Here is a 55,477-nt window from a genome sequence, read left to right on the forward strand (position 1 = left end):
CTCATTGCTTCTTAAGTTTGAGCGCTTAACTCGCTTTTGTCATCGCTGACTTATTGTTCTTGACAGGTTACGTCTTCCGTAACCCGCACTTGGTTCGTCTTGTTCAGTTTTCAAAGGGCTCTGACGTGCTGTCTCCTAACGAGACAACTACTATATTCTATCAGCTCTTCCCACCTTTGTCAACTCCTTTTCCTTACTTTTTTTCAACTAAATACTTTTCTTCTCCTAAACCTCGATCCAACAGCCCTCTGAGACTGCATGACTGCAGGGGTTTGCTGAAGTGTTTCAAGCCACTTAGAAACTCTGCATCCGACTGCAGGCGAAGGCTGGAGCGGCGCAGATAGACATAATCTTGTTTATAAGCAGATAAAAACTCACTGTTTGCTAACAAGTCTTCTAATTTGTCCAAATTTGCTAAAAGACCGACATGAAAGGCAATGGGAGCAAATGTTTGATTTAGGGGCTGGGTGCAGACGCTGCGAAATTCGACTGTCCCGCGCTTAGTTAAACTCTGATACTGATAGCTGCGATGACTGTTAAAATCAGCTTCTTGAGGAGACAATATCGCTTTTTTTCCCTTGAGATTCCATGCTGAAATTTCCTTTTGGAGCAGATAGTCTCTTGCACGAATCGGTTCAAAATAATAAAGTTCCCCATCTCTTTCTGCGCTGAAAATGGCCGAGCCGGAAAGATAGTCAAAGAAGTCATCTTCTGTTTCAAAGCTTCTGCTATTGACACCGACATTTTCTTTGAAGATACCATGCGTGGAATTTTCCCAAAAAATATCCCGCGAAATTTTAAACGGCCAGTCTTGTCCCCAAAATTCCGAGTTGGCAAACAGATAAGCCTTGGCTGCTTCAATTTTGTTAAAAGCATTGATGACACGCAGGTAGTTATCTTTGCTGACATCCAGCTGAACTTGATTCCCGCAGATAAAAGAGCCATATTGAGGAAATTTATGAAAGAAAGGATCTTTTTTGTCTTTAGACAAGGCTAAAAAATCCAGCAGCATTTGATAACGCGGCAGCTTAACTGCACGATTGTCATTTAAATACCAATAAGGGTGAACCCCAAAGCCCTGTATCACGTGGTGATAAGTCCTTAAATAGCTTTGTATAACATCCAAATAGCGATGAAACCTTTTTTCGGCATCCTGAATTCTTTTAACTTTTCCAAAAGCAAACTCTAGCGTATTGTAAGACACTTCAAAAAGAATCCTGTCTTCTGAGTTTTTATCAACAAGCTGAACAGGCTGTCCGTCTGTATCACACTTTTCCACCTCAAAGGGCAGAACTTGAGGAAGGTAAGCCAGTAAAGATTTTGAGACATGCAAATCTGTGGCTGCCTGTTTCAAATTGACAATCGGAAACTCCAGTTCAATTCCTATGTAGAACTCAGGCGCTTCCTTTATGTTAGTAAGGTATCGTTTTTTCAGTAAATCTATAGCTTTTGTCATATGTTGCTCCCCAATGTTTGAGGTTAATTATAACAAAATTTTCAAAGAATTCAAAAAGCGCTTATTTAGGAAGTGCTTCTACTGTTAAAAACATTTCCTAAATAAACGCTGTCGCTTCAATATGATGAGTGTTCCACTAGGAGAGACTCCTAGTGGCAGACCAGAGCTAGACTAAGAATTTTTAAAATTCCATCATCGTAACACTCAACAAAATTGATAAAAATTATACTAATTCGATAATTGCCATTGGGGCAGCATCACCACGGCGCGGTTCTGTTTTAAGAATACGAGTGTATCCGCCGTTGCGTTCTGCATAACGCGGTGCAATTTCTGAAAAAAGTTTTTGAAGAGCTGTCGTTGACGTGTACTTGTCATTAGCTTCATCATAGTTTTCAGATGCAATTTCGTTGCGAACGAATGCAGCAGCTTGACGACGGGCATGAAGATCGCCGCGTTTGCCAAGGGTAATCATTTTTTCCACTGTTTTGCGGATTTCTTTTGCACGAGCTTCTGTTGTTACAATAGATTCGTTGATAAGAAGATCAGTCGTTAAATCACGAAGCATTGCTTTACGTTGTGAGCTAGTACGTCCTAGTTTACGGTAAGCCATTATTTCCTCCTATATTATTATTTATCGTTTTTTAATCCCAAACCAAGATCAGCAAGTTTTACTTTAACTTCCTCAAGGCTCTTGCGTCCAAGATTTCTAACCTTCATCATTTCAGGTTCAGTCTTTTCTGTTAAATCATAGACTGTGTTAATACCAGCACGTTTCAAACAGTTGTATGAACGCACCGATAAATCAAGTTCCTCAATCGTACGATCAAGTACTTTCTCATCAGAAACTTGTTCTGTTTCTTTCATGACATCCGTTGCTTTTGCAACTTCAGTTAAATCAGTGAAGAGATTTAAATGTTCAATCAAAACACGGGCAGATAAACCTAAAGCATCTTCAGGAATAATAGTTCCATTGGTCATGATTTCGATAGTCAGTTTATCAAAATTATCATTGCTGCCGACACGGGCAGGTTCGACCTGATAATTGACTTTCTTAACCGGTGTATAGATAGAGTCTATCGCAAGTGTCCCAACCGGTGCATCATCTTTTTTATTTTCTTCTGCCGGAATATAACCGCGATTAGTATCCACAGTCAGAGTAGCTTTTAGGCTGGCACCTTCAGCAATAGTAAAGAGATAGTGGTCAGGATTAACAATTTCAATGTCGCTGTCTGTTAAAATGTCTCCGGCAGTAATTTCTGCTGGCCCTTCAACATCCAGTTCAATGATTTTTTCCTCTTCAACATAAGATTTTACAGCAAGCCCCTTAAGGTTAAGGATGATTTGCATGACATCTTCGCGCACACCCGGAATGGTATCAAATTCGTGTAGTACCCCATCAATCTTAATTGACGTAACAGCCGCACCCGGAAGTGAAGACAAGAGTACACGACGAAGGGAATTACCTAGAGTTGTACCATAGCCACGTTCAAGCGGTTCAATGACAAATCTGCCGTAATCTTTATTTTCATCAATTTTTGTTATTATTGGTTTTTCAAACTCAATCATCTATTTTACTCCTCTAAAACATTCCTGTGTACTATGAGATTATGATTATACACGACGGCGTTTTGGAGGACGAGCACCATTATGCGGTACAGGAGTCACATCACGAATTGCTGTTACTTCCAGACCAGCAGCTGCAAGCGCACGAATAGCAGATTCACGACCTGAACCCGGCCCTTTTACAGTAACTTCAACAGTCTTAAGACCATGTTCTTGAGCAGATTTAGCAGCAGCTTCTGCAGCCATTTGGGCAGCAAACGGAGTGGATTTACGTGAACCTTTGAATCCAAGCGCACCGGCTGATGACCACGCAAGAGCGTTACCATGCACATCTGTAATCATAACAATAGTGTTATTGAATGTAGCGTGAATATGGGCAATACCAGATTCAATATTTTTCTTCACACGACGTTTACGTGTTGGTTTAGCCAATTTTTTTACCTCCTATTTTTATTTTTTCTTACCAGCAATCGCTACAGCTTTGCCTTTGCGAGTGCGGGCGTTGTTTTTAGTGTTTTGTCCACGGACAGGAAGTCCACGGCGGTGACGGATTCCACGATATGAACCGATTTCCATCAAACGTTTAATGTTGAGGTTAACTTCACGGCGAAGATCTCCTTCAACCTTGATTGCATCAACTTCGCGGCGGATAGCATCTTCTTGATCGGATGTTAAATCTTTCACGCGGATATCTTCTGAAACACCTGCTGCAGCAAGAATTTTTTTAGAAGTCGGCAAACCGATACCATACACATAAGTAAGTGATACGACTACACGTTTGTCGTTTGGAATATCAACTCCAGCAATACGAGCCATTTTTTCTCCTTTCTACTATTATCCTTGACGTTGTTTGTGTTTTGGATTTGTCGGACAAATCACCATAACACGGCCGTTACGGCGAATAACTTTGCAGTATTCGCAAATTGGTTTAACCGATGGTCTTACCTTCATTTTTATCCCTCCATTTATTTCGATTATTTAAAGCGGTATGTGATGCGTCCGCGTGTCAAGTCATAAGGACTCATTTCAACAGTAACCTTATCTCCTACTAAAATACGGATATAATTTTTCCGAATTTTCCCGGATACGGTTGCTAAAATTTGATGCCCATTTTCTAACTCGACTGTAAACATCGCATTCGGCATTGTCTCAACAACTTTGCCTTCAATTTCAATCACATCTTCTTTTGCCACGCAAAAGCCCCCCTAAATTTCGATTTGATGTCCTCTGAGCACAGAGGTAACAATTATAAGCCAGACTAGCTTATTCTATCACTCTTCGCAAGAAAAATCAAGCCACTAAACTGATTTTATTTTAAATTTGACAAAACCTTGTCAATAGCTTCAAAGACCAGCTCAATATCCTGATCGCCTTCAACATCATGAACCAATCCCTTAGCGCGATAATAGTCAATGATTGGCTGACCCTGAGCAATATTCACGTCTAAGCGGCGCTTGACAGCTTCTGGTTTGTCATCCTCACGCTGATAGTAATCTTCTTCATTGTAATCAGCAGGGGGATTAAAAACTTTGTGAAAGGTTTCGCCGGTTTTACGGTTGATGATCCGGCCGCTCAAACGCTCAACCAGCTTATTAGACGCAATCTCAATATTAACCACTGCATCCAATGTCAGACCAAGCTCATTCAAGATAGCAGTCAGCACTTCTGCCTGTTCCAAAGTGCGCGGGTAACCATCAAGAAGAAAACCTTTTTCTTTGATATCTTCCTGTGCCAGACGCTCCTTGACAATGCCATTAGTCACTTCATCAGGAACCAAGTCTCCCTTGTCCATATATGACTTGGCCAAGAGTCCCAATTCTGTTTGATTGGCAATGGCAGCGCGGAACATATCTCCTGTTGAGATATGAACAAGGCCAAACTTCTCAACAATTTTAGCCGCCTGAGTTCCTTTGCCTGCACCAGGCAAGCCCATAATTAAAAGATTCATGATAGTCTCCTTATTTTGTTTTCAAATAAATTCACCAATTTGGCAAACTTATTAAAAAGCAAAATAGAAGGGAGCAGAACATGAACTCAAAAATCAAAGAATTCATTATTCTGCCCCCGCAGCCCTGTCTGCTCTATTAAGCAAACAACTTCTGCGCTTTTAGCGCTTTGCTGTAAAGTGCTGCTTTATTGTCTATTCTGCAGTATTCATGAAACCAACATACTGTCTCTTCAAAAGGTAGCCTTCCAATTGTTTCATTCCTTCAATACCCGTTGAAATAACGATCAAGAGACTGGTTCCTCCCAAAGCTACGCTCGATGACAGGTCAAATTGCTGCTGGGCAACAATAGGACTCAGAGCAACAAAGGCCAGAAAAACTGAACCGATTGTAGCAAGCTTTTTAAGGAGTGATGACAAGTACTCTTCAGTTTCACGCCCGGGTCTGACACTAGGAATATAGGAAGCATTCTTCTGCAGATTCTCTGCTGTCTTTTCCGGATTCACCTGTACGAAAGTATAGAAAAATGAAAACAGAACAATGAGAACCGCATAGACAACCATCCCCGTCGGATTGGTATAGGACAGCCATTCCTGCAAGGTCGCCATCCAAGGAATATCACGGCCGTGTTGGAAAAACGGCAGTATGGTACTTGGAATAGTTGTAATGGAACTTGCAAAGATGACCGGAATAACGCCTGCCGGATTTATCTTTAACGGAAGATAAGAATTCGTCGGCGCACCTTGTGCCAGCTTCGTATATTGGATTGGAATTTTATATTCTGCCTGTTGAACAAAGGTTGTAAAGAAGATGATCAGCAGACTGGCCAAAATCAGCAGTCCTACAAAAATCAAAGAAGTTGTCAGCTCATCAGAACGAATATTGACAAAATAATCTTCATAGACTGATTTTATGGTCTCAGGTATAGAGGAAATAATCCCGGCAAAGATAATCATTGAGACACCGTTGCCGAAACCTTTATCGGAAATTTGATCTCCGATCCAAGTCACAATCACACTTCCTGCCGTTAAAATAGCACCAATTAAAAGAAATGTTTGCATGTTTGGCGTTGATACAATACCGACACTGGAGAGGGCATTGAAACCGTAAGCAATACCAATAGATTGGAAGAAAGCAAGAATCAGCGAAATATAACGCGTCGCTTGATTAAGTTTACGGCGTCCGACTTCACCCTGCTTACCCCATTCAACAAACTTAGGCAATATATCCATTTGTAAGAGCTGAACTACGATCGATGCGGTAATATAAGGGCTGACCCCCATGGAGAAAACGGAGAAGTTACTCATGGCATTACCGCTGACCAGATTTAGCATATTTAAAAATGGCAGATCACTTATTTGTTCAAGACTTTTAGCATTGATGCCTGGTACAGTGATGTGCGTACCAACACGAAACACAAAGATGATAAAAATTGTAAAGAAAATCTTTTTTCTAACACTTTTCACCTTCAGGGCGTCTTTTAAAAGTCTAAAAAACATTAGATCACCTCGATTGAACCACCTTTAGCAGTGATTGCTGCTTCAGCAGATTTTGAGAATTTAGCTGCTTTAACAGTTAATTTTTTAGTCAATTCGCCGTTACCAAGAATTTTAACCCCTGATTTTTCATTGCGAACGATTCCTGCTTCTTTAAGAACAGCAGGAGTAACTTCTGCACCATCTTCAAAGACATTTAATTTGTCAAGGTTAACAAGTGCATATTCTTTAGCATTGATATTTGTAAATCCGCGTTTTGGAAGACGGCGGAAAAGCGGAGTTTGACCGCCTTCAAATCCGGGACGGATGCTGCCGCCGCTGCGGGATTTTTGGCCCTTTTGACCGCGGCCTGCAGTTTTACCGTTACCTGATGATGAACCACGTCCAACACGGTTGCGAACTTTGCGAGAACCTTGAGCAGGTTTTAATTCATGAAGTTTCATTTAAATTTTTCTCCTTATTTGTAAAATGCTAACGCCTCTACAGGGGAAAAGGTGTTCCCTGTAAAGACTCGCCTATACGAATTTATATTGCATTCAAGCCGCAGCGATAAATCGCTGCGACTTGATAAATTTCAGCAGCTGACTGTGCAGCTCCTTCCAGCCAAAGCCGGAGGTACCTGTACAGCCAGCTTTGCAAGGACAGGCATGATCAATGGTGAGAAAGCTGTTTTCTCATCATTTCAGCTGACCGATGTTAGTTAACTTCTTCTACAGTCACTAAGTGTGAAACTTTGTTGACCATACCGCGAATAGCCGGGTTGTCTTCTTTGACAACTGAGCTGTTCAATTTACCAAGTCCAAGGGCAACAACGGTTTTACGCTGTGCAGGAATGCGGCCGATTGGAGACTTAGTCAAAGTAATTTTAAGTTGTGCCATGACTTCTCCTTTCTTATGCTAAATCAGAAACTGAAACACCGCGAAGGGCAGCAACATCTTCTGCACGTTTAAGCTGTTTCAAGCCTTCAACTGTTGCGCGAACAATGTTGATTGGAGTGTTTGAACCGAGTGATTTAGATGTGATATCTGCCACACCGGCCAATTCCACAACGGCACGAACTGCACCGCCGGCAGCAACTCCAGCACCTTCTACAGCTGGTTTCAGCAAGACACGAGCACCGCCAAATTCTGAACGCACTTCGTGAGGAATTGTTGTTCCAACCATTGGTACTTCAATCATATTTTTCTTAGCAGTATCTACTGCCTTGCGAATAGCTTCCGGTACTTCCTGAGCCTTACCGGTACCAAAGCCTACACGGCCGTTACGGTCTCCAACAACTACAAGAGCAGCAAAGCGAAGACGGCGTCCGCCTTTAACAACTTTTGTAACACGGTTAATCGCAACAACGCGTTCTTCAAGTTCTACTGCATTATCTTTAAATGCCATTATTAAGTGTCCTCCCTATTAGAATTTCAATCCGTTTTCACGAGCTGCATCAGCCAAAGCTTTAACACGTCCGTGATAGAGATATCCACCGCGGTCAAACACCACTTCAGAAATACCTTTAGCTACTGCGCGTTCAGCAACGAGTTTCCCAACAACAACGGCTTGTTCTGTTTTAGTTCCTTTTGAAACTTCTTTGTCAAGAGTTGAAGCACTTGCGAGCGTTACACCCGCTACGTCATCAATTACTTGAGCGTAGATGCCTGTATTAGAACGGAAAACGTTCAAACGTGGGCGATCAGCAGTTCCAGAGAGTTTACCGCGAACGCGACGGTGGCGTTTTTGACGGATTTTATTTTTATCTGGTTTCGAAATCACAATTTTTACCTCTTAAATTTTATAATTATCAAACTGACAAAGTTGTTCTATAGCAGCTGCAGTATATTACAAATGCTATTAAACTAATCTTATTTACCTGTTTTACCTTCTTTGCGGCGTACATATTCACCAGCGTAACGAATACCTTTGCCTTTATATGGCTCAGGAGCACGGAGTCCGCGGATATAAGCAGCTGTCTGACCGACAACTTCCTTATTGATTCCGTTTACGATGATAGCTGTAGCGGACGGAACTTCAAAAGTAATTCCTTCCGGAGCTTCCACTTCATCTTGGTGAGATTTACCAACAGAAAGCACAAGTTTTTTTCCTTGAAGCTGAGCACGGTAACCGACACCCTGCATTTCAAGTTCTTTTTTGAAACCTTCAGAAACGCCGACAACCATGTTATTCAAGTTGGCACGGGTTGTACCGTGGATTGTTTTCATTTCTTTAGAATCATTTGGACGGTGAAGAGATACTTCAGTACCTTCAACCTTGATTTCAATAGCTTTTGGAAACTCACGAGTAAGTTCCCCTTTAGGTCCTTTTACAGTAACGACATTGTCTTTATTGCTCAGTTCTACACCGGCAGGCAATGTAATCACCTTATTACCAATACGTGACATAAATTATTTTCTCCTGTTAGATTATCAAGCCGCTCTTTGAACGACCAGTTTTCACGGGGTGCTCATGATACAAAGGGCGTCAAAAACCAAAGTGAAAATAGGAAACTTGACGCAGAAACTCAGGTTTCTAGGAAAGTTTATCTTTTTCACACAGGTTTTAGCCCGTATTCAAATGAGCAGTTTTTTGGATATCTCTTACGGGATTACCAAACGTAAGCCACCACTTCGCCTCCAACGTTCTTTTGACGGGCTTCTCTGTCAGTCAAAAGTCCTTCTGAAGTTGAAATGATTGCAATTCCAAGTCCGTTAAGAACTTTGGGAACTTCTGTACTTTTCGTATAAATACGAAGACCTGGTTTAGAGATACGTTTTAAGCCGGTGATAACTTTTTCACCATTTTGTCCGTATTTAAGAAAAACACGGATGATTCCTTGTTTATCATCTTCGACGACTTCAACATTTTTCACAAAGCCTTCGCGTTTAAGAATTTCAGCAATTCCCTTTTTGATGTTTGATGCAGGAGCTTCAACAACACTGTGATTCGCTTGGTTTGCATTGCGGATACGTGTCAGAAAGTCTGCAATCGGGTCAGTCATAACCATTTATTTTTTCTCCTCTTACTAGTAGTTTGAAGTTTTCACTTGCTAGTTAATGATGCCTGTACGGCATTTTGATAACTTTTCAGTTAAAAAGTTGATTTGAACTAAGGATAAAGCCTTAGTATCATTTCATTTGAACTCGGGCTACGGCCTGTGTGAAAAAGAGAAATCCACCTAGAACGCAAGCGTTCGTCGTTAGATTTCCTATTTTCACTTAGTCCGTCACGCCCTTAGTATCATTTAATTACCAAGACGCTTTTGTTACGCCGGGAATTTGTCCCTTGTAAGCTAATTCGCGGAAGCAGACACGGCAAAGTTTAAATTTGCGGTAGACTGAATGCGGACGGCCGCATTTTTCACAACGGGTATAAGCTTGCGTAGAGAATTTTGCCGGGCGTTTGCTCTTAGCAACCATAGATTTTTTAGCCAAATTTAAACCTCCTTATTATTTTGCAAAAGGCATTCCAAGGCCTGTAAGCAATTCACGTGATTCTTCATCGGTATTAGCAGTTGTTACGATAACAATATCAAGACCGCGTACTCTGTCAACATTATCAAAGTTGATTTCCGGGAAGATCAATTGTTCTTTAATGCCGAGTGTGTAGTTGCCGCGTCCGTCAAATGATTTTGTCGGCACGCCGTGGAAGTCACGCACACGCGGAAGTGATACAGTAACCAATTTATCCAAGAATTCATACATGCGTTCGCCACGAAGGGTAACTTTCGCACCGATAGCAACCCCTTCACGAAGACGGAAGCCGGCGATTGATTTCTTAGCTTTAGTGATAAGTGGTTTTTGACCTGAGATAAGCGCCAATTCATCAGCAGCTTTTTCAAGGTTTTTAGCATTTGATACAGCGTCACCAACACCCATGTTAAGGACGATTTTTTCAACCTTAGGCACAGCCATTACAGATGAGTAGCTGAATTTTTCTGTCAATGCAGGAACTACTTCATTAAGATATTTTTCTTTTAAGCGATTTGCCATTATACTTCTCCTTTCCTTCGTGATTAATCAAGCACTTCGCCTGACTTTTTGTTGTAACGAACTTTTTTGCCGTCAACAAACTTGTAACCGACACGTCCAGCAACGCCGTTTTTGTCAAGGACTTGAACGTTTGATGCATGGATTGGTGCTTCTTTTTCCACAATAGCACCTTGAGGGTTTTCGTTGTTTGGTTTTTGATGTTTCTTGATGATAGCTACACCTTCAACAACAACTTTATTTACTTTTGGAAGAGCTTTGAGGACTACAGCTTCTACGCCTTTGTCCTTGCCAGCAATAACGCGAACTTTATCGCCTTTTTTTACAAACATTTGAGTTATTCTCCTCTGTATATTTCTTACGCCCTATGGGCACCCTGACAAATTGTCAGGGGACTTCGTTTGTGTTTAAATTAAAGTACTTCTGGTGCCAATGACACGATTCTCATGAAGTTGCCTTCACGCAGTTCACGAGCTACCGGACCAAAGATACGAGTTCCGCGAGGTGTTTTATCATCACGGATAAGAACAGCTGCATTCTCATCGAACTTGATGTATGAACCATCAGCACGACGAGCACCTGATTTGGTACGAACGATAACGGCTTTGACAACGTCACCCTTTTTAACCGCACCACCAGGAGTAGCTTGTTTTACTGAAGCAACGATAACATCACCGATGTTAGCGAATTTACGGCCTGACCCACCAAGAACTTTGATAGTCAAGATTTCGCGAGCACCGCTGTTGTCAGCGACTTTTAAACGACTTTCTGATTGAATCATTTAAGTTTTTCTCCTTTCAGGTTTGATTAAATAATAACAGCTTCTTCAACCACTTCAACAAGGCGGAAATGCTTTGTTGCTGAAAGCGGACGAGTTTCCATGATGCGGACAATATCGCCTTCTTTGGCAACATTGTTTTCATCATGTGCCTTATATTTTTTAGAGTAGTTAATACGTTTACCATAGACTGGGTGGTTACGTTTTGTTTCAACTACAACTGTGATTGTTTTGTCCATTTTATCTGATACAACACGACCAACTAATGTTCTACGTTGTTTACGTTCCATTTAAAAGACTCCTTTCCCAATCTATTATTTGTTTTCAGACTGCACTGTTTTCACACGTGCAATTTGCTTTTTAACTTCGTTCAAACGGGCAGTTTGATCAAGTTGACCTGCTGCAGCTTGGAAACGAAGATCAAAAAGTTCTTTTTTCAGTTCGTTTTCTTTCTTAGCAAGTTCTTCTTGAGAAAGACCACGAAGCTCTTTAACAAAATCTTTAATTTCTTGAAGTTTCATGTTTTCTCCTTATTCTGCTTCACGTTTCACGAATTTCGTCTTAACCGGCAGCTTGTGGCTGGCAAGGCGAAGCGCCTCACGAGCAACTTCTTCCGGTACACCGGCAATTTCAAACATGATTTTGCCGCGTTTAACCGGCGCTACCCATCCTTCAGGAGCACCTTTCCCTGAACCCATACGCACACCGATAGCTTTAGCAGTGTATGATTTATGAGGGAAGATTTTAATCCAAACTTTACCGCCACGTTTCATGTAACGCGTCATTGCGATACGGGCAGCTTCGATTTGGCGGTTGGTAATCCAGTGGCTGGTTGTAGCCTGAAGACCGTATTCTCCGAATGCTACTTCTTTTCCGCCTTTAGCTTCACCGCGCATTTTTCCGCGGAACTCACGACGGTGTTTAACACGTTTAGGTACTAACATTTGTTATTTGCCTCCTTTAGTGTTTTTACGAGCTGGAAGAATTTCACCACGGTAAATCCAAACTTTAACACCGAGCTTACCATAAGTTGTATCAGCTTCTTCCCAAGCATAGTCGATATCCGCACGCAGTGTGTGAAGCGGAACAGTTCCTTCTGAGTATCCTTCGCTGCGGGCAATATCTGCACCGTTCAAGCGGCCTGATACCTGAGTTTTAATTCCTTTAGCACCCGCACGCATTGTACGTTGGATAGCTTGTTTTTGTGCACGGCGGAAAGCAACACGCTGCTCAAGTTGACGAGCGATGTTTTCACCAACAAGGTGAGCATCAAGATCCGGTGATTTAATTTCAACGATATTGATGTGAACTTGTTTTCCAGTCAATTTGTTAAGTTGCGCACGAAGAGCGTCAACATTTGCTCCGCCTTTACCGATAACCATACCTGGTTTTGCAGTATGAAGGGAAACATTTACTTTGTTTACTGCGCGTTCGATTTCAATAGTTGAAATTGAAGCGTCAGCCAATTCTTTTTGAATGAATTTACGGATTGCAAGATCTTCATGAAGGTAATCCGCGTATTCTTTTTCAGCATACCATTTCGCATCCCAGTCACGGATGATCCCGACACGCATACCAATTGGATGTACTTTTTGACCCACGATTTTACCTCCTTATTTTTCTGCAACAACTACTGTGACGTGAGTTGTGCGTTTGTTGATTGGTGAAGCTGAACCTTTGGCACGCGGACGGAAACGTTTCATGGTTGGTCCTTCGTTAGCAAATGTTTCAGATACTACCAAATTAGCTTTTTCCAAACCAAAGTTATTTTCTGCATTGGCAACTGCTGAATTAAGCGTCTTTTCAACGATGCGTGCTGCTTTGTTTGGAGTGAATTTCAAGATTGCGATTGCGTCAGCAACGTTCTTACCACGGATAAGATCAAGAACAAGACGTGTTTTACGAGGTGAAACACGCACTGTACGAGCCATTGCTTTAGCTGAAGTAATTTCTGCCATTGTGTCCTCCTCCTATTAACGACGTGTTTTCTTATCGTCAGCTGCGTGACCTTTGTAAGTACGTGTTGGTGCAAATTCACCAAGCTTGTGACCTACCATGTCTTCCTGAATGTAAACAGGAACATGTTTGCGGCCGTCATAAACTGCGATTGTATATCCGATGAAACTTGGGAAAATCGTTGAACGACGTGACCAAGTTTTGATAACTTTTTTCTTTTCGTCATTAGCTTGAGCTTCGATTTTTTTCATCAAATGCTCATCGACGAAAGGTCCTTTTTTAAGACTGCGTCCCATTATGTTATTTTCTCCTTTAAATAAATGTACCACAGCGGCTTGGGAAGCGGAAAAAGTCCAAATTGAGCTTTTTCCTGACAGACCCTACCGAGCTGGCGGAATGTATAAGCCGGTCAGCTAACCGGCTAAATGCAGCAGCTGAGGGTAAAATAGTTTTGTTTTGCAACTCACTTTTTTCCTCGTCAACTGTGCAGAGGTTTTGCTGTGAAAGATCAACAACTTTCTGATCGGCTGGCTATTTTTCGTTGCGGCGACGAACGATAAGTTTATTTGATCTAGCTTTTTTATTGCGTGTTTTAAGACCAAGCGCAGGTTTACCCCATGGAGTAGACGGCGCTTTACGTCCAACCGGTGCTTTACCTTCACCACCACCGTGCGGGTGATCATTAGGGTTCATTACAGAACCGCGAACAGTTGGGCGAACACCTTTCCAGCGGCTGCGTCCTGCTTTACCATAGTTAACCAAACCATGCTGTTCATTGCCGACTGTACCTACTGTAGCACGGCACGTTCCAAGAACCATGCGAACTTCGCCTGATTGAAGACGAACGAGCACATACTTCCCTTCTTGACCAAGTACTTGAGCAGAAGCTCCGGCTGCACGAACAAGTTCTGCACCTTTGCCCGGTTTTAACTCAATGTTGTGGATAACTGTACCGACTGGAATATTAGCAAGCGGAAGTGCATTTCCGACTTTGATGTCTGCTTCAGGTCCTGAAACGATGTGCTGACCGACTTCCAGCCCTTTCGGCGCAATAATATAAGCCTTAACACCGTCAACATAGTGCACAAGTGCAATGTTAGCTGAGCGGTTTGGATCGTATTCGATTGTTTTAACAACTGCTTCAACACCGTCTTTATTACGTTTGAAATCAATCAACCGGTAGTGGCGCTTGTGTCCGCCGCCTTGATGGCGAACAGTGATACGGCCGTTATTGTTGCGGCCGGCCTTGCTTTTCAGCGGAGCAAGCAATGATTTCTCGGGAGTGCTTGTAGTGATTTCAGCAAAATCCAAAGAAGTCATATTGCGACGGCCATTTGTCGTTGGTTTATAAACTTTAATACCCACCTTATTTCCTCCTTAGATTACTCTGCTTCAGCAGCTGCAAACAACTCGATTTCTTTTGAATCAGCTGTAAGAGTGATGATAGCCTTTTTAGTTCTGTTTGTGAAGCCTGTATAGCGGCCGACACGTTTTTGTTTTGGTTTTACATTTACTGTACGGACACTGGCAACTTTCACACCGTCAAATGCTGCTTCAACAGCTTGTTTGATCAAGAGTTTGTGTGCGCGAGTATCAACTTCAAATGTATATTTCCCTTCTTCAAGGGCAACCATTGATTTTTCAGTAACAACAGGTTTTTTAATGACGTCGTACAAATTCATTATGCAAGAACCTCCTCGATATTAGAGATTGCTTCTTTAGTAACAAGAAGTTTGTCGCTGTTTACGATATCAAGGACACTTGCAGTTGCTGCTGTAGCAACCTTTACATTTGGAAGGTTACGAGCTGATAATTCAGCAAATTTGTTTCCTTCTTCAAGAATAACAAGTACTTTTGAATCAATGCTGAGTGCAGCAAGTGCCTGTGCAAATTCTTTAGTTTTCGGAGTTTCGAAAGAAAGAGCATCTACAGCTACAAATTTTTCATCAGCAACTTTTGCTGAATAAACGGATTTCAACGCAAGGCGACGAACTTTTTGCGGAAGTTTGTAGCCGTATGAACGCGGAGTCGGTCCGAAGACAACACCACCGCCGCGCCATTGTGGTGAGCGGATAGAACCTTGACGCGCACGTCCAGTTCCTTTTTGACGCCATGGTTTACGACCGCCGCCTGATACTGCTGAACGATTTTTAACCGCATGAGTACCTTGGCGAAGATTAGCACGTTGGCTGATAACAACATCAAATACTACTGATTCGTTTGGTTCAATTCCAAAGACAGCATCATTAAGTGTCACTTGACCAGCTTCTTTACCAGTTTGGTCAAATAGTTTTACGTTTGCCATGTTAACTGATTTCCCCTTTCCTTATTATTTAGCAGCTTTAACTGCTGATTTGATGGTGATAAGAGATTTCTTAGCACCCGGCACATTACCCTTAATAAGGATAACGTTTTTTTCCGGAACAACTTGAACTACTTCAAGATTTTGAATCGTTACGCGGTTGCCGCCCATGCGTCCAGCCAAATGTTTGTTTTTGAAAACACGGTTAGGCGCAACTGGTCCCATAGAACCAGGACGACGGTGGTAACGAGAACCGTGAGCCATAGGACCGCGTGATTGACCGTGGCGTTTAATAGCACCTTGGAAACCTTTACCTTTAGTTGTACCAGTAACATCAACAACATCACCAGCTTCGAACTGTTCAACAGTTAATTCTGAACCAACTTCTAAGCCTTCAATGTTTTTGAATTCACGAATGAAGCGCTTAGGAGCCGTGTCAGCTTTTGCTACGTGACCTTTGGCGGGTTTGTTACTCAATACTTCGCGCTTGTCATCAAAACCAACTTGAACTGCTTCATAACCATCTGTTTCAACAGTTTTCACTTGAAGCACAACATTTGGAGCAGCTTCGATGACAGTAACAGGGATAAATTCACCGGCTTCAGTGAAGATTTGAGTCATTCCCACTTTTTTCCCTAAGATTCCTTTTGTCATGAGAAAATATTTCCTTTACTTATTTTTATTTAAAAAGTTTTTAATGAGCGTTTTTCATGCTCAAAAAAGTTTTTAACGAGCGTTTTTTGTGCTCAAACCGAATTAGAGTTTGATTTCTACGTTTACACCGCTTGGAAGATCAAGCTTCATAAGCGCATCAACAGTTTTTTGCGTTGGGTTCACAATGTCAATAAGACGTTTGTGCGTACGCATTTCAAATTGTTCGCGAGAATCTTTATACTTGTGAGTCGCACGAATAATTGTGTAAAGACTGCGTTCAGTAGGAAGCGGTACCGGACCGGCTACGCTTGCGCCTGTACGAGTTGCTGTTTCTACGATTTTTTCTGCCGCTGTATCAAGTGTACGGTGTTCGTATGCTTTCAAACGGATACGGATTTTTTTGTTTGCCATCTTTTCTCCTCTCGTCTATTTAAAATAATAGGCTAGCTCCGCAAGAAAACCGGCAGCCGTTGCGTGGCAATGCAACCGAGCGTGTCGCAACCTCTTGCATCAAAACTAAAAGCTGTTTTTTTACAGCACCCGATTAGTATAACAAATAAAACCTTCTATTGCAAGGGGTTTGCCGACTTTTTTTATTTTTCTTCTATGAAAAGGCTTTAAAAAGAGAGCGAGGCAAATTATGATTTCACAAAAATCAATTTCCTCACTCTCTCTTGCAGATAAGACTTTTTCTCTATTTAATTAGCCGCCCTTTCATATACCTTTTGTACATATAATACAAGAATAACCAGCGAAAGATATTATCCGCCAGCGTTGCAAGCCAAACACCGGATAAGCCCAAGCTCAGGCTGACACCCAGAAAGAACCCTAAAAGGACACGGATAAGCCACATTCCAATTGTTGTAGCATAAAAAGGGAGCTTGGCCTTTCCCAGACCTTGCCAGACTGCTGTAAAAATCAAAGTGCCCGATGTAGCGGGACCGCCGATAAAAGAATAAAACAGCACAACCAAGCTGGCTTGCAAAGCCTCGTTATTGTCTGTAAAAAGAAGAGTCAGGTGTCTTCCTCCAAAAAAGACAAGGGTTCCGATTGACAGCATTAATATAGTAGAAAGAACATAGGATTCTCTAACAACCTGACGAATATCGTCCTTGCTGCCCTCACCCAGATAGTGAGCGACCAGGATGACCGTTGCCGTGGCAACTCCTATGCCCGGCATGTAATTAAATTGTGTCAGGGTTTCGCCGATTGCATTTCCGGCGACAGCCGTCGTCCCAAACCTGACAATAATGGCTACGATAACAATATCTCCCGCCCGCATCATCAGCCGCTCTCCGGCTGCAGGCAAAGCAAGGGCTGTTAAATCTTTATCCAGCTTAAATTTTGTCGCAGTTAAAATTGCCTTAACTGGCAGCTGACTCGCCAGGACACCGACTCCAACGAGACGTGAAAACACTGTCGCGCCGGCAACACCGGCAATTCCCCAATGGCACAGAAAAACGGTTGCTGCTGATAACAGAGCATTCAAAACATTGGTCAAAAAGCTGGCATACATCGGCAGTCTTGCCTTACCCTGAGCCCTTAAAACAGCGCCTAAGGTTGTCTGCAGCCCCAAGGCAGCTATCAGACCGCCAACCACTGCCAAATAAAGACTTCCTGTACGTGTCACATCAGCAGCTGTTCCCAAAAAATGCAGCATCTGCCGCCCAAAAATTAAAGATGCCGCTCCCAAAACCAGGCTGATAACTATTGTTAAAAAAATGGATTGAGCTTGATAAAATCGTGTTTTGACAGCATCCTTTTCTCCCAAACTTTTAGCAATCAGGCTGGATACCGCAGCTCCGAGAGCAATAAAAACAGCTTGGTAAACAGTAATAATGTTATTTGCGACCGAAACACCTGAAACAGCCGCTAAGCCGAGCTGCGCAACCAAATAATTGTCCACAACCCCCATCAGCATCTGCAAAAGGTTCTCTGCCATAGCCGGCAGAGCAAGCCCGATAATTTTCTTTCTTTGCTTCATATTCCTATACACGAAAACCTCTCACAAGACCAAAATTCTTTTATATTGCCTTACAGCTTACTGTCAACATACTGAATAAAAAAGAACCGATTATGTATCAGTTTAACGAAATTATTCCTTACTGAAAAACCAGCCCTTGCGAACGATACTTTTAGTTATAATTAAGAGGCTGGAATTTGGTTCCAGCCTCCCCTTTAGATTTCTAAATAAGACTCAACTGCTTTTTGCATATCAGCAGCCGCAACCACCTTACGATGGCGAATCGGAGCACTGTCAAGGCCGGCAACTGCTGTCGGTACAGCAACGCCCGACAGCTCATTTAAGTCGCGGACAGCTGCAAAATCATCTCCCGAATCCTTACCGGTGACTGCCTGAACAGTAACCCGCGGAAACTTATAAGGGCTGGCTGTTGAAGCCATGACCGTCGGTTTAGAATCCCCCGAAGCCGTCTTATAGGCACGGTAGACAGCAGAAGCCACAGCTGTGTGCGGATCTTCAACGTACTTATTCTCCTCATAAACACGCTTAATTTCTGCAGCTGTTTCTGCTTCGCTGGCAAACCCTGCTGCAAACAAATCTAAAATGTCTCTGTCTGCATTTTCCAAGGTATATTCGCCTTTTTCTGCCAGAGCTTCCATAAGCTCTTTTGTCTTAGCAGAATCATTGCCCAGCAGATGAAAAATGAGTCGCTCTAAGTTTGATGAAACCAAAATATCCATGGACGGACTGGTAGTAACGTAAAATTCACGTTTTTTATCATAGGTTCCGGTTTTGAAGAAATCAGTCAGTACATTGTTTTCATTGGAAGCACAGATCAATTTTCCAATTGGTACACCAATTTGATAAGCATAGTAGGCAGCCAAGATATTGCCAAAGTTTCCGGTTGGCACGGTAAAGTTGACCTTGTCCCCATTTTGAATATCTCCGGATTTGACCAGCTGCGCATAGGCATAAACATAGTAAACAACCTGAGGAATCAAGCGGCCGACATTCATTGAATTGGCAGAAGAAAACTGAGCTCCTTTTTGCAGCAGCTTATCCCGCAGTTCAGCATCATTGAACATTTTTTTAACATTGGTCTGAGCATCGTCAAAATTCCCTTCAATGGCAACGACGTGAGTGTTGCTCCCTTTTTGTGTTGTCATTTGCAGTTCTTGGATTTTGCTGACGCCTCCGTGAGGATAAAAGACAATGATCTCTGTTCCGGGAACATCAGCAAAGCCTGCCATGGCAGCTTTACCGGTATCCCCCGATGTTGCCGTTAAAATGACAATTTTATTATCAACACCCTGCTTTTTAGCTGCTGCTGTCATCAAATAAGGGAGAATAGACAAAGCCATGTCCTTAAAAGCAATTGTTGAGCCGTGAAAGAGCTCAAGATTATACTGGCCATTAAGTTTCACAAGCGGTGCAATCGCCGGTGTGTCAAACTTATCATCATAAGCATGTGTAATGCAATAATCCAGCTCTTCTTCAGTAAAATCATCTAAAAAAGCAGACAAAACTAATTTAGCAACTTCCTGATAAGAAGCTGTTTTAAGCTGTTCAAAATCCAGCTCAACCTGCGGATAAGAAACAGGTGTGAACAAACCGCCGTCTGCAGCTAATCCCTGCAGAATGGCCTGGCTGGCAGTCACAGTATTGTTGGCATCACGAGTCGATTGATAAACTAGGGTCATGATTCATCCTCTTCTTTTATAGATAGCTTTTTTAGCATTATACCATAATTATATCAAAAGAGCGCAGCTTTATTCAGCCGAGCTAAAAATCCAGAACTGCTGTCAGCTAAACCGGTAAAAGCCTGTTTTCTTTTTGCCGGATATCTGCTGCAGGAAGGCAAAAAGCCGAGACATGCCCGGCTTTTTGAGTAAAAAATTTAGTTGCCCCAACGAGAATCTACCCCGGCAATGGAAATCCATACCACCGCCAAAGCATTGTAAAGCAAAGCAGACATTTGCACGATACCCTCCTGTTTCTACCATTTGATGTCACCTATATTATAACGCAAGAATTTGTTTTTGCAAGCCCATTTTAAAAGTTTTTTAAAGATTTTGTAAATGTTATTATAACTGACATCGAACGTTAGCTTTAGGTGCTGATTGACCTAAGCAGTGTCAGCTTTTCTCTTTATTTTTTCGCTTTATATTGGCTTTGCTAGCATTATTCTGTAGCATTTATTCACACAGGAGACAGCAATCAAAAAGCATACCCGCCGATTTATAGCAGATATGCTTTTATTTATAGAACGAGGAATCAGTTGCCTGCTCTTAACGACTGCTTATTTTTCACCTTTGGCAGGCTTTTTAGCAGAGGTCTGAATGGCTTTTTTGATGGTTTCAACATAGAGTTTCGCCCCTTCATCACTGCTGTCATTATAGTGGACACCATCAGACTCCGTCCAAATTTCAGAATGCGCAACAGCTGCCTCATACCAGTCTGCAACCGTGACATATTTGTACTTTTTAGCCAGACTTAACTCATAGCTGCGAACATCAGGAATGCGTTCATCTTTAGTATTGTAAGGCGTCACAATGACTAAACGGTGGCCGTCAGGAAGCCCGTCAATGAATTGCTGGAGATTATTTTCATACCCTTCTATCGAATTGACACCGACAGCAAGCACCACTGTTTTGGACAGGCTTTTATTTGTGATGTGATTTTGAAAGATTTCATAGGCACTTTCAAAATTTCGGCTGACCGCTGCGTCAACCTGCGCTTCCGGCAGGACTGCTGAAAAAGCAGAACTGGAGCGCAGTGTGACCGAGTCACCGATAACCGTAATATCACTGATGGCACCGGCATCACCGGCAGCAAGCGTATGGGTTCGGTTCATGTTATTGTCAGCCTGATTGAGAGAATCCACCAGAAGTCCTGTTTCAAAAGCACCGACGCTTGGTGCAGTAACGGTAATACCCAAAGCGATGGCTGTCAAAAGACCAGCAAGACCGTAAAACCATTTTTTATACTGATCCAGATGAATTTCCAGACCTAAAAGAGACGAACGTTTACCGGCAATATAAGGTTCAACAAGGTAGTAAGAAAGCGTCGAGAAGACAACGGAGAAAAACAGAGTGAAAATAACTGCCAGCCAATTGTTCATCAACTGACCAAAAATGATGTAAAAAGGCCAGTGAAAAAGATACATCCCATAGCTGATATCAGCCAAATAGGTCACAAGGGCAGGTTCTGATATGTCCGGTGTCTGCTCATGCAAAATACGGCTGGAGTAAACCATAACAGCTGTAAACAGACTGGCCAGACCAAAACCAAATAGATAAGTAATAATATTATCAAAGTCAAGTACGAAGCCCAGCAGAAAGAGCAGAGCCGCACTGCCGATCACGTAAACAAGCACGCGCTTTGTCGGCCAGAGGCGAACATTTTTCTTAAACCGCTTGGTTGTTTCACGAATCCCTGAGGTTGTCGCAAAAATAGCTCCCAGGAAAAATGGAAAAATGTGCGTCAGCGTTGAAAAATAAATCGCTGAAAAATTACTTACAAAGAAAGCACGAATAAACATGCTGGCAAAACTGAGAAGAAACAAAGCCGCTGAAATCAGGAAAATCAGCCCGCGGAACTGCCGCTGATCTTTAACCTTTTTCGACAAAAACCACACCAGAATCCCCCAAAAAAGGTAAAAGTGCACTTCAATGGCTAAACTCCAGGTATGGACAAAAAGATGCGGGATAAACTGACTTTCATAGCTGCTGCCCGTAAAAATCTCATACAGATTAGTCGTGAATCCCAGTACAGCAGCAATCTGCCGGCCGATATCCGCTACAAAATCTTTTCTAACCAAAAGCGTAAAAGGCATGGTTACCAGCACCATGATAACCAAAGGCGGAACAATACGGTAAAAGCGCCGACGCAAAAAGCCTAAAAGGTCTATTGCCTTATTTCGAGCATACTCATCAATCAGCAAGGCTGTGATAAGATACCCTGAAAAGGTGAAGAAAACGTCTACTCCAATAAAGCCGCCCGGAAAAGCCTGCTTAAAGAAGTGATAGAATAAAACCAGAAAAAGCCCGACAACTCTAACAAAAGAAAACCATTTTATTCTCATTTTTGATAAATTCCCTGTTTAAACTTTCCTTTATAAATTTTCTTGTCCTTAGCAATCAGCTTTCCCTGACCGTCAGCCTGCCCTTTCTTAAACTCGCCGGTATAAGACCAGCCCATGCCGGATTTAAAGGTGCCGCGGCCGCTGAAAACACCGTTCGCAAAATCGCCCTCGTAAACATCCCCGTTAGGGTAGGTAAGCTTTCCGTAACCGTTCATCCGGTGGTTGAGAACATAGCCTGTATATTGAATCTTGCCATTTTCATAAGTCAGCGTTGCCTTGCTGCCAAATTTAATGCTAAAAACAGATAAACCGCATACAACAATGACAATGACAGCTAATAATTCTAATTTTTCTCTTGTTATCTGTATTTTCTTCATCTTATCCATTCAATTCTATTTTAATAATGTCATTTTACTACAATTTGAAAATATAACAAGGTGCAGCTAATCAATTTTTCCCAGCCACATGCGGCAGCCCTTTTGGACTAAGCGGTAAGTTTCTTCAAAGTCCCCTGTATAATAAGGATCCGGCACCCCGCCGTCAGTAAACAGGAAGATTTTATCATCAAACTGACCCTTTGACATTTTCTTCAAATCACGGACATTTGCACGATCCATACCAATGATAACATCAAAATAGCGAAAGTCAGTCATGCTGATCTGCTGAGATTTCTTGGAAGAATCATAGGCAATATCATACTTTTTAAAAATTTTCTGTGTTCCGCGATGAATCGGATTGCCGTGCTCCCAGCCGGAAGTAGCCCGGCTGGCAATTTCAAGATTGTCGGAAGCAACAGCTTTCATGACAAATTCGGCCATTGGGCTGCGGCAGATATTTCCCAAACAAACAAAACAAATTTTCTTCATATGTACTTCCTTTGACGTGTTAAACAGCTACTTGTTTTCTATATAATCATAGCCCAAGTGCTCATAAGCCTTAGCCGTTGCAACCCGGCCGCTGCGGGTTCTCATCATAAACCCTTTTTGAATGAGATAGGGCTCATACATGTCCTCAACCGTTTCACGCTCTTCCGCGATATTCACCGACAGCGTTCCCAGGCCCACAGGGCCGCCGTGATAGATTTCAATCATTGTTTTGAGAATCTTCTGGTCAATATAATCCAGCCCTTCATGATCCACATCAAGCATGGTCAGAGCCTTATCCATTATTTGATCATCAATCAGACCGTCTCCCATAATCTGAGCATAATCACGCACGCGCTTTAACAGACGGTTAGCAATACGCGGAGTACCGCGGGAGCGTCTGGCTAATTCGAGCGAAGCCTGATGGGTAATTTCCATCTCAAAAATATCCGCTGTCCGCTCAACAATCTCGGTCAGGTCAGCTTCTGTATAGTATTCCATGTGACCGGTAATCCCAAAGCGGGCCCGCAAAGGGTTAGAAAGCATACCGGCACGTGTCGTTGCGCCAATCAGCGTAAAAGGCGGTAAATCCAGATGCACACTGCGAGAGGTCTCCCCGGCACCAATCATAATGTCAATGTAGAAATCCTCCATAGCACTGTAAAGAACCTCTTCTACAGCCATGGGCATTCGGTGAATTTCATCAATAAACAGTACATCCCCGGGTTCCAATTCATTGAGAACAGCAACCAAATCACCAGCCTTCTCAATAGCCGGTCCGCTGGTTTGTTTGAGATTGACTCCCAGTTCATTCGCGATGACAAAGGCCATGGTGGTCTTACCGAGCCCCGGAGGGCCAAAGAGCAGCACATGATCCAGCGCTTCATCGCGCTGTTTGGCCGCCTCAATAAAAATCTTCAGCTGATCCTTTACCTTATTTTGACCAATATATTCCTGCAAGTACTGCGGGCGCAGAGTCCGTTCAGCAAACTCTTCATCGCCCATAAGCTCATTATCTAAAATTCTAGTCATAGTTTAATTGTATCATCTTGCCGGCAAAAGAAAAAGACATAAATCAGCCTCAGCTAAAAATTTAAAAAGAGCTGCAAAAAAAAGAAAGACCTTTGCTGAAAAAGCAAAAATCTTTCTCTTTTTGACCCTAAGACCGCTTTAAATACTTCTGTTTAGAGAGCTGTGCGGTCTTATACCGATCAAAGAGCCTTATCCGGAAGTTTTAGCTGTGTTTTTACAGACTAGATACCCCACCAGTCAAGAGCTCTTAAAAAGGTTGAAAAAATTGCAGCCATAGTCTTCTCCTTTCTTTGTTGATGGTATTCATTATAAGGTATTGGAGAAGAAAAGAACAGGACATCTATGTCCTGTTTTGGGAATCCTGCTGCCACTCTTTTTCCAACTGTTCTTTCAATACAGTATTTTCTGTTAATTTCGCAAACAAAATAGCAGAGTCATAATGTTTTCTGGCTTTCGCTTCATTATTTTCTGCCAGCAGATAATGCTTCCATTCAAGGATGCTGACAATGGGCTTCTTTTGAAAATCAGACGTTTTCATCATGATATCATTGGCAACTGCAATCAGCTCTTTAATCATGTCATATTTTTCCAAAAGAAGGAGAATGCCGAAATTGTTGAGCAGAACATTATTGAGCACAAATAAATCTTCCACGGGCAGATAATCGCTCTGCTTTAAAAGGACCTGCATCAGTTGATTGTACTTATCCAGATCAAACATATCCATCCGCAGATCACTGATGGTCAAACAGGAAAAATAGAGGTCAATGATGATTAGATCATTTACCTGATAGCGTTTGCGCATCAAAATCTGGTCAAAATAATCATTTAAAATGCCAACCCCAAAATCAATATTTTCACTGAGATGAATGTCTAATTTCGACTGAAGGGCATCAACCACAAGCTGCTCTTCTTCCGGCAGGGTGTCGTAAAAATGATTAAAAATCTCATCAAAATAAGCCTCCCTTTCAGCCAGTTTTTCCTGATCGCCGTAGGTCGGTGTTCTCAGTAACAGATACTTCAGCTCCTTGTAGCGGCTAGGCAGGTCAATGTTTCTTCCATCAGTCAGATAATCCAGTGTCACACCCAAACGTTCAGCGATATAAACAGCTTTCCTGAGTGTGGGAATTGACTCTGCCGACTCAATCCTTGTCAGCTGCCGCATGGACAGCTCAGACTCATCTTAACAGAAAACTTCCTTGGTCAGCCCCTTTTCTAACCGCAGCCGTTTTACTCTCTCCCCAAAATCTTCTAACATAAAATCTCTTTCTCATTTTTTATTATTCTATCATAAGTCTATAATATAGTAAATTTTTCTAATATTTTTATGCTGATTTTAAATGTAAAAAGCTGCGACTTTCGTCACAGCTGTCTGTCGTTTATTAATCTTCCAGGCCAATGCGCTTGAAGATCTCATCAACACGCTTGGTGTAGTAAACAGGGTTGAACAGCTCATCAATCTCATCCTGGCTCAAACGCGACGTAACAGCTTCATCAGCTTCAAGAAGCGGTTTGAAGTCCACTTGATTGTCCCATGAGTAGGCTGTTTTCGGCTGAACCAGGTCGTAGGCTTCTTCACGGGTCATGCCTTTTTCGATGAGCTTAAGCATGACGCGCTGGCTGAAAATAAGACCGAAGGTTGACCCCATATTGCGCTTCATGTTTTCTGGGAAAACGGTCAGGTTCTTGACGATATTGCCAAAACGATTGAGCATGTAGTCAATGAGAATAGTCGTATCCGGTGCGATGATGCGCTCAGCCGAGGAGTGGGAAATGTCACGTTCGTGCCAGAGAGAGACGTCCTCGTAAGCCGTAATCATGTGACCACGGATGACACGCGCAAGACCCGTCATATTTTCAGAGCCGATCGGGTTACGCTTATGAGGCATGGCAGAGCTGCCCTTTTGACCCTTGGCAAAGAACTCTTCCACTTCGCGCTGTTCTGATTTTTGCAGACCGCGGATTTCCGTCGCCATGCGTTCAATTGAGGTTGCAATGCTGGCAAGAACGGCAAAGTATTCAGCATGCAGATCACGCGGCAGAACTTGAGTGGAAATTTCCTGAGCACGGATGCCTAATTTTTCACAGACGTATTTTTCCACAAATGGCGGAATGTTGGCAAAATTCCCAACGGCACCGGAGATTTTCCCGGCTTCGACACCGGCGGCCGCATGTTCAAAACGCTCAATGTTGCGCTTCATTTCGCTGTACCAAGTGGCTAATTTAAGACCAAAAGTCGTTGGCTCCGCATGAACACCGTGGGTACGGCCCATCATGATGGTAAACTTGTGTTCACGTGCCTTATCAGCGATAATCCTGAGGAAATCATCCAAGTCCTTGCGAATGATGGCGTTCGCCTGCTTGTAGAGGTAGCCGTAGGCCGTGTCCACCACATCGGTCGAGGTGAGACCGTAGTGAACCCACTTGCGCTCGCGGCCAAGCGTTTCAGACACCGCACGGGTAAAGGCCACCACATCGTGGCGGGTCTCCTGCTCAATCTCCAGAATACGGTCGATGTCAAAGTCCGCATTGGCACGAATTTTCGCCACATCTTCCTTAGGGATTTCCCCCAGCTCCGACCATGCCTCATCAGCCAAAATCTCGACCTCCAGCCAAGCACGGTACTTGTTCTCTTCACTCCAAATGTTCGCCATCTCAGGGCGTGAATAACGGTTTAGCATTGTTTTAAACTCCTTTGGCTTTCAGCCAGATTTCTAATTTATTTTTTCTTTGCCCTGACGGGCAGTTTTTTAATGATGTTTCACTTAGGTGGGGCGGACACCAGCAAACCTTCGGTTTCATGGCTAATTGTTGAGCCTAAGGTCTCAACAATTCCGTCGCTTACGCTCTCCCCACGGCGTGAAACATTGGGTGGGCGGCCTACGATCGCTAATATTTATTAACTATTTATCCTCAAGAGACAGCTGTGCGGCTTTCTCTGCATGGATAGCTGTTGTGTCATAGAGGGGGAGGTCTGTGTCTGCTTGTTTGACGAGGAGACCAATCTCTGTACAGCCTAGGATAACGGCTTCTGCGCCAGCATTTTTCAAATCATCAATGATGGCAAGGTAGGTTTGCTTGGAGCTGTCTTTAATGTCTCCCAGACAAAGCTCATCATAGATGATTCGGTTGACCTCGGCAATGCCAGCTTGGTCTGGAATTAGTACCTCAAGCCCTGCTTCAAGCAATTTATCCTTATAAAAATCTTGGGTCATGGTGTACTTGGTGCCCAAAAGGCCGACTCTTTGAATGCCGTTTTCAAGCAAAGCCTCAGCAGTTGCCTGCGCAATGTGCAGGATAGGAATGGTAATTTTTCCCTGAATCTGCGGAGCAACCTTGTGCATGGTATTGGTGCAAATAACAATGAAGTCGGCACCGGCCTGCTCCAGCTTCTGGGCAATTTGGCTCAGCACTTCCGCACTCTTAGCCCAATCGCCGATTGCCTGATAGTGCTCAATCTCCGCAAAATCAACACTATAAAGCAGAATCTTAGCCGAATGCAGACCGCCAAGCTCTTTTTTGATTGTCTCGTTGATGAGCTGATAATAAGTGGCTGTGCTTTCCCAACTCATGCCACCGATAAGGCCGATTGTTTTCATGTTTGTTCTCCAGTTAGGCTAATTGATACATAAGGTTGTTTAATAACTCTCTTTATTTTACTGAGCTCCAATATCTACTCTCATTAGCTGTTCTAATTTCCAACGAATGTTATCCAACTTATTACACCTTCCATCATTATATTTCAATTTACGACCAGCTATAAAGGCGTTATTCAGGAGCACCTCAAATTCTACTAAACAATTTTTAACTTCCTGACTTGAATATAAATCTATAAATTTGTCATTATTTCTAAATTGCTCGTACTTTTGTTTTGCATCAAAATATTTGTCTTTTATTTCTTCAATTTCTTTTATGTAGTGCTCCCTATTTCGAATTTCTGTTTTTATATCCTCTTCATCTTGATAGGTAAGGCCTTCTCGCTCCAATTGTTTTTGATAATCTTCCTTAATCTGAATTTTCAAAATTCTATTTACTGTATCAAAGCCCTCTAAATTAAACCTTGGGCTATCTGATAATAGAGCCATGACATCATATGGAGTTTTATTTGGAAATAGAGATATTAGTCTCAATAACTTGTTGTAGGGCTCTGTTAATTTTTCTTGCTTATTTCTTTTCTCTTCACTTTTTTTACCAAGAAAATACTTAATCCCTCCTCCGACAGCTACAATAACTCCAACAATCTCAGCAATATTAGACCAACTCTCTAATTGATTTGCTTGTAACATAAAGTCTACCAATCCATCCCTTCCCCAAACTCCTCAACCTCATCCGGCTCATCACTAAACACCGTGACATGTCCCATTTTGCGGTTGTGCTTGGCTTCTAGTTTACCATAAAGGTGGAGGTGGGCGCTAGGGTTGGCGCGGACATAGGCTTGGGCTTTTTCTATGTGTTGGCCGAGAACGTTGAGCATGACGGCCGGAGCATGAAGTTCGATAAGTGGCAATGGCTGGCCTAACACACCTAAGATATGGGTGTCAAACTGGGAAAAGTCGCAAGCCTCGATGGAATAGTGCCCTGAGTTGTGAGGGCGCGGTGCGATTTCGTTAACGATGATAGTATCATCTGTCGCAAACATTTCTACACAAAGGGTGCCTGACAGCTTCAGCTGTTTGGCGATTTGCACCGCCATGGTCTGTGCCTGAGTGCTCAATTCATCCGAAATACGGGCCGGAACAATGGTTTTAGAGAGAATATTGTTGCGGTGGATATTTTCCTGAACGGGAAAGACCGTCACGTCTGTCCCGTTTCCTGATACAATGACGGAAATTTCCAGATTGAAATTGACAAATTCTTCCAGAACACAGTCTGCTGTGTCTGCTAACTGACAGGCGTCAGTCAGATTTTCCTCAGACCTGATGACTACCTGACCATGCCCATCGTAGCCGCCTGTCGCGGTTTTGAGGACATAATTTTTAGACAGGTCAAGGCCGTCCAAATCGCTGCTGGAGTGAACCACCTTGTAGGGTGCCACAGGGACATTTGCCTTGTTAGAGAGGAAGTCTTTTTCAAAAATTCGGTTTTGAGAAATGCGGAGTAAATCTGTGCCTTGCGGCAGCTGACCGCCCTTGACAACAGCGTCTAGGGCGTCTGCATCAACATTTTCAAATTCATAGGTCAAGACATCACAGCGTACCGCCAGCTGACGCAGAGCGTCAACATCATCGTAGGATGCCGCAATAACTTCTGCTACCCGAGAAGCCGGACAGTCCGCTGCGGGATCTAAGGCAATGACCTTATGTCCCATATAAATAGCAGAAATAGCCATCATCTGCCCCAGCTGACCGCCGCCGATAATTCCTATTGTCTTAGTTGAGCTCATCAGTCGACTCCTCGGCGATTCTGCCTTGTTCTTTGTGGAAATCAGAAAGCAGCTGAGCGATTTTTTCGTCCTCAACGGAGAGAATGCGCAGAGCTGTCAGGGCAGCGTTGGTCGCTCCCGCTTCACCAATAGCCATGGTCGCCACAGGCACACCGCCCGGCATCTGAACAATGGAATAAAGAGAATCAAGGCCGCTCAAAGCGCGTGATTTGACCGGCACACCGATAACAGGCAGCGTTGTTTTGGCTGCCACCATCCCCGGCAGATGGGCGGCTCCGCCGGCACCTGCAATGATGACCTTGATACCGCGGCCGCGTGCTTCTTCAGCGTGTTTGAACATAAGATCGGGTGTGCGGTGGGCTGAGACAACTTTCTTCTCATAAGCCACGCCGAACTGATCTAAAACTTCTGCGGTTTTTTGCATGGTAGCCCAGTCGGATTTGGACCCCATGATAATAGAAATAATTGGTTTTTTCATGAAAATTCCTTCTTTTTTGACAGTTTCCTTGGGTAGTGGGGACGCAAGCGACCGCCTACGGCGTTCCATTGCTTAATTTCGGGCCCACAGTCTCGAAATTCCCCTAGACGATTAACACGTTAATCGTCTTTTCACTACGGCGGAAACTGTTGGATTTTAGCGACCTTCGGTCGCTTAGCTGCGCTAAACTTTAGTCTTTAATGGCTTTGCTGCCGATATCGTGACGGTAGAAGAGGCCGTCTGTGTTTTGTTTGGCAAGTTCCTTGTAAATTTTATCCTGACAAGCTTTGACCGTGTCTGCTGTGGTAACAAGCATGTAGACACGTCCGCCGTTGGATAGCAGGGCTCTGCCATTTTCCGCAAACTTAGCCCCTGCATAGTAAGTGATGATATCGCCGTCGGTCTTAGCTGGCAGCTCCACACCCTTTTCATAGGCGAGGGGATAGCCGTTTGATGCGACAACTACGCCCAGGGTCACTCCCTTATCCAGCCAAGTCATGTGCGGCTCTCTGCCCTCCAAAATATCCGTGATGTTCTGCGCAAAATCAGACATCAAACGCGGCAGGATAATCTGAGTCTCAGGGTCACCAAAGCGCGCGTTAAACTCAATGACCTTGGGACCATCAGCGGTCAGGATCAAGCCGCAGTAGAGCACGCCCAGATAAGGCCGTCCTTCTTTAATCATGCCCTCAAGCACAGGCTTGACGATGGTTTCCACCGCCGTGTCCACCACGCTTTGAGGCAGGTGCGGCACCGGTGCATAAGCCCCCATACCGCCTGTATTTGGCCCCTTATCGCCGTCGTAGGCCCGTTTGTGATCCTGGGCTGTCGGCAGGATGTAAAACTTATCGCCGTTGACCAAGGCAAAGAGGGAGAACTCCTCACCGTCCAGAAACTCTTCGATAACCACGCGCGCACCCGAATCACCAAACTTATTGTCCAGCAGCATTCCATGCGCCGCTTCTACAGCCTGTTCCACAGTTTCTGCCACGACCACACCCTTGCCCAGCGCCAAACCATCAGCCTTCACGACAATTGGAGCGCCCTGCTTTTCGATATAAGCCTTGGCTTCCTCGAAGTCGGAAAATGTGCCATAGGCTGCTGTCGGAACATCGTATTTGACCATGATTTCCTTGGCAAAATCTTTGGACCACTCCAGCTCCGCTGCTAACTTAGTCGGACCAAAAGCTTTGAGTCCAGCACTATTAAAATCATCAACGATGCCAGCTGCTAAGGCATCATCAGGACCAATAAAAATCCAAGCAATGTCATTGCTCTTTGCAAAATCAATCAAAGCAGAATGTTCGGAAATTCCGATATTTACAATTCCCAAACCATCCAACGTCATCCCGTCATTGCCGGGCGCCACAAAGACCTGCTCAACCTGCGGAGACTCCAACAACTTCCTCGCAATCGCATGCTCACGACCGCCAGAACCAACAACCAAAAGTTTCATAGCTAAGATACCTCAATATAAAGAAAACGTCTGGAAAAATTTCCAAAAACTGAGTTTATTTCGTAAAACACAGATATTTCACGAATTATATAGGATTATTATAACATATTTGTTCGGGGATGAGAAATGATCATAATGTACCAATTAAAAAAGAGCAGGCTCCGTAAAGTTTTTGACGAAATGTGACTGAGTCAATTATTTAGAAGGAAACCCCACGGAACACTCTATTGTTATCAAAAATTAATAATCACTACCATTTTCTTTTTTAACACCTATGTTATAATGAAAAATTAAAAAAGGGGAAATGAGATTGAAAATTTTTACAAATATCCAATCTGATAAAGTGAAACAAATAACTCAATTTATAAAAGATAATCGAGGAGATCTTGCTTGCTTTTCATCAATATCTTTAGTCAATGCGCTCTGTGCTTTTATAACTCATTTCACGCAGCCTTATTTAAGCTTTATTGCTATTTTTATAGTCACTCTTACTATTCTGCGATGCTTTCTACTCTTAAAGTTCTTTTCAAAAGATCATGAGGTTAAAATCAAGAAAATAGATCTGCTGTGGATAATCCCTATCTATTTTATTACTTTTGGAGGATTGACACTGATAGAATTTGTTTTATTTTATCAGTTTGAGCTAATAAATCTAGTATTTGCATTTATCATCTCATGTCTCAGTCTAGGTACTTTTTATCTTAGTAAATGGTTTATTAACAACAATCCGTGGGTACACATCCTTACAGATATTCTAACAACTCCACTGTTATATTTATTAGCAGCATGGTTTCAAAAAATACCAAACCTAATAATAGTTATCTGTGTTTTTGGTTTACTTGGGTTAAGATATCTCTTTATTATCAAACTATACAGCAAGAAATTATCACTTTTGATAAATGATAATTCTTATATCATTAGTGAAACTTTTTCATTTTTCGCTTATTTCGCTACTCTTGCTAATATTGATCAAATCTTAAATCATTCTTTAATAACGGTAAACGGAGCATTAGAGGTTTTCTCTTATCTTTTCTTTTATGTGTCTTTACTCTATATAAAAATTTTGTCCTATAAAATCTATGTTCTTTCAAAGAAAGAGGCAAGTGCTTTTATGATCCTCGGATTCAGCTATTTTATAACTATTGTAATAATTGCTGCTATCCTTCTCTATTTCCAAAACGATGGTGGTTTAGATCTTCTGATGTGGATAGTTCCTGTAATTAGTTCTACTTTTTTGCAAGGTATCTTTAGCGTACAAGAATTTAGACTAAAACGAACAATTCAACCTTCTGCAAAGTTTAAGTTTATGGCTTATGGATTTAATATTACATTGTTTTTGACCCTGTTATTATTGAACTTACTGATTAAGTGGGGAAAACACCATTCTATTCCTATTATAGATGCGCAGTATCCTTATCGTTTTATTGACTATAGAAATATGATACTCTTTTGCAGCATGATAGGAGTTGTAGTCAGTTTTATCATAACTGAATCTTTATCTAAATATTTTACTAATCCTAAGAGTGGCTTTGCCACTGTAAAACCTCCGAAACGCAGAATTCCACAAAGAGTTCATAAAAAGAAGTAATACTAAAAAGCATCAGTTCAGACTAACTGGTGCTTTTAGATCATTTCTGATTAAAAAAGAATATATAACGGATATGTCCGGTTACTCAATAATTGGAATATACCATATCACTAAAAATAATATTTGCCAAGATATAATCAGTATAGACTCAAGCCTTTTGAAGCAGCTTGTGAACCTCAATAAATTCTTGTGCAATGACCTTGAAGCTTTCTGCGCTCATGAGCTGGTCTTCTGCATGCATCAAAATCAGTTTGAGATTGACCTGTTCATTGCTTGCTTCCTGCTGGATCAGACCTGCATGAGCATGGTGGCCTTCATTGAAATTCTTGTCCCCTTCTTCTAACAAGGCTTCTGCCTGATCAAAGTTACCTGCCTTAGCTTCTTGAATGGCTTCGATATAGCAAGATCTGGCAGCTCCTACTGCAGCGATAATTTGAAATGCGACTAGTTCGATTCCTTCCATTCTTTTCCTCGCTTCTAATCTCCCAGCAATTCTTTGACATGCTGGACAACTTTTTCACCATTCATAGTACCATAAGCCTGAATATCAATGGCTTCTACCGGTTTATCTGGAAACATGTTTTTAACTTTATTCAGATTAAAACGAATTTGCGGACCAAGCAAGATAACATCCGCATCCTGTCCTTTTTCGTCAACAGTTGATACTGGATGGGCATCTACTTCCATGTCATAATTGATGCTTGCTGCGTAGTCACGCATTTTATTCATCAAGAGTGATGTTGACATGCCTGCGGCACAGACTAACAATACTTTTCTCATTTTTCTACCTCTTTCTTTACATTAAGCTGCTTGTTCTTCTTTGTAAGCTTGATTGTCTGCAATCTTGAAGAATGGATACCAGATAAAGAGCTGAACAATAATGATGGCAATAACCATTAGGCCTAAACGCCAGCCGCCCGAAATAAAAGGACCGATAAAGGGCGGCATGACCCAAGGAAGCTGAACTGTCGGGTTAAAAGACGCCCCTGCTCCCAAGAACTGAACAGCAATATAACCTATGGTTCCCCCAATCAAACCCGTTACAATCATTGGAATGAAGAAAATTGGATTGAGCATGATTGGCATACCAAAAATCATCGGTTCGTTGATGTTAAACATATTGGGAACTGCAGCAACATTTCTAAGGGCCTTGTAACGTTCTGATTTTGCAGTAAACATGACAAAAGCCAAAGACAAGGTATTGCCGGTACCGCCAATATAGCAGGCAGTATACATCAAAGCAAAAGTCAAATGAGGTAATTGGGCCGAAGGCGTACCAGACATGAAAGCTTCGATATTTTTTGTATTAGCGGCCATGATAATGGGCAGATAAACACTGAGCAGCGGAGCCGGATGGATTCCAAAGAACCAGCAGAAATTCAAGAAAGTCATAAAGAGAATCATTGAAATTGGTGATGAACCAAAGAGCATGACCGGTTTGGCGACTGTTGAATTAACCAATTCAAAGATATTGCCGTAGGATGTTAAACCAACAAGGTATCTTAAAACAAATACTCCTGTAAAAAGAATCATGGCAACAAAGGTCGGACTCAGTGATTCAGACACATTCGGCGGAACAGAGGAAGGCAGTTTCAGCTTGATGCCTTTTTTCATTAATTTGGTATAAGAGATTGCTATTAAGAGAGCAATGATCATACCAACAAAAATTCCGTTGCTGCCAAGATAAGTCGTTGAGATAGCAGCTGTGCTTTTCTTACCGACAGTCACTGTTTGAGGCATAAGAACAATAAAAGCTGCAATGGCCAATAAAGCTGTCGTAATCCCGCTTTCTCCTTCGTTTTTACCATAGTGATAAGCAACTGCAGGTGTAATATAAATAGCCAGCAGACTCGATGTAGCTGATACTAAATCAAGCATATGCTGAAGCATGCCCGTATGAGTTAGAAAGTCCTGCAAGGCTGGTATTGGCAAGTTTGCAATGACAGCAAAAGCAGCGACACCAAGCGTAATAGGCAGAGTCGTCATCATCCCTGCAGTTAAGGCAGAAATAATTTTACTCTCACTTAATTTCTGAGCAAAAGGTCCCATAACCCTTTCAAGACCTGATTGCATTGAATCCATAAATGACATCCTTTATCCTCCTTCTTAATTTAGATCTGTACCGTTTGACTGAATAACCTTTTGATACCAATAAAAACTGTCTTTGCGGCGGCGTTCCAGACTTCCTTGACCGGTATCATCGCGGTCAACATAGATCATGCCGTAACGTTTTCGCATTTCACCCGTACCTGCGCTGACTAGGTCAATGCAGCCCCAAGGCGTATATCCCATCAACTCAACGCCATCCTTATTAATAGCGTCAGACATAGCTTCAATGTGCCCTCTCATATAGGCAATGCGGTAATCATCGTGAATGCTGCCGTCCTCTTCTATCTTATCTTCATAGCCAAGGCCATTTTCTACTACCCAAAGAGGCAACTCATAACGCTCCCAAAGTGTATTTAGAGCAATCCGCAGACCAATTGGGTCAATCTGCCAACCCCAAGCATTGGCCTCAAGATAAGGATTTTTAACCCCCATGGTAAAATTTCCTGCTTGATTAGCAGCCTTGCTAGTACTTGCCACATGAGTTGAATAGTAAGAAAATCCAATGAAGCTTACTGTCCCGTCCGCCAGAAGCTCCAAATCGCCATCTTCCATCTCAACATGAACTCCTTTGCGTTCGTATTCTTTTAACTGATAAGCGGGATACTTCCCTCGGCACTGAACATCACTGTAAAAATGCGCCCAATGTGAACCTTCCATAACAGCCAACTGGTCTTTGGGATTACAGGTTTCGCCATAAGTGACACCATAAGCCAGCATCATTCCAACCTTAGCATTTGGCGACAGCTCTCTTGCCAGCTGAACAGCGCGTGCGCTGGCAAGAAATTGGTGGTGAGCTGCCTGCGCTTTACTTTGTTCATCTGACTTGATAAGACCGCCACCCATGTAAGGCGCCATAGCTATCAAATTGATTTCATTGAAGGTTAGCCAATACTTGACCTTGTCCTTATACTCTGTAAAAAGAACACGGCATAGGTTGATATAAAAGTCAACCACACGGCGATCCAACCAGCCGCCGTATTTATTGGTCAAATTAAGCGGTGTTTCGTAGTGGGAAATGGTCACCAAAGGTTCGATATTATATTTATGACATTCGTCGAAGACAGCGTGGTAAAAATCAATTCCTGCCTGATTGGGTTTCTCATCATCCCCATTTGGGAAGATTCGTGCCCAGTTAATAGATAAGCGGAAGCACTTGAAGCCCATTTCAGCAAACAGAGCAATGTCTTCCTTATAATGATGATAAAAATCTGTCGCAATGTGTGACGGGTAATAGTCACCATCAACAACATCTAAAACAGCACCCTCCGGTACTTCCATAGCTGCGCCGAACCCCATACTGGCAGAGCCTGTTTCACCCGTTTGAGGGTTGCGCCAGGTTACTCGTCTTGCGACTGTATGACTGCCATTGGTTAAAACATCGCTGGTATTAAGGCCTTTTCCATCTTCACGATAGCCGCCTTCGTACTGGTTGGCTGCTGTTGCACCTCCCCATAGGAAATGAACAGGGAACTGTGTTTTTGCCATTGTCCCTTCCTCCAATCTCTTTATGTTTATAGTATAGCGCTTTCATTTTTTAAAATAACTCACTTCTTTAACATAAAAAAGGCGGTGATTGATTTTTTTAGTATCAACCATCGCCTTTTTTTCGTTACTAAAGAGTTAATCTTTATTGCTTAAAAGTACTATAATATCACTGTATAATATTATGGAGGGAAATCATATGACTGCAACAAAAGAAGCTATAAAACTGGCCAAAGAGATGAACAGGCTCTTTCAAGAGTCCGATGACAAAAGAGATAAAAATTTACCCCAAATTATTCCTGAAGTTCAGCGTTTTAATGACATTCCTTACGGCCCTATTGAAAAATGGCACCTTCTTGATATTTACCGTCCCAGAAATGCCAAAGGAAAACTGCCAATTATCATCAATATCCACGGCGGAGGCTGGGTTTACGGCACTAAAGAAACCTACCAGTTTTACGGCATGAGTTTAGCCAAAAAAGACTTTGCTTTTGTCAATATTAACTATCGGTTGGCACCGGCAGTTGAATTTCCAAGCAGCCTTGACGATATCAACCGTGCAGTTCATTGGGTATCAAAACATGCTGAAGATTATGATTTGGATTTGGATAATGTTTTTTTAGTTGGTGACAGTGCTGGAGGACAGATGGCTCTGCAATATATCACAATTCTTATCAATGACCGGTATAGAAACCTCTTTCACTATGATAAACCACAACTTACTGTCAGAGCTGCTGCCATAAATTGCGGAGGTACTTTCCTTTATTTACCTGGCGCTATAGCTGGGGCTCCTGAAGCTTATTTTACCCAAGAAGTTCAAAAAAAATATGCTGAACATTTAAGCACCGAAAAATACTTAAATACAGATTGCCCGCCCTTATTTATCATGACCGCTACTAATGATTTTCTTCGAGATGACTCTGTCAGACTAGATGGTTTTCTCATAGGAAAGGGCATTGAGCATGAATTTCACCTCTATGGCAGCTCAGACAATCCTAAAGGTCACGTCTTTCACTGCAATATCAGAGATGAACTCGCTCAGCAGTGTAATGAAGATGAACTTAACTTTTTTAGAAAGCACATTGTTAGATAAGTTAAAAAGATCTCCTTTCATAGCGAGATCTTTTTACATTTAATCTGTCAAATACAAAAGTGTATAAAGAGCGCCAAATAGATTAGCATCATTACCAAAGGTTGCCGGTACAATGGCAATCTGAGGAAGATTCATTTTTAAAACCGGATTGCCGTTTACAAACTCATGGTACTGATTGCGGATTTCATCCAGAACAATGGGCTGGGCACTGATCCCGCCGCCAATAGCATAAGTGGTTAAATCAAAGAAAGATTGCAAATTCAAAATTAAATAAGCAATGTAACGGCAGTAGGTTTGAAAAATCGGAAAAATCTTCTCATTTTTAGCATTGATAGCTTCAAAAGCAGCCAATCCGTCTGCCAGATTGGGCTCTCCAAGTTCCCTATTAACATCCTTAATCATATTAACAGCGGAACCCAGCACTCCTGTCATCTTGTTAAAGTCCGGCCGGCTGGCATCAAGTACCGATAAACTAAGTTCTCCTGCCTGAAAGTGCGGGCCAAGACGCAATTTCCCATCTAGGATGATCCCGCCGCCAACGCCTGTCCCGAGGACAATAACCGCTGCGTCTTTGACATCTTTTAAACTTCCAAGCCATAATTCCGCAAGTGCTGCAGCTTTAGCGTCATTTTGAACACCAACTGTTAATCCATATTTCTTACCAATAACCTGCTTAAAGCAAACACCGTCCAAATAAGTCAGAGCACCGCCAAAATAAACCGTTCCCGCATTCGTATCAACTTTTCCCGGAACACTAAAAGCTACTCCCTTTAGATCAGTGGATTGATAATGTTCAATAATCTTAAAAATTTCTTACCAAAACTGTTCAAGGCAATCATGCGGAGTGTCTGCTTTACCAGTCTCATACACTTTCCCAGTGCCGTCCATAAGGGCATATTTGATATTAGTTCCGCCTACATCAATCGTTAAATATTTTTTCATAACAAAAGAACCTCTCCTCCTGATGTTAGTATAACAGGACGCAACCCAAAAGATGGTACATTTGATTAACCATTTTTGGGCGCTTATTGATGTGCTTGTTTTTTTATTTTTCGGGAACTTTGGCCATAAATTCTCTGTAAGGCTCTGTCCATGGTTCGCAAGCCGCTAAAGCCACATTGAAGAGCTATCTCAGTTGCGGTTTTCTGAGTTTCACTGAGCATTTTTTTAGCCTCTTTAGCACGGATATAGTTTATGTATTGAAAGACCGTTACTCCCATTTGTCTTTTGAAAAATCGGGACAGATGCTCTTTGGATAAAAAACAAAAATTAGCAATATCTTCTAAACTGATAGCAGCTTGAAAATGTTCTTCAATATAAGTTTTGATTTCCTGAAGACGTTCTTTGTCTTTAGCATCCTGGCGGCTGTTGACATTTATCGTGCGCTTTTCTAAAAATTTTTCCAGCAAAATCTGTAAAATCTCAAAAAGAATTATAGTTTTACTCAGATTATCATCACTATAATGAAGATCCACAATATGATTCAGTTTCTTTTGCAGCTGCAAATAAGCTTTTTTTTGAGCATATGAAAATTCTTCAGGCTGATTAATTTTAAAATAATAATCTCCAATATCATCTTTGTAATTTTTAATCAGCTGATAAGGAAAAATAACGGTTAAGGCTTTCTGCTCTATATCAGGATATTTGAATACCCGAATGCTGTGCAGATCCATAGTATTGGTTACTAAAATAGTGCCGGCAGAAGTCGTGTAAGACTGGCCGTCAATGAAAAAATTAGCAATATGCCCGCTGATGGTATAACTGATTTCAATTGATGAATGCCAATGAGGTTCGATATAACTCGCCGTATTCCCTTCGTGTAAATAAATCCAGGCTGGCAAATGATTATCGGGAGTTACCAGTTCATGCTTGTACATTAATGGACCTCCTTTGAGTCTAGTTATCATTATTATAGCAGGAATAAAGCTTAAATAACTAATTTTTTTATTGAACTTTAAACACCTAAAACAGAACAGACAGCAGATATATTATCGGCGTTTTTTACAGCATTTTCGATCAATAGTTAAAATCGATAAATGATATCTGCTGATAAGCTGAACGCAAGAGCTTTAGGTCCTTATCCGTTAACCTTCATTCACCGTCATGTTAAAAAACTCTATCATGATTTAATCATAGAAAAACCCAGCCATATATGAAACCTTAGAAAAACACTAAAGTAGAGTCATACAATGCTGAGTTTATTGTGGATTATGGGTTATCGAGGAGCTTGTGCAGAGGCTCAGTCAACAATGTCTGCCAAAGGACTGATTGTGATGCCTTCCTGCTGGAAGGTTTGTCTGATTTCTTTGACAAATTTAAGCGCCTTGGGACCGTCTCCGTGAACACAGACGGAATCTGCCTCAATGGGTATGGTTTTGCCATCAATGCTGACAACTGTTTTATCTTTAATCATTTGGATTAAGCGTTTTATAGCCACATGCTCATCGGTAATCATGGCGCCTTCTTTGTTGCGGCTGACCAAGGAACCGTCGCTTTCGTAAGCACGGTCCGCAAAAACTTCTTTTGCCACTCTTAATCCGCTGGCTTTGGCAGCCAGCGCTAATTCACTGGCAGCCGGGCACAGCAAAATGAGCCTGTCATCATAGCTGGCAACAGCCTGCGTAATAGCCCTTGCCAGTTTGCTGTCTTTGCAAGCCATATTATAAAGAGCCCCGTGCGGTTTCACATGCTGCAGCTGCATGTTGCCGGCCTTAGCAAAAGCATCTAAGGCACCTATTTGGTAAGTTGTATCCGCCGCAGCTTCTTTAGTGCTTATCTGCAGGTTGCGCCGGCCAAAGCCTATCAGGTCGGAGAAGCCCGGGTGAGCCCCCATGGCAATTTTATTTTCTTGAACTAATTGGGTGGTTCTTAACATAACCAAAGGATCTCCTGCATGAAAACCGCAGGCAATATTAGCTGAGCTGATTAAAGGGATAATCTCGCTGTCTTGTCCCATATGATAGGCACCGAAACTTTCTCCTAAATCGCTGTTTAAATCAATTTTATATGTCATACCGATCTCCTTGGCTTAAGCACTTACTGCTTATTTTATCAATTCTACCGTCTCTAAATTTAGGATCTTCCATTATACTATACTGAAAATCTAAATTTGTTTCAACACCAAGCACAACCATTTCATCTAAGGCTGCCTGCATTTTTTGAATGGCAGCGGCTCTGCTGGGCGCCCGAACAATGACTTGAGCAATCTCTGTATCATAATCCTGATAGGCAGGAATTTGATAACCGGCATAAAGAGCAGTATCCACTCTGATACCATGGCCGGCGGGCACATGCAAATGATGAACCAAGCGAGACTCTGTCTCAGAGCTTTCAGCAGAAACATCTGCTCTGATGCAGCAGACAAGAGCGTGCCCTTTGCCAGCGGCCTCTTCTTGTTTAAAAGACAAAGCTTCGCCGTCAGCAATTCTAATCTGCTCGCCAATCATATCCAGTCCTGTTGCAATTTCTGTCACACCGTGCCTAGGTGTAATACTGGCCGTCACTCCTTTAAAATAGAACTGCTGCGATTTATCCAGGGCAAAAGCAACCGTTCCAATATTGGTATAATGAAGAGTCTTTGCAATCTCAAGAGCTGCCTGTCTTAATGCCTGACGGCTTTTTGTCTCGAGAGCCGAAGGTATTTCTTCCAGTATGCTCTGCCCATTTGCCCGGCTCAGGCAGTCTTTTTCTTCCAAAGCCACAATGTTGCCAAACTGATCAGCCATAATGGGAACTTCAACAGTTCGGGAAACATCAGCAAAACCTTTTGCAGTTCCATCAAGATCAATATGAGCTAAATTCCCAGACAAAAGAAGAGAATCAGCCTTCTCTTTTATTTGCTCAAACTGAGAGTCATCATGGAGCTGTTCAATGAGCTCAGGATCAGGTCCGATAAAAATAATCCCGTGCTTTTGACAGAGTCTGGCAAAGGCAGCATCTTCTGCCAGAAAACCGCAGCCCGGATGAACAGCATCAGCTCCGGTATATAAAGCAGCTGAAATGATATGTTCCCGGTTCAAATAACTATTCTCAAAGGATCCCTGACCGATGCAAAGGCTTTGGTCTGCCAGCTGCACATGAAGACTTTGAGCGTCTTCTTTGGAATAGACAGCGACCGACTGAATTCCCATACTGCGGCAGGCCCGAATAATACTGACTGCTATTGTGCCGCGATTGGCCACGAGTATTTTTTGAATCATGATATTACCTACTTAACTGTCAATGTCAAACAAATGTCAAATTCAACTCTTTTCAAAAAGTGAAGCCAGACGTTGAGCCGTGCGACGCCGCGTCAGTACTTCTAGGCAGGGCTGGTGAATTTGGCTGCGCATGTGTTCAAAGTCAGCGGCTTCTTTTTGCAGCAGATTCTGAGCTTCTTCAACCGAAACAGCTTCAAAGCGAATGCGATGGTTCATCTTTCTTTGCACTAATTTGGGAAGATCCACAGAAATAACCGCTCCTATTTTAGCATAGCCGCCTGTCGTCTGGCGATCGGCCAATAAAACAATAGGCTTTCCGTGAGCCGGCACCTGAATGGCCCCAAAAACAGTCGCATCAGAAATAATATCTATCCTATCCTTGTGAGCAACAGACGGACCGTCTAAACGGCAGCCCATCCGGTCAAAATCTTTGGTAACCGTATAAGTTTCCCTCAGAAAAGTCTGCAGACCGTCTTCTGTAAAATAGTGATCTTGCGGTCCTAAAACAACTCTTAAAACAACCTCATCCTGATCAAAATCATCAGCCGGCAGTTTTCTCGATAAAAAGGACGATAGATATAGACGGCTGCTGCGAAAAGGAAGGTAATCATCTGTTTGCAGCTGCCGGCCTTTGAAACCGCCCAGGCCGACTTTGACGTTGGTTGAGCGGCTTCCCATAACCTTTGGGATCCTCAAACCGCCGGAAAAACTGATATAACCCCGCGAACCTGTCCTCGCGCCGCCAAAAGCTAAAACATCACCTGCATGTATATAAAGAGCAGCATACATAGCTACGGGCTCTCCGTTGACTGTCGGCTGAAAGTCCCCGCCGGTGATGGCAACAATGGTATCCTCAGTAAATGCCAAGGTCGGCCCTACCAGAGAAAATTCAAGGACAGCTTCATTTTCAGGATTGTCCAAAAGAAGATTGGCAATTCGAAAAGATCTGACATCCATGACGCCTGAAACACTGAATCCCTGACTTTGATAGCCATTGCGGCCTCTGTCTTGAACAGTTGTCATGAGCCCAGGTTTTATGACTCTAATGCCCATTTCCGCCCTCCTCTCCGGTCAATACAGCAATCTCATAACTGCCGGACACAACAGCCTGATGAATACTGTGATAATCCGATTCATCAATAGCCTTAAACCGAATATAATCACCGGCTCCAAAGATAAACGGCTGTTTTCTTTGAGGGTCATAAGTCTTAAGAGGTGTTCTGCCAATTAAGCGCCAGCCGCCTGGAGAAGCTAAAGGATAGATACCTGTTTGGCTGCCGCCGATGCCAACACTGCCGGCCGCAATAGTCAGTCTTGGATTTTCTAAACGGGGTGTGTGAATTGTTTCATCCAAACCGCCCAAATAAGGGAAGCCCGGCAAAAAGCCCAGCATATAAATCAGATAATCACGGCTGACATGTCTGGCAATGACTTCTGCTTCCGTCACCCCGGCATTCTGAGCGACAAAAGGCAGATCCGGTCCGTACTCTCCGCCATAACAGACAGGAATTTCAATGATACGCTGGCCTTCTTGAGCAGCCGTTATATCTTGCTGCAGCAGCGTTGTTAGCTGGCTGACCAGAGACTTATAAGAAAGAACATGCGGATCGTAGTTGATCAGCAGGGAGGCAAATGCAGGAATGATATCATGAACGCCTTCAATTGACTGTTCTTTCAGCAGCTGAAGTATAGCTTTGATTTTTTGATTTGTCTCCTGCTTAATATCCTGCTCAAATTCAATCAGCAGGGCTGAGTCGCCAGCCAGTCTAATTTTATATTCCATACAAGTCCCCTTTCAGCAAATTGACTATGAGAACAATTGCCCCAAATTCCCTAACGATACTACTCCTAAATAAGCTGTAATGCCAACAACAATAATTCCCAGCCAGAAGAGCCATTTAGGATGCTTATAAGCCGGCCCCATAATGCTTGTTTTTTGGCTGGCAATAAGGCAAATGCCTAACGTTAAAGGTAAAATCAAACCATTTAAGGCACCAGCAACAACCAACAGATTGGCCGGCTGCCCCAAAAAGGCCATGATAAAGGTTGAAATAATGATGAAAATAATCGTAACCGTCTTTTCGTACTTCGCAACTGTCTTGCTCAATGTCTTAAGAAAAGAAACAGAGGTATAGGCCGCGCCAACAATTGACGTTAAGGCTGCGGATAAAAGCACCAGTCCAAAGAAACGGTAGCCAAGTTCGCCGGCTCCCTTTTTAAAAGCATCTGCTGCCGGATTGTTAGGATCTAAAACAGCACCTTTGGCAACAACTCCTAAAATAGCCAGAAACAAGAAAATACGGACAATTGTTGCGATAGAAATACCCATGATGGAACTTTTCTTAACATGATCCAGGTTTTCCTGACCTGTAAAGCCGGCATCAATCAAGCGATGGGCTCCTGCAAAGGTAATGTAGCCTCCAACCGTACCGCCTAAGAGCGTTAAAATCGCATTAAACAGATTTGAAAGGCCGGCTGACGGCATAAAGGTTTCCTTTAAAGCGGTTCCATAAGGAGGATTAACAATAAGAATAACAAGAAAGATAACAAGAATCATCAACCCGCCTAAAACTTTAGTAAAGTTATCCATCGCTGTCATGGCATTTTTAAAGAGAAAAATTAAAATGGCCAGACCGCCAGCCAAGAAATAACCGACTATCGTAGGAAGACCCAATAAAGTATTAAAACCAAGTGCTCCGCCGCCAACATTTCCGATATTAAAAACGAGACCGCCTAAAACAATCAGAAAAGCTAAGACATATCCCAAGCCCGGCAGAAGCTTATTGGCAATATCCTGACCTCTCAAACCGCTGACCGTTAGGACACGCCAAATATTGGTCTGAACAATCAAAGCCAGAGCAATCGAAGCAAGAATTACAAAACCAAAACTGGCTGAAAAATCGCCGGTAAATTTTGCTGTTTGCGTTAAAAAGCCAGGGCCGACAGCAGAGGTAGCCATGATAAAAGCAGCGCCCAAAAGAGGGCCTCTATTTTTCTTTTTGTTGTTCATCCTTTTTCTCCTTTATCAGAATTATTACAGTATAACTATAACCCAAAAAAGATTCGCTGCCAAGGCCAATCTACAAAATGATGTTATAAAATCTAACATCATTTTTTCTGTCACCTGAAAACCCTTACCTATAAACATTCCAATCGCAAATAGTGCGTTTGCCCAGCAAAAAAGCCCTGCATGGTAGTATGCAGAAACTTTTTTTGTTTGAATATATAGAAGGAGGGGGTTCAGGCAGATGCGATATTTACCTGAGTCTAATGATAGCTTTTTCTCTCTTGCATAATTTTAGAAATTGTACGGCAATTATCAGTCATAAAGTTCAGAATCGTGCTGAAACTTTTATAATACAATTCACCCTGTGATCATATATTTTATTTGAAACCAATGCATCCTCAAGGGGAATATAGATTTGAACTGTTTTCACTCTTCCTCAGGATAAATTAGTCCCATTCCCTGCGCAGCTAGGTCATAATATCCATGACGTCTTTAGTATACTAGAAAAAGTTTAGTCATAAAAAATAATTTGAAATACTGAGAAAATTAAAAATGGCAATCACAATAGTGAAAAAATAATAACAATTGCAATAATTCGCTTTTATGCTAAAATACTATCAAGAAAGATAAATATAAGGTACAAAACAGAATGTTAGATCAAAAACAGTTGCTTGTCAAAATTGCAGAAAAATATTATTTAGAAAATAAAACACAAAACCAAATTTCAAAGGAACTTGGAATTCACAGGACAACGATTAGCCGTTTGTTAAAACAATCTAGAGAAGAAGGGATTGTTGAAATTAAAATAAATTATGATACTGCCGGCAATTATGATATAGAAAAAAAACTAGAATCTACTTTTGGTCTGCATAAAGCAATTGTTGTTTCAACTTCCGCAGATATGGCTAGGGCTCAAAAGAATATATTATTGGCTCAGGCCTTAGGCAAGTATTTAGAAACTTTACTTCATGACAATATGACAATTGGTTTTTCATGGGGAGAAACACTATCCGCAGTTGTTAATCATATGCCAAATTTAAATTTATCTAATATTGTTTGTGTCCCCATGATTGGTGGACCATCAGGTAAATTGACCAGTGACTATCATGTGAATACGATCACCTATCAAGCAGCTAAAAAATTAAATGGTCGGGCTTTGTTAATTGATTCACCAGCTATCCCAGAAACAAAATTGCTGGCAAAAGAACTGCTGAAAAATGATTTCAATAAAGAGCTTATTAATCTTTGGGGAAATTTAGATGTTACTATTACAGGGATTGGCAGCATTCTTCTAAATCAGAATAAGGCTTGGCAGGACTTTTATGGTGAAACAATTATTGAAATGATAAAAAAACAGGATGTTGTTGGTGATGTTGTTTCACGATTTTATAATATCGAAGGAGATCACATTGAAAGTGAATTAGATGAGCGCATTATCGGTATTACATTAGAAAAGTTAAGAAAATGTGCTTATCGTATTGGGGTAGCTGAATCTAGTGAAAAAGTTTCGGCAATAATTGGTGCATTGAAAGGCCGCTACATTAATGTTTTGGTAACAAGCGAAGAAACTGCTGAGGAAATCTTGGGTCGTCTATAATTATTTCGAAAGGCTATTATTGATAGTCTTATTTTTATTTTTTCATTATCACAAATGTTATATTTTTTTCAAAAATGTTATTGACTTTTAGAATCATAAGAGTTACACTATGTTTGTAACAAATGTCACGTTTAAATCACATGTGTGAAAGGAGTCAATAAATGAATAGTTGGCTAAATATCACAGGTAAAACCGTTGTCGTCACAGGAGCCTCATCCGGGATTGGCCGGGCAGTTGTCGAAGAATTGCTTGCCTTAGACGTCAATGTTGCAAATTTTGATATTGCAGACAACGACCTTAAACATAACAATCTTTTGTTTCAAAAGGTGGATGTCACCTCCCGTGAACAGGTAGAAGCTGCTGTAGCAGAAACGATTGAGAAATTTGGAACCATTGATGCAGTCGTCAACAATGCAGGCATCAATATTCCGCGGCTGCTGATTGATCCTAAAGATCCTCATGGCAAGTACGAGCTGGACGATGCTGTTTTCGATAAGATTACCAGTATCAATCAAAAAGGTCTCTACCTTGTCAGTCAGGCTGTCGGCCGTATTTTAGTTGATAAAAAAGAGGGGGTTATTATCAATATGGCTTCGGAAGCAGGACTTGAAGGTTCTGAAGGTCAGAGCGCTTATGCAGCAACTAAGGCTGCTGTCTACAGCTATACGCGTTCATGGGCCAAGGAGCTTGGTAAATTTAATGTCCGTGTTGTTGGTATAGCTCCCGGCATCATGGAAGCAACCGGCCTTAGAACACCTGCCTATGAGGAGGCTCTTGGCTATACAAGAGGAAAAACAGCGGAGGAGATTCGTGCCGGCTACTCATCCGTGGGAACCATACCGCTAGGCCGCAGCGGCAAATTAAAAGAAGTAGCTGACTTGGTGGCTTACTACATTTCTGATCGTTCAAGCTACATCACAGGGATTACCACAAATGTGGCAGGCGGCAAAACACGCGGTTAGAAGGAGGAGTGAATGGTTCAAATAATATTAGTGGCTCATGGCTACTTAGCTGCTGAGATGAAAAATTCTGCCGAAATGCTTTTTGGAGAGCTGCCAAATTTACATGCCATTAATTTTGAAATTTCTGATGGGCTGGAAAGTCTGTCCCAAAAAATCTACAGCAAAATGAAAGCGCTTAACACACCGATTTTGATTTTTGCAGATTTGTTTGGCGGAACTCCTTATAATGCCAGCTGCTCTGTTGTACTGCATCATCCAGAACTTGATGCAGAGGTTGTCTCTGGCATGTCTTTGCCGCTGGTGTTAGAAATAGCAGCTGAAACAGATAAAGAACTTAAGGATGTCGCAGCTTCCCTTCCGATATTGGCTAAGGAGGCAGTTAAAGTTTTTGATAGAAATATCCAATTTGATGAAAAGGAGGAATTATCATGAAGATTAAATTAGCTAGGATTGATGATCGTTTAATCCATGGGCAGGTAGCTACTGTCTGGGCTAAAGAAGCCAAGGCAGAGCGCATTATTATTCCAAGTGATGAAGTTGCTAACGATGAAATACGGCGTACTTTAGTTAAACAGGCAGCTCCGCCTGGAATAAAAGTCAATGTGGTATCAATAGAAAAAGCAATCAAAGTCTATCACAATCCCAAATATGATACGGAAACTGTTTTTTATCTTTTTACCAAGCCTCAGGAAGTTGTCGACTTAGTAAAAGGCGGAGTTCCGATCCAAACGATTAATATTGGCGGAATGCAATTTAAGGAAGGGCGAGTACAGGTAACTAAGGCGATTTCGGTTTCCAAAGACGATATTAAGGCTTTCCGTGAACTCATTAAGCTGGGTGTAAAGCTTGACTGCAGGGTAGTCGCTACGGATTCACCTAAGGATTTTGAAGCCCTGCTTAATGAATTAGAAACTGATTAAGCTTTAAAGAAAAGAGGTCATCAAATGGAACTGTCAATTTTACAAATTATTTTAATATTTATTTGGTCAAGTGTGACAGGTATGGGAAGTGTTTTGGATGAGTTTCAGACTCACAGGCCGCTGATTGCCTGTACAGTTACAGGTCTTATTTTAGGAGATATCACTACAGGAATTATTTTAGGCGGAACTCTTGAGTTGATTGCTCTAGGCTGGATGAATATCGGAGCAGCTCAGTCACCGGACTCAGCTCTGGCCAGTGTTATTTCAACCATTTTAGTCATTGTAGGGCATCAGGATATTCAAAAAGGAATTGCCATTGCCTTGCCAGTTGCAGTTGCCGGTCAAGTTTTAACTGTTTTGGTAAGAACCATTACGGTTGCCATACAGCATATCGCTGATAAGGAGGCTGAAAAAGCTAATTTTGGTAAAATTATATTTCTGCATTTCTTTGCCTTAGTTTTTCAGGCCATGCGTGTGGCTATTCCGGCGACCTTGGTAGCGATTTTTGTTGATGCACGTGCTGTTACGAGGATGCTGGATGCTATTCCGGAAGTTATCACAGGCGGTCTTACAGTTGCTGGGGGCATGATTGTTGTTGTCGGCTATGCCATGGTACTAAATATGATGTACATCAAATATTTGGCACCTTTCTTTTTTGCAGGATTTATTTTAGGCGGCTATTTAGATCTCAGTCTATTATCATTTGGTATATTGGGATTAGTTATTGCCGTCATCTATGTTCAATTAAATCCTAATTTTGCGAAGGCTGCCCCTTCACCAGTGGCGGATAGTACCGTTTTAGCTGACGACGAATTGGAAGACTAAGAATAAGGAGGGTATAGATATGGCTAACGGCAAAATGACAGCGGATAAAAAAATAAGCAAACAAGATATGTTTAAAACATTTATCTATTCAAATTTCCAACAAGCTTCTTTTAATTATGAACGAATACATGCTTTAGCTTTTTGTGTAGATATGATTCCAAGTATTAAAAGGCTGTATAAAACAAAAGAGGAACAATCAGCAGCTCTAAAAAGGCACTTAACTTTCTTTAATGTAACTCCTGCCGTATGCGGTCCTGTTATTGGTGTGACGATGGCCATGGAAGAGGCGCGAGCCAATGGCTCAGATTTAGATGATGGTACAATCAGCAGTCTGAAAATTGGTTTGATGGGACCTCTATGTGGCGTCGGAGATCCGCTGATTTGGGGAACCTTACGTCCTGTAACAGCAGCTATTGGTGCTTCTATGGCCTTGACTGGACAGATATTAGGACCGTTGACCTTTTTCCTTGCCTTTAATATCGTACGGCTAGCCATTAAATGGTATGGTTTGACCTACGGCTACAAACAAGGCTTGGGCATTGTCAAAAATCTATCGGGGAACATTCTGCCGAAATTAACAGAAGGGGCGACTATTTTAGGTCTGTTCATCATGGGGGTCTTGGTAACAAAATGGACAAATATAAATGTTTCACTTGTTGCTTACAAAACAGCTGCTAAGAATGGTAAAGAAGTTGTGACAACTGTCCAAAACATTTTAGATCAGCTCGTTCCGGGGCTGCTGCCTTTAGCGTTGACTTTTATTATGATGTATTTCCTAAGAAAAAAGGTCAGTCCTATTGTATTGATTTTTGCTTTATTTGCAGTTGGTATCTTAGGCTACGCTGCAGGCATCTTATCTTAAAAATATAAAAGGGGGAAAATATGAAAACAAAAGCAGTACGACTATATGGGAAAAGAGATTTACGATTAGAAGAATTTGAGCTCCCAGCAATCAAGGATGACGAAATTTTAGCTTCAGTCGTCACAGACAGCATTTGCATGTCATCTTGGAAGTTGGCGAATCAAGGGGAAGAGCATAAAAAAACTCCGGGAGACTTGGTCAATAATCCCATTATCATTGGCCATGAGTTCTGTGGTGAATTGATTCAAGTCGGTAAAAAATGGCAGAACAAATTTAAAAAAGGCCAACGCTACGTTGTTCAGGCCAATTTACAATTGCCAGACCGACCAGACTGTCCGGGATATTCCTATCCTTATACAGGAGGTGATGCAACCTATATTATTCTTGATAAAGATGTTATGGAACAAGGATGTTTAATCATATATGAAGGAGACACGTATTTTGAAGGCTCTTTAGTTGAACCCCTGTCGTGTGTTATTGGAGCCTTTGAAGCTAATTACCATCTGGTTGAAGGCAGCTATAATCATCAAATGGGAATTAAAGAAAACGGAAATATGGTTATTTTAGGAGGGACAGGCCCGATGGGCCTTCTTGCCATTGACTATGCTTTGCATGGCCCGCGTGTTCCTAAGACCTTAATTGTAACAGATATCAATCAAGAGAAGCTTGATCGTGCTCAGGAACTTTATCAAAGCACTGATAAGACAAAACTGATTTTCATAAACACAGAGAAAGTAGAAAATCAAGCGGAAAGTTTGAAGGGAACAATTGGCGGGGAAGGCTTTGATGATGTGTTTGTTTTGGTGCCCTCCGAGCAATTAATAACGGAGGCCTCAAAGCTTTTAAACCCAGACGGCTGTTTAAATTTCTTTGCCGGACCGCAGAAAAAAGATTTCTTTGCCCCCATTAATTTCTATGATATCCATTATTCGTTTACACACTACGTAGGCACATCTGGCGGTAATGTGGAAGACATGCGCAAGGCTGTTCAATTAATTGAAGAAAAGAAAGTCTCTGTCGCCAATATTGTAACACACCTGCTTGGCTTAAACGCCCTAGCAGAAACCACTTTATCACAGCCCGAAATCGGCGGAGGCAAGAAACTCGTTTATACGCATAAAAACTTTGACCGTCTAGCCTTATCTGAAGCTGGCAGCCACGATCCAAAATTAGCACAGCTTCTATCCCAAACCAATGGTATTTGGAGCAAGGAAGCAGAAGATTATATTTTAGATTATTATCCTGAAATCTAAAAACATTACAATTCCCGAATTAATTGATATAATCCTCTTATAGTATTAGTCACAAACTGAGCACTGATATTGTAGGAGGTTTGTCTATATTCATTAGATATCGTAACAATTACAAGTTAAAAGGGAGATTAATATGAATCAGCTAAAACACTACAACTGGGCAACGCTGGGGACAGGCGTTATTGCCAATGAATTGGCACAGGCTTTGGAGACACAGGGCAGAAAACTCTATTCTGTTGCTAACCGAACGCGTGAAAAGGGCATTGCTTTTGCCCAAAAATATGGGATTGAAAAAGTCTACGACAAAATTGATGATGTTTTTGAGGATCCAGAAGTTGATATTATCTACATTTCCACTCCTCACAATACGCATATCAATTTTTTGCGCAAGGCTTTAACGAACGGTAAGCATGTGCTCTGTGAAAAGTCCATTACCCTCAACTCTGAGGAGCTGGCTGAGGCAATTCAGCTGGCTGAAGAAAACCAGGTTGTTTTGGCAGAAGCCATGACGATTTTTCACATGCCCATTTACCGTAAATTAGCAGATATTGTGAATTCCGGTCAGCTGGGCGAACTTAAACTTATCCAGATGAACTTTGGCAGTTATAAAGATTATGACATGACTAACCGCTTTTTCAGCCGTAATTTGGCGGGCGGCGCTTTGTTGGATATCGGTGTTTATGCGCTGTCCTTTGTCCGCTGGTTTATGGCGTCAAGTCCGAAGCAGATCGCTTCACAGGTTCAGCTGGCACCAACCGGTGTGGATGAACAAGCAGGAATCCTTCTAACCAATGATGAAGGCCAGATGGCGACAATTACCCTCAGTCTCCATGCCAAGCAGCCTAAACGCGGAATGATTGCTTACGATAAGGGGTATATCGAACTTTATGAATATCCGCGCGGACAAAAGGCTGTTATCACTTATACCGAGGATGGGCATCAGGAAGTGATTGAGGCCGGAGATACCGCTCAGGCTCTTGTCTATGAAGTGGCTGATATGGAAAAAGCTGTCGCAGGTATCGAAAACACCATGCATCTGGATTACACGCAAGACGTCATGGATATCATGACTCAGCTGCGCAGAGAATGGGGAATTACTTATCCGGAAGAAGAATAGATTTATCAATTTTAAAGCATAGAAAAAACTCCTCTCACAGTATCCAGTGAATAGTTGCTTTTCACTGGCCGCTTATAAGAGGAGCTTTTTTAGAAGTATCACCGTTGAATGATTCTAAGGTGTTTATACAAGCTTGCTAATTAGTTATTAAACGACACGTGGACGTGATCCATGTGGTTGGCCGTATCGCTGCCGCGGTCAGGCATTTGGTTCCAAGTATTGGCAGCGCCGTAAACGTTATCTGTCGGTCCATAGAATTTTTGCTGATAAATCACATAAGAGATGTTATTTTCCGCCATGGTTGAAGTGGCATAATCGGCAATTTGCTGACCCAGATTAGTATCATCATAAACCATAACATCAACAGCATTGCCTGTACCATGGTCGCCGCTGTCTCCTTCACGGACACCGCCGATATCAGTAACACCATAAGTACTTGCTACCTTGTTCGCAAAATTTGCTGCTGACGGCTGAAGACCTGTGGTATCAACACTTGTTTGTGTTTGCTCTGCTGTTTCTGTCGCTGTTGAAGTTTGAGCAGATGAGGTATCCGTCGTTGCTGTTTGGTTGGCAGCCGGTGCTTGTGTCTGTGCTTGTACCGCTGAATTAGCTGTGTCTGCAGCGTTTGTTTGTGCGGTAGATACAGGTGCTGAAGCAGATTCTGCAGCGGACGTTTGAGCTGCAGTTGGTGCGACTGATGCGGTTTCCTGAGCTGGTGTATTATCTGTCTGAGCCGGTACTGACGGAGCTGCAGAGTCTGAAGTACTTGGAGCTGAACTTGCGGCAGGCTGAGCCGGAGCGGCCGCCTGCTCTGCCGGTGCTGAGGCTTCAGCAGCCGGTGCTTGGCTTGCGGCTGGAGTTTCTACAGCATCTAAGGAAGTTGTTGTACCTTCGACAGTCACTTCATTAGTAGAAAAATCAACCGATGCTGACTGACCTGAAGCACCGCTGTTGTCTGCACCTTCAACTGTGATTCCTGTAGCATTGTGCTGTGCATCATAGTTTACTGTGATGGTGGTGCCCGGAAAAATCAGATTAATATTGGCGATTTGATTGACCTTGGCTAAGATATTGACATCAACAGACATGGCATCTGCAATGGTACTGAGGGTATCTCCGTATTGAACAGTATAAGTGGTTTGGCTTCCTTGACTGACTAAGTCTGTTTTGACTTCTTCGACTGAGCGCGGTGCCCAGTTGGCTGTTTTATCATCTGCTTTGGCTTCAAAGGCAGCAAAAAGAGATAAAGCAAGCGTTGAGGGTAATAGCATTTTTTTATTGAGTTTCATGTTATAGTCCCTTTCTTTTTTTGAGATAGTAATTATCCTAACATAGATTTTTTTAAATAGCATTACAAACGCCCGCCTTAACAGAACTATCTTACTGCTGTAATATCTTGTTGCATTTGTCATATAAAATGCATGTTCTGAATCGATTTTTTTGAACAATTTTAGCTGTTATCTTTTGGGATTTCTGCCTTTGGCAGCTGTCCAGATCGTATTTGACGGGCAGCAAAGACAGCAAAACAAAACAACCCAACAAAAGTTGGGCTGTTTTTAGGAGATTTATGAAAAAGAAAAGTTTTGGAATCCTATTGCTAGGATGACTATAGTATACGAGCGCTAGCTTAAGCTGTCCTTAAAATTTTCTTGCAGAAAGCTTAAAGTAAAATCAAAAGGTATCTTACGCAGATTAATTCTCTAGATTATCTCACGAAGTAATCACAAATATAGTCTTTCCCTGATAGACTTGGATAGTTTACATCATACTTTTCTTTTACTAATTTACAGTAACCATTCGTATCTACAGAATACTCTTGGTAAATTTTTTCATCAGCGGTAGTAGTATAATATATTTTCAATAATGGAGGAACGTGAGTGAATGTTTCTTTTGCATTTTTATTGTTTTTTGACAAATAAGCAAAAATGGCATCTTGATGTTCTTTTGATACGACGTATATTTTTTGATCCTCGCTTAACTTTGGGATAGCTACATAACTTCCTTGATTGCCAAATTGGATTTGCAGATCAAAGACAGGACGGTTGTTTTGAATTTCAAAGGATAACGCTTTATCCCTTTTACCCTCCTCAAAATAAAAATTTTTAAAGGCATGTACCGCCAGTTTTTTGCTGTTTTCTTTGCGGTGAATCAATCCAAACCAATATTTATCTTGATAATAGATAGGGCAGCCGGGTTTGATATCCTGATAATCGTATTCTAAAAACAACTTTGGCCGCTGCCCTTTGAGATTTTTTTCATTTTCCAGATAGAGCTGAAAATGAATAACAACCAATGAAATCACAATGCCTGTCATGGCACCGTAGAAACTTAGCCAATCTCCCAAGTTGGTATTCAATAAGCCGGAAATGGCTGATAAGATAATTGAAAATAGCGGCCCGGAAAGGACAACTAATGCAATAAGCAACAGTAAAACTCTGCTATTTTTCCTAAAGTATTTTAACATAACAAATCTCCTCTCCCCCAAAGGGAGTGGGACAAAAATCAGTAAATCGTGATAAAATCACGATTTTGATTTTGTTGTCCCACCTCCGCACAGTTGATTAGGTTGGTCGCTATCACTTGCACAGCAAGGGATAAGGACCAACCTAATCAACCACTGCGTCAATCTGGAATAATGCCAAAGAGTCTGGACTTTTGCCCCAGACTTGTCTTTTTATTATCAGTGTCTAAAATGCCTTACTCCTGTAAACACCATGGCAATGCCATATTTGTCAGCTGCTTCGATGACTTCTTGGTCACGGACGGAGCCACCGGGCTGGACAATGGCCTTGATGCCTGCGGCTGCGATTTCTTCCACATTGTCTGCGAATGGGAAGAAGGCGTCACTGGCAAGAACGGCGCCGTCAAGGCGATCCGCTGCGTGTTCAAGAGCAATCTTAACGGCACCGACACGGTTGGTCTGACCTGGGCCAACGCCAAGAGTCATGCGATCGTTAGCCACCAAGATGCCGTTTGATTTGACATACTTGATAGCTTTCCAAGCAAATTCAAGGGCTGTCTGCTCACGCGCATCTGGTTGGCGCTTGGTTACAACCTCCCAATCAGCTGGATTTTCCTTGATGA

The 55,477-nt window shown here is 42.2% G+C and carries 66 protein-coding genes and 2 pseudogenes (1 of these 68 cut by a window edge); 10 read left to right on the forward strand and 58 right to left on the reverse strand.

The features are described from left to right. Positions 1–193: 193 nt before the first annotated feature. The 44 genes and pseudogenes from AC4HAF_RS07430 to purD all read right to left on the reverse strand — a co-directional run bounded on the left by AC4HAF_RS07430 (position 194) and on the right by purD (position 31,379). A complete protein-coding gene (locus AC4HAF_RS07430; protein ID WP_491097265.1) occupies positions 194–1,456 on the reverse strand; it encodes a glutamate-cysteine ligase family protein in 1,263 nt (420 codons plus the stop codon). Between the two features lie 223 nt (positions 1,457–1,679). Further along, on the reverse strand, positions 1,680–2,066 hold the full coding sequence (gene rplQ, locus AC4HAF_RS07435) for a 50S ribosomal protein L17 (RefSeq protein ID WP_027974865.1): 387 nt from the start codon (positions 2,064–2,066) through the stop codon (positions 1,680–1,682). Between the two features lie 17 nt (positions 2,067–2,083). Next, entirely contained in the window at positions 2,084–3,022 is a 939-nt protein-coding gene (locus AC4HAF_RS07440) for a DNA-directed RNA polymerase subunit alpha (RefSeq protein ID WP_491097266.1), read from the reverse strand. A gap of 45 nt (positions 3,023–3,067) precedes the next feature. Continuing rightward, positions 3,068–3,451 carry a 30S ribosomal protein S11 gene (rpsK, locus tag AC4HAF_RS07445; protein ID WP_003080097.1) on the reverse strand — a complete coding sequence of 128 codons (384 nt, stop codon included), beginning with the start codon at positions 3,449–3,451 and terminating at the stop codon, positions 3,068–3,070. An 18-nt stretch (positions 3,452–3,469) separates the two neighbouring features. After that, the gene (gene rpsM / locus AC4HAF_RS07450; RefSeq protein ID WP_002262317.1) at positions 3,470–3,835 is read right to left on the reverse strand and encodes a 30S ribosomal protein S13; all 366 of its coding nucleotides are present in this window, start codon (positions 3,833–3,835) and stop codon (positions 3,470–3,472) included. 18 nt (positions 3,836–3,853) lie between these two features. Then, the gene (gene rpmJ, locus AC4HAF_RS07455; RefSeq protein ID WP_000868345.1) at positions 3,854–3,970 is read right to left on the reverse strand and encodes a 50S ribosomal protein L36; all 117 of its coding nucleotides are present in this window, start codon (positions 3,968–3,970) and stop codon (positions 3,854–3,856) included. Between the two features lie 23 nt (positions 3,971–3,993). Beyond that, positions 3,994–4,212 carry a translation initiation factor IF-1 gene (infA, locus tag AC4HAF_RS07460; protein ID WP_002262318.1) on the reverse strand — a complete coding sequence of 73 codons (219 nt, stop codon included), beginning with the start codon at positions 4,210–4,212 and terminating at the stop codon, positions 3,994–3,996. Positions 4,213–4,328: 116 nt separating this feature from the next. Continuing rightward, a complete protein-coding gene (locus AC4HAF_RS07465) occupies positions 4,329–4,967 on the reverse strand; it encodes an adenylate kinase (protein WP_491097267.1) in 639 nt (212 codons plus the stop codon). 192 nt (positions 4,968–5,159) lie between these two features. Next, on the reverse strand, positions 5,160–6,464 hold the full coding sequence (gene secY, locus AC4HAF_RS07470; RefSeq protein ID WP_491097268.1) for a preprotein translocase subunit SecY: 1,305 nt from the start codon (positions 6,462–6,464) through the stop codon (positions 5,160–5,162). Then, complete coding sequence (rplO, locus tag AC4HAF_RS07475; RefSeq protein ID WP_027974861.1) at positions 6,464–6,904, reverse strand: 50S ribosomal protein L15; 441 nt, start codon at positions 6,902–6,904, stop codon at positions 6,464–6,466. The genes secY and rplO overlap by 1 nt, the downstream gene beginning before the upstream one ends. 253 nt (positions 6,905–7,157) lie before the next feature. Further along, the gene (gene rpmD, locus AC4HAF_RS07480; RefSeq protein WP_491092220.1) at positions 7,158–7,340 is read right to left on the reverse strand and encodes a 50S ribosomal protein L30; all 183 of its coding nucleotides are present in this window, start codon (positions 7,338–7,340) and stop codon (positions 7,158–7,160) included. Positions 7,341–7,353: 13 nt separating this feature from the next. Further along, complete coding sequence (rpsE, locus tag AC4HAF_RS07485; RefSeq protein ID WP_027974859.1) at positions 7,354–7,848, reverse strand: 30S ribosomal protein S5; 495 nt, start codon at positions 7,846–7,848, stop codon at positions 7,354–7,356. Positions 7,849–7,866: 18 nt separating this feature from the next. Then, entirely contained in the window at positions 7,867–8,223 is a 357-nt protein-coding gene (gene rplR / locus AC4HAF_RS07490) for a 50S ribosomal protein L18 (RefSeq protein WP_003010871.1), read from the reverse strand. 89 nt (positions 8,224–8,312) lie between these two features. Then, a complete protein-coding gene (gene rplF / locus AC4HAF_RS07495) occupies positions 8,313–8,849 on the reverse strand; it encodes a 50S ribosomal protein L6 (protein ID WP_491092221.1) in 537 nt (178 codons plus the stop codon). 203 nt (positions 8,850–9,052) lie between these two features. Beyond that, positions 9,053–9,451 carry a 30S ribosomal protein S8 gene (rpsH, locus tag AC4HAF_RS07500; RefSeq protein WP_491092222.1) on the reverse strand — a complete coding sequence of 133 codons (399 nt, stop codon included), beginning with the start codon at positions 9,449–9,451 and terminating at the stop codon, positions 9,053–9,055. Between the two features lie 241 nt (positions 9,452–9,692). Further along, positions 9,693–9,878, reverse strand: coding sequence for a type Z 30S ribosomal protein S14 (locus AC4HAF_RS07505; RefSeq protein ID WP_002262327.1), 186 nt, complete (start codon positions 9,876–9,878; stop codon positions 9,693–9,695). A gap of 15 nt (positions 9,879–9,893) precedes the next feature. Next, positions 9,894–10,436 carry a 50S ribosomal protein L5 gene (rplE, locus tag AC4HAF_RS07510; RefSeq protein ID WP_491092223.1) on the reverse strand — a complete coding sequence of 181 codons (543 nt, stop codon included), beginning with the start codon at positions 10,434–10,436 and terminating at the stop codon, positions 9,894–9,896. Positions 10,437–10,459: 23 nt separating this feature from the next. Then, positions 10,460–10,765, reverse strand: coding sequence for a 50S ribosomal protein L24 (gene rplX, locus AC4HAF_RS07515; RefSeq protein ID WP_003086898.1), 306 nt, complete (start codon positions 10,763–10,765; stop codon positions 10,460–10,462). 80 nt (positions 10,766–10,845) lie between these two features. After that, positions 10,846–11,214, reverse strand: a complete 369-nt coding sequence (rplN, locus tag AC4HAF_RS07520; protein WP_491092224.1) for a 50S ribosomal protein L14 — start codon at positions 11,212–11,214, stop codon at positions 10,846–10,848. A gap of 26 nt (positions 11,215–11,240) precedes the next feature. Then, a complete protein-coding gene (gene rpsQ, locus AC4HAF_RS07525) occupies positions 11,241–11,501 on the reverse strand; it encodes a 30S ribosomal protein S17 (protein WP_003086900.1) in 261 nt (86 codons plus the stop codon). Positions 11,502–11,525: 24 nt separating this feature from the next. Continuing rightward, positions 11,526–11,732, reverse strand: a complete 207-nt coding sequence (gene rpmC / locus AC4HAF_RS07530) for a 50S ribosomal protein L29 (protein ID WP_003086901.1) — start codon at positions 11,730–11,732, stop codon at positions 11,526–11,528. Between the two features lie 9 nt (positions 11,733–11,741). Continuing rightward, complete coding sequence (rplP, locus tag AC4HAF_RS07535; RefSeq protein ID WP_003075193.1) at positions 11,742–12,155, reverse strand: 50S ribosomal protein L16; 414 nt, start codon at positions 12,153–12,155, stop codon at positions 11,742–11,744. A 3-nt stretch (positions 12,156–12,158) separates the two neighbouring features. Next, a complete protein-coding gene (rpsC, locus tag AC4HAF_RS07540; RefSeq protein WP_491097269.1) occupies positions 12,159–12,812 on the reverse strand; it encodes a 30S ribosomal protein S3 in 654 nt (217 codons plus the stop codon). A 12-nt stretch (positions 12,813–12,824) separates the two neighbouring features. Continuing rightward, a complete protein-coding gene (gene rplV / locus AC4HAF_RS07545; RefSeq protein WP_027974854.1) occupies positions 12,825–13,169 on the reverse strand; it encodes a 50S ribosomal protein L22 in 345 nt (114 codons plus the stop codon). 15 nt (positions 13,170–13,184) lie between these two features. Further along, positions 13,185–13,463, reverse strand: a complete 279-nt coding sequence (gene rpsS, locus AC4HAF_RS07550; protein ID WP_003086904.1) for a 30S ribosomal protein S19 — start codon at positions 13,461–13,463, stop codon at positions 13,185–13,187. A gap of 235 nt (positions 13,464–13,698) precedes the next feature. Next, a complete protein-coding gene (gene rplB / locus AC4HAF_RS07555; protein WP_491097270.1) occupies positions 13,699–14,532 on the reverse strand; it encodes a 50S ribosomal protein L2 in 834 nt (277 codons plus the stop codon). A gap of 17 nt (positions 14,533–14,549) precedes the next feature. After that, positions 14,550–14,849 carry a 50S ribosomal protein L23 gene (locus AC4HAF_RS07560; protein WP_491092227.1) on the reverse strand — a complete coding sequence of 100 codons (300 nt, stop codon included), beginning with the start codon at positions 14,847–14,849 and terminating at the stop codon, positions 14,550–14,552. Beyond that, positions 14,849–15,472, reverse strand: coding sequence for a 50S ribosomal protein L4 (rplD, locus tag AC4HAF_RS07565; protein WP_491092228.1), 624 nt, complete (start codon positions 15,470–15,472; stop codon positions 14,849–14,851). The genes AC4HAF_RS07560 and rplD overlap by 1 nt, the downstream gene beginning before the upstream one ends. Before the next feature lie 24 nt (positions 15,473–15,496). Then, a complete protein-coding gene (gene rplC / locus AC4HAF_RS07570; RefSeq protein WP_027974850.1) occupies positions 15,497–16,123 on the reverse strand; it encodes a 50S ribosomal protein L3 in 627 nt (208 codons plus the stop codon). Between the two features lie 102 nt (positions 16,124–16,225). Further along, entirely contained in the window at positions 16,226–16,534 is a 309-nt protein-coding gene (gene rpsJ / locus AC4HAF_RS07575; protein WP_003067229.1) for a 30S ribosomal protein S10, read from the reverse strand. 283 nt (positions 16,535–16,817) lie between these two features. After that, positions 16,818–18,107 carry an MATE family efflux transporter gene (locus tag AC4HAF_RS07580; protein ID WP_491097271.1) on the reverse strand — a complete coding sequence of 430 codons (1,290 nt, stop codon included), beginning with the start codon at positions 18,105–18,107 and terminating at the stop codon, positions 16,818–16,820. A 194-nt stretch (positions 18,108–18,301) separates the two neighbouring features. After that, on the reverse strand, positions 18,302–19,786 hold the full coding sequence (gene thrC, locus AC4HAF_RS07585; RefSeq protein WP_491097272.1) for a threonine synthase: 1,485 nt from the start codon (positions 19,784–19,786) through the stop codon (positions 18,302–18,304). A gap of 102 nt (positions 19,787–19,888) precedes the next feature. Beyond that, entirely contained in the window at positions 19,889–20,089 is a 201-nt protein-coding gene (locus AC4HAF_RS07590; RefSeq protein WP_491097273.1) for a hypothetical protein, read from the reverse strand. Between the two features lie 296 nt (positions 20,090–20,385). Continuing rightward, entirely contained in the window at positions 20,386–22,170 is a 1,785-nt protein-coding gene (locus tag AC4HAF_RS07595) for an acyltransferase family protein (protein WP_491097274.1), read from the reverse strand. After that, positions 22,167–22,547, reverse strand: a complete 381-nt coding sequence (locus tag AC4HAF_RS07600; protein WP_491097315.1) for a hypothetical protein — start codon at positions 22,545–22,547, stop codon at positions 22,167–22,169. Before AC4HAF_RS07600 ends, AC4HAF_RS07595 begins: the two co-directional genes overlap by 4 nt. A 66-nt stretch (positions 22,548–22,613) precedes the next feature. After that, positions 22,614–23,036, reverse strand: coding sequence for a low molecular weight protein-tyrosine-phosphatase (locus AC4HAF_RS07605; protein WP_027974845.1), 423 nt, complete (start codon positions 23,034–23,036; stop codon positions 22,614–22,616). Positions 23,037–23,063: 27 nt separating this feature from the next. Then, positions 23,064–24,065, reverse strand: a complete 1,002-nt coding sequence (gene ruvB / locus AC4HAF_RS07610; protein ID WP_491097275.1) for a Holliday junction branch migration DNA helicase RuvB — start codon at positions 24,063–24,065, stop codon at positions 23,064–23,066. Positions 24,066–24,405: 340 nt separating this feature from the next. After that, positions 24,406–25,320: pseudogene (locus AC4HAF_RS07615) on the reverse strand (helix-turn-helix domain-containing protein). Between the two features lie 124 nt (positions 25,321–25,444). Then, positions 25,445–26,743 carry an adenylosuccinate lyase gene (gene purB, locus AC4HAF_RS07620; RefSeq protein WP_491097276.1) on the reverse strand — a complete coding sequence of 433 codons (1,299 nt, stop codon included), beginning with the start codon at positions 26,741–26,743 and terminating at the stop codon, positions 25,445–25,447. A 222-nt stretch (positions 26,744–26,965) separates the two neighbouring features. Further along, positions 26,966–27,661, reverse strand: a complete 696-nt coding sequence (locus AC4HAF_RS07625) for an aspartate/glutamate racemase family protein (RefSeq protein WP_491097277.1) — start codon at positions 27,659–27,661, stop codon at positions 26,966–26,968. Positions 27,662–27,718: 57 nt separating this feature from the next. After that, positions 27,719–28,348, reverse strand: a complete 630-nt coding sequence (locus AC4HAF_RS07630) for a hypothetical protein (protein ID WP_491097278.1) — start codon at positions 28,346–28,348, stop codon at positions 27,719–27,721. A gap of 5 nt (positions 28,349–28,353) precedes the next feature. Then, positions 28,354–29,445 carry a 5-(carboxyamino)imidazole ribonucleotide synthase gene (purK, locus tag AC4HAF_RS07635; protein ID WP_491097279.1) on the reverse strand — a complete coding sequence of 364 codons (1,092 nt, stop codon included), beginning with the start codon at positions 29,443–29,445 and terminating at the stop codon, positions 28,354–28,356. Continuing rightward, positions 29,432–29,923 (reverse strand): 5-(carboxyamino)imidazole ribonucleotide mutase, encoded by a 492-nt coding sequence (purE, locus tag AC4HAF_RS07640; protein ID WP_027974835.1) that lies wholly within the window; start codon positions 29,921–29,923, stop codon positions 29,432–29,434. The genes purK and purE overlap by 14 nt, the downstream gene beginning before the upstream one ends. Positions 29,924–30,113: 190 nt before the next feature. Further along, the gene (gene purD, locus AC4HAF_RS07645; protein WP_491097280.1) at positions 30,114–31,379 is read right to left on the reverse strand and encodes a phosphoribosylamine--glycine ligase; all 1,266 of its coding nucleotides are present in this window, start codon (positions 31,377–31,379) and stop codon (positions 30,114–30,116) included. 310 nt (positions 31,380–31,689) lie between these two features. Here purD and AC4HAF_RS07650 point away from each other — a divergent pair, with 310 nt between their 5' ends. Next, positions 31,690–32,967, forward strand: coding sequence for a hypothetical protein (locus tag AC4HAF_RS07650; RefSeq protein ID WP_491097281.1), 1,278 nt, complete (start codon positions 31,690–31,692; stop codon positions 32,965–32,967). 148 nt (positions 32,968–33,115) lie between these two features. On the opposite strand, the gene AC4HAF_RS07655 is transcribed toward AC4HAF_RS07650, so the two are convergent. Genes AC4HAF_RS07655 through AC4HAF_RS07670 form a run of 4 tightly spaced genes read right to left on the reverse strand, consistent with a single transcriptional unit; the run spans position 33,116 to position 36,561 of the window. Then, positions 33,116–33,430, reverse strand: coding sequence for a PTS sugar transporter subunit IIA (locus tag AC4HAF_RS07655; RefSeq protein ID WP_491097282.1), 315 nt, complete (start codon positions 33,428–33,430; stop codon positions 33,116–33,118). A 14-nt stretch (positions 33,431–33,444) separates the two neighbouring features. Continuing rightward, positions 33,445–33,747 carry a PTS sugar transporter subunit IIB gene (locus AC4HAF_RS07660; protein WP_491097283.1) on the reverse strand — a complete coding sequence of 101 codons (303 nt, stop codon included), beginning with the start codon at positions 33,745–33,747 and terminating at the stop codon, positions 33,445–33,447. A 21-nt stretch (positions 33,748–33,768) separates the two neighbouring features. Beyond that, positions 33,769–35,058: a PTS sugar transporter subunit IIC gene (locus AC4HAF_RS07665; RefSeq protein ID WP_491097284.1), complete on the reverse strand. Its 1,290-nt coding sequence runs from the start codon at positions 35,056–35,058 to the stop codon at positions 33,769–33,771. Between the two features lie 15 nt (positions 35,059–35,073). Beyond that, complete coding sequence (locus AC4HAF_RS07670) at positions 35,074–36,561, reverse strand: glycoside hydrolase family 1 protein (protein ID WP_491097285.1); 1,488 nt, start codon at positions 36,559–36,561, stop codon at positions 35,074–35,076. Positions 36,562–36,757: 196 nt separating this feature from the next. Between AC4HAF_RS07670 and AC4HAF_RS07675 the strand changes: the two genes are divergently transcribed. Continuing rightward, positions 36,758–37,651, forward strand: coding sequence for an alpha/beta hydrolase (locus AC4HAF_RS07675; RefSeq protein WP_491097286.1), 894 nt, complete (start codon positions 36,758–36,760; stop codon positions 37,649–37,651). A gap of 39 nt (positions 37,652–37,690) precedes the next feature. Here the strand turns inward: AC4HAF_RS07675 and AC4HAF_RS07680 are convergent. The 7 genes and pseudogenes from AC4HAF_RS07680 to AC4HAF_RS07710 form a co-directional block, all read right to left on the reverse strand. Continuing rightward, a pseudogene (locus AC4HAF_RS07680) lies at positions 37,691–38,593 on the reverse strand (ROK family protein). Between the two features lie 83 nt (positions 38,594–38,676). Further along, entirely contained in the window at positions 38,677–39,528 is an 852-nt protein-coding gene (locus AC4HAF_RS07685; RefSeq protein ID WP_491097287.1) for an AraC family transcriptional regulator, read from the reverse strand. Between the two features lie 362 nt (positions 39,529–39,890). After that, a complete protein-coding gene (locus tag AC4HAF_RS07690; protein ID WP_491097288.1) occupies positions 39,891–40,664 on the reverse strand; it encodes a LamB/YcsF family protein in 774 nt (257 codons plus the stop codon). Then, positions 40,654–41,850 carry a biotin carboxylase N-terminal domain-containing protein gene (locus tag AC4HAF_RS07695; RefSeq protein WP_491097289.1) on the reverse strand — a complete coding sequence of 399 codons (1,197 nt, stop codon included), beginning with the start codon at positions 41,848–41,850 and terminating at the stop codon, positions 40,654–40,656. Before AC4HAF_RS07695 ends, AC4HAF_RS07690 begins: the two co-directional genes overlap by 11 nt. Positions 41,851–41,892: 42 nt before the next feature. Then, the gene (locus AC4HAF_RS07700; protein WP_491097290.1) at positions 41,893–42,903 is read right to left on the reverse strand and encodes a 5-oxoprolinase subunit C family protein; all 1,011 of its coding nucleotides are present in this window, start codon (positions 42,901–42,903) and stop codon (positions 41,893–41,895) included. Then, positions 42,893–43,633: a 5-oxoprolinase subunit PxpB gene (pxpB, locus tag AC4HAF_RS07705; protein WP_491097291.1), complete on the reverse strand. Its 741-nt coding sequence runs from the start codon at positions 43,631–43,633 to the stop codon at positions 42,893–42,895. The genes AC4HAF_RS07700 and pxpB overlap by 11 nt, the downstream gene beginning before the upstream one ends. A 24-nt stretch (positions 43,634–43,657) precedes the next feature. Further along, positions 43,658–44,860: an NRAMP family divalent metal transporter gene (locus AC4HAF_RS07710; RefSeq protein WP_491097292.1), complete on the reverse strand. Its 1,203-nt coding sequence runs from the start codon at positions 44,858–44,860 to the stop codon at positions 43,658–43,660. Between the two features lie 646 nt (positions 44,861–45,506). On the opposite strand from AC4HAF_RS07710, the gene AC4HAF_RS07715 reads away from it, so the two are divergent. From AC4HAF_RS07715 to AC4HAF_RS07750, 8 genes are all read left to right on the forward strand, one after another. Then, positions 45,507–46,454 carry a sugar-binding transcriptional regulator gene (locus tag AC4HAF_RS07715; protein WP_491097293.1) on the forward strand — a complete coding sequence of 316 codons (948 nt, stop codon included), beginning with the start codon at positions 45,507–45,509 and terminating at the stop codon, positions 46,452–46,454. A 161-nt stretch (positions 46,455–46,615) separates the two neighbouring features. Beyond that, on the forward strand, positions 46,616–47,416 hold the full coding sequence (locus AC4HAF_RS07720) for an SDR family oxidoreductase (protein WP_491097294.1): 801 nt from the start codon (positions 46,616–46,618) through the stop codon (positions 47,414–47,416). Between the two features lie 12 nt (positions 47,417–47,428). Beyond that, the gene (locus AC4HAF_RS07725; RefSeq protein WP_491097295.1) at positions 47,429–47,848 is read left to right on the forward strand and encodes a PTS sugar transporter subunit IIA; all 420 of its coding nucleotides are present in this window, start codon (positions 47,429–47,431) and stop codon (positions 47,846–47,848) included. Then, positions 47,845–48,336 carry a PTS sugar transporter subunit IIB gene (locus tag AC4HAF_RS07730; protein WP_491097296.1) on the forward strand — a complete coding sequence of 164 codons (492 nt, stop codon included), beginning with the start codon at positions 47,845–47,847 and terminating at the stop codon, positions 48,334–48,336. Before AC4HAF_RS07725 ends, AC4HAF_RS07730 begins: the two co-directional genes overlap by 4 nt. Before the next feature lie 24 nt (positions 48,337–48,360). Continuing rightward, on the forward strand, positions 48,361–49,161 hold the full coding sequence (locus AC4HAF_RS07735; RefSeq protein WP_491097297.1) for a PTS mannose/fructose/sorbose transporter subunit IIC: 801 nt from the start codon (positions 48,361–48,363) through the stop codon (positions 49,159–49,161). Positions 49,162–49,180: 19 nt separating this feature from the next. Beyond that, positions 49,181–50,023: a PTS system mannose/fructose/sorbose family transporter subunit IID gene (locus AC4HAF_RS07740; RefSeq protein WP_491097298.1), complete on the forward strand. Its 843-nt coding sequence runs from the start codon at positions 49,181–49,183 to the stop codon at positions 50,021–50,023. A gap of 20 nt (positions 50,024–50,043) precedes the next feature. Next, positions 50,044–51,276, forward strand: a complete 1,233-nt coding sequence (locus AC4HAF_RS07745) for a zinc-binding dehydrogenase (RefSeq protein ID WP_491097299.1) — start codon at positions 50,044–50,046, stop codon at positions 51,274–51,276. Between the two features lie 133 nt (positions 51,277–51,409). Next, positions 51,410–52,393 carry a Gfo/Idh/MocA family protein gene (locus AC4HAF_RS07750; protein WP_491097300.1) on the forward strand — a complete coding sequence of 328 codons (984 nt, stop codon included), beginning with the start codon at positions 51,410–51,412 and terminating at the stop codon, positions 52,391–52,393. A 140-nt stretch (positions 52,394–52,533) separates the two neighbouring features. Here AC4HAF_RS07750 and AC4HAF_RS07755 read toward each other — a convergent pair whose 3' ends face one another. From AC4HAF_RS07755 to purH, 3 genes are all read right to left on the reverse strand, one after another. Beyond that, complete coding sequence (locus AC4HAF_RS07755; protein ID WP_491097301.1) at positions 52,534–53,682, reverse strand: LysM peptidoglycan-binding domain-containing protein; 1,149 nt, start codon at positions 53,680–53,682, stop codon at positions 52,534–52,536. 416 nt (positions 53,683–54,098) lie between these two features. Then, on the reverse strand, positions 54,099–54,857 hold the full coding sequence (locus tag AC4HAF_RS07760) for a hypothetical protein (protein WP_491097302.1): 759 nt from the start codon (positions 54,855–54,857) through the stop codon (positions 54,099–54,101). Between the two features lie 216 nt (positions 54,858–55,073). After that, a protein-coding gene (gene purH, locus AC4HAF_RS07765; RefSeq protein WP_491097303.1) for a bifunctional phosphoribosylaminoimidazolecarboxamide formyltransferase/IMP cyclohydrolase crosses the window boundary here: on the reverse strand, positions 55,074–55,477 show its final stretch. 1,144 nt of this gene lie beyond the right edge of the window; only the last 404 of its 1,548 coding nucleotides appear in the window; its start codon lies off the right edge, out of view; its stop codon occupies positions 55,074–55,076.

The sequence above is a fragment of the Streptococcus sp. ELY_90 genome (assembly GCF_058314475.1).

What these genes read in the sequence shown, in the direction of transcription:
- AC4HAF_RS07695 (WP_491097289.1), bottom strand. Translation starts at nt 41,850, where the DNA reads ATGATTCAAAAAATACTCGTGGCCAATCGCGGCACAATAGCAGTCAGT.
- AC4HAF_RS07440 (WP_491097266.1), bottom strand. Translation starts at nt 3,022, where the DNA reads ATGATTGAGTTTGAAAAACCAATAATAACAAAAATTGATGAAAATAAA.
- AC4HAF_RS07665 (WP_491097284.1), bottom strand. Translation starts at nt 35,058, where the DNA reads ATGTCATTTATGGATTCAATGCAATCAGGTCTTGAAAGGGTTATGGGA.
- rpmC (WP_003086901.1), bottom strand. Translation starts at nt 11,732, where the DNA reads ATGAAACTTCAAGAAATTAAAGATTTTGTTAAAGAGCTTCGTGGTCTT.
- rplQ (WP_027974865.1), bottom strand. Translation starts at nt 2,066, where the DNA reads ATGGCTTACCGTAAACTAGGACGTACTAGCTCACAACGTAAAGCAATG.
- rplF (WP_491092221.1), bottom strand. Translation starts at nt 8,849, where the DNA reads ATGTCACGTATTGGTAATAAGGTGATTACATTGCCTGCCGGTGTAGAA.
- AC4HAF_RS07720 (WP_491097294.1), top strand. Translation starts at nt 46,616, where the DNA reads ATGAATAGTTGGCTAAATATCACAGGTAAAACCGTTGTCGTCACAGGA.
- AC4HAF_RS07655 (WP_491097282.1), bottom strand. Translation starts at nt 33,430, where the DNA reads ATGGAAGGAATCGAACTAGTCGCATTTCAAATTATCGCTGCAGTAGGA.
- rplD (WP_491092228.1), bottom strand. Translation starts at nt 15,472, where the DNA reads ATGGCAAACGTAAAACTATTTGACCAAACTGGTAAAGAAGCTGGTCAA.
- AC4HAF_RS07465 (WP_491097267.1), bottom strand. Translation starts at nt 4,967, where the DNA reads ATGAATCTTTTAATTATGGGCTTGCCTGGTGCAGGCAAAGGAACTCAG.
- purB (WP_491097276.1), bottom strand. Translation starts at nt 26,743, where the DNA reads ATGCTAAACCGTTATTCACGCCCTGAGATGGCGAACATTTGGAGTGAA.
- rpmD (WP_491092220.1), bottom strand. Translation starts at nt 7,340, where the DNA reads ATGGCACAACTTAAAATTACTTTGACTAAGTCTCCAATCGGCCGCATT.
- AC4HAF_RS07560 (WP_491092227.1), bottom strand. Translation starts at nt 14,849, where the DNA reads ATGAATTTGTACGACGTCATTAAAAAACCTGTTGTTACTGAAAAATCA.
- AC4HAF_RS07700 (WP_491097290.1), bottom strand. Translation starts at nt 42,903, where the DNA reads ATGGGCATTAGAGTCATAAAACCTGGGCTCATGACAACTGTTCAAGAC.
- AC4HAF_RS07630 (WP_491097278.1), bottom strand. Translation starts at nt 28,348, where the DNA reads ATGTTACAAGCAAATCAATTAGAGAGTTGGTCTAATATTGCTGAGATT.
- AC4HAF_RS07600 (WP_491097315.1), bottom strand. Translation starts at nt 22,547, where the DNA reads ATGAAGAAAATACAGATAACAAGAGAAAAATTAGAATTATTAGCTGTC.
- rplP (WP_003075193.1), bottom strand. Translation starts at nt 12,155, where the DNA reads ATGTTAGTACCTAAACGTGTTAAACACCGTCGTGAGTTCCGCGGAAAA.
- rpsH (WP_491092222.1), bottom strand. Translation starts at nt 9,451, where the DNA reads ATGGTTATGACTGACCCGATTGCAGACTTTCTGACACGTATCCGCAAT.
- AC4HAF_RS07675 (WP_491097286.1), top strand. Translation starts at nt 36,758, where the DNA reads ATGACTGCAACAAAAGAAGCTATAAAACTGGCCAAAGAGATGAACAGG.
- rpsE (WP_027974859.1), bottom strand. Translation starts at nt 7,848, where the DNA reads ATGGCATTTAAAGATAATGCAGTAGAACTTGAAGAACGCGTTGTTGCG.
- ruvB (WP_491097275.1), bottom strand. Translation starts at nt 24,065, where the DNA reads ATGACTAGAATTTTAGATAATGAGCTTATGGGCGATGAAGAGTTTGCT.
- rpmJ (WP_000868345.1), bottom strand. Translation starts at nt 3,970, where the DNA reads ATGAAGGTAAGACCATCGGTTAAACCAATTTGCGAATACTGCAAAGTT.
- AC4HAF_RS07670 (WP_491097285.1), bottom strand. Translation starts at nt 36,561, where the DNA reads ATGGCAAAAACACAGTTCCCTGTTCATTTCCTATGGGGAGGTGCAACA.
- AC4HAF_RS07690 (WP_491097288.1), bottom strand. Translation starts at nt 40,664, where the DNA reads ATGACATATAAAATTGATTTAAACAGCGATTTAGGAGAAAGTTTCGGT.
- rplN (WP_491092224.1), bottom strand. Translation starts at nt 11,214, where the DNA reads ATGATTCAATCAGAAAGTCGTTTAAAAGTCGCTGACAACAGCGGTGCT.
- AC4HAF_RS07595 (WP_491097274.1), bottom strand. Translation starts at nt 22,170, where the DNA reads ATGAGAATAAAATGGTTTTCTTTTGTTAGAGTTGTCGGGCTTTTTCTG.
- AC4HAF_RS07580 (WP_491097271.1), bottom strand. Translation starts at nt 18,107, where the DNA reads ATGAAGCAAAGAAAGAAAATTATCGGGCTTGCTCTGCCGGCTATGGCA.
- AC4HAF_RS07750 (WP_491097300.1), top strand. Translation starts at nt 51,410, where the DNA reads ATGAATCAGCTAAAACACTACAACTGGGCAACGCTGGGGACAGGCGTT.
- secY (WP_491097268.1), bottom strand. Translation starts at nt 6,464, where the DNA reads ATGTTTTTTAGACTTTTAAAAGACGCCCTGAAGGTGAAAAGTGTTAGA.
- AC4HAF_RS07660 (WP_491097283.1), bottom strand. Translation starts at nt 33,747, where the DNA reads ATGAGAAAAGTATTGTTAGTCTGTGCCGCAGGCATGTCAACATCACTC.
- rplC (WP_027974850.1), bottom strand. Translation starts at nt 16,123, where the DNA reads ATGACAAAAGGAATCTTAGGGAAAAAAGTGGGAATGACTCAAATCTTC.
- rpsM (WP_002262317.1), bottom strand. Translation starts at nt 3,835, where the DNA reads ATGGCTCGTATTGCTGGAGTTGATATTCCAAACGACAAACGTGTAGTC.
- thrC (WP_491097272.1), bottom strand. Translation starts at nt 19,786, where the DNA reads ATGACCCTAGTTTATCAATCGACTCGTGATGCCAACAATACTGTGACT.
- AC4HAF_RS07715 (WP_491097293.1), top strand. Translation starts at nt 45,507, where the DNA reads ATGTTAGATCAAAAACAGTTGCTTGTCAAAATTGCAGAAAAATATTAT.
- AC4HAF_RS07735 (WP_491097297.1), top strand. Translation starts at nt 48,361, where the DNA reads ATGGAACTGTCAATTTTACAAATTATTTTAATATTTATTTGGTCAAGT.
- AC4HAF_RS07760 (WP_491097302.1), bottom strand. Translation starts at nt 54,857, where the DNA reads ATGTTAAAATACTTTAGGAAAAATAGCAGAGTTTTACTGTTGCTTATT.
- rplO (WP_027974861.1), bottom strand. Translation starts at nt 6,904, where the DNA reads ATGAAACTTCATGAATTAAAACCTGCTCAAGGTTCTCGCAAAGTTCGC.
- AC4HAF_RS07730 (WP_491097296.1), top strand. Translation starts at nt 47,845, where the DNA reads ATGAAGATTAAATTAGCTAGGATTGATGATCGTTTAATCCATGGGCAG.
- AC4HAF_RS07625 (WP_491097277.1), bottom strand. Translation starts at nt 27,661, where the DNA reads ATGAAAACAATCGGCCTTATCGGTGGCATGAGTTGGGAAAGCACAGCC.
- rplV (WP_027974854.1), bottom strand. Translation starts at nt 13,169, where the DNA reads ATGGCAGAAATTACTTCAGCTAAAGCAATGGCTCGTACAGTGCGTGTT.
- purE (WP_027974835.1), bottom strand. Translation starts at nt 29,923, where the DNA reads ATGAAAAAACCAATTATTTCTATTATCATGGGGTCCAAATCCGACTGG.
- AC4HAF_RS07605 (WP_027974845.1), bottom strand. Translation starts at nt 23,036, where the DNA reads ATGAAGAAAATTTGTTTTGTTTGTTTGGGAAATATCTGCCGCAGCCCA.
- rplX (WP_003086898.1), bottom strand. Translation starts at nt 10,765, where the DNA reads ATGTTTGTAAAAAAAGGCGATAAAGTTCGCGTTATTGCTGGCAAGGAC.
- rplE (WP_491092223.1), bottom strand. Translation starts at nt 10,436, where the DNA reads ATGGCAAATCGCTTAAAAGAAAAATATCTTAATGAAGTAGTTCCTGCA.
- pxpB (WP_491097291.1), bottom strand. Translation starts at nt 43,633, where the DNA reads ATGGAATATAAAATTAGACTGGCTGGCGACTCAGCCCTGCTGATTGAA.
- AC4HAF_RS07740 (WP_491097298.1), top strand. Translation starts at nt 49,181, where the DNA reads ATGGCTAACGGCAAAATGACAGCGGATAAAAAAATAAGCAAACAAGAT.
- rpsQ (WP_003086900.1), bottom strand. Translation starts at nt 11,501, where the DNA reads ATGGAACGTAAACAACGTAGAACATTAGTTGGTCGTGTTGTATCAGAT.
- AC4HAF_RS07685 (WP_491097287.1), bottom strand. Translation starts at nt 39,528, where the DNA reads ATGTACAAGCATGAACTGGTAACTCCCGATAATCATTTGCCAGCCTGG.
- purD (WP_491097280.1), bottom strand. Translation starts at nt 31,379, where the DNA reads ATGAAACTTTTGGTTGTTGGTTCTGGCGGTCGTGAGCATGCGATTGCG.
- AC4HAF_RS07755 (WP_491097301.1), bottom strand. Translation starts at nt 53,682, where the DNA reads ATGAAACTCAATAAAAAAATGCTATTACCCTCAACGCTTGCTTTATCT.
- purK (WP_491097279.1), bottom strand. Translation starts at nt 29,445, where the DNA reads ATGAGCTCAACTAAGACAATAGGAATTATCGGCGGCGGTCAGCTGGGG.
- AC4HAF_RS07590 (WP_491097273.1), bottom strand. Translation starts at nt 20,089, where the DNA reads ATGGTAGAAACAGGAGGGTATCGTGCAAATGTCTGCTTTGCTTTACAA.
- AC4HAF_RS07710 (WP_491097292.1), bottom strand. Translation starts at nt 44,860, where the DNA reads ATGAACAACAAAAAGAAAAATAGAGGCCCTCTTTTGGGCGCTGCTTTT.
- rpsJ (WP_003067229.1), bottom strand. Translation starts at nt 16,534, where the DNA reads ATGGCAAACAAAAAAATCCGTATCCGTTTGAAAGCATACGAACACCGT.
- AC4HAF_RS07725 (WP_491097295.1), top strand. Translation starts at nt 47,429, where the DNA reads ATGGTTCAAATAATATTAGTGGCTCATGGCTACTTAGCTGCTGAGATG.
- rpsS (WP_003086904.1), bottom strand. Translation starts at nt 13,463, where the DNA reads ATGGGACGCAGTCTTAAAAAAGGACCTTTCGTCGATGAGCATTTGATG.
- AC4HAF_RS07745 (WP_491097299.1), top strand. Translation starts at nt 50,044, where the DNA reads ATGAAAACAAAAGCAGTACGACTATATGGGAAAAGAGATTTACGATTA.
- AC4HAF_RS07430 (WP_491097265.1), bottom strand. Translation starts at nt 1,456, where the DNA reads ATGACAAAAGCTATAGATTTACTGAAAAAACGATACCTTACTAACATA.